Raw genomic sequence first — 57,671 nt, 5'->3', positions numbered from 1 at the left:
TCCTGGGCGGCGCCCTGACCCGTCCGGAGCGTCCGTTTACGGCCATTGTCGGCGGCGCAAAGGTTAAAGATAAAATTGCCGTAATCGAAAACCTGTTGACCAAGGTGGATCATCTGATCATCGGCGGCGGCATGGCCAACACCTTCCTCAAGGCAAAAGGGTACGGCATCGGCGCCTCCCTCTGCGAGGACGACAAGCTGGATCTGGCCCGTTCGCTGATGGCACAGGCCGAGGAGCGCGGCGTCCAACTGCTGATGCCGGTGGATGTGGTGGTGGCGGACCGCTTCGCGCCTGACGCACAGAAACAGACCGTCTCCGTCGACGCGATTCCGGACGGATGGATGGCGCTCGATATCGGCCCGAAAACGGTGGAACGCTACCGCAGCGTGATCGTCGATTCCCGTACGGTTGTGTGGAACGGGCCAATGGGCGTGTTTGAGATGGACGCCTTCGCCCACGGGACGATTGGCGTAGCTCAGGCGATGGCCGACTGCTCCGGCACGACGATCATCGGCGGCGGCGACTCCGTAGCAGCCGTGGAAAAAGCAGGCGTGGCGGAAAAAATGACGCACATTTCCACCGGCGGCGGTGCTTCCCTGGAATTCATGGAAGGCAAGGAACTGCCCGGCGTGGCCGTGCTCGAGGACAACGAATAGGGAGGGCGATTCCTCTGAGAACCCCAATTATCGCTGGAAACTGGAAAATGTACAAAACGATTGCCGAAGCCGTCCGCTTCGTCCAGGAGGCGAAAGCGGGCAGCGCTCCGGCTGGCGTGGAACAGGTGATTTGCGCGCCGTTTACGGCTCTGGCTGCCCTGGCAGAGGAGCTCAAGGGCACCTCGATCGCCCTGGGGGCGCAAAACGTTCACTTTGAGGAGCAGGGCGCCTTTACCGGTGAGGTCAGCCCGCTGATGCTCAAGGAGATCGGCGTCCGCTACGTGATCATTGGTCACTCGGAACGGCGGCAGTATTTCAACGAATCGGACGAGACCGTCAACAAAAAGGTGCTGGCTGCCCTGAAGCACGGCATCAAGCCAATCGTCTGCGTGGGCGAAAGCCTGGAGCAGCGGGAGGCGGGGGAAACCGCCGCAGTCGTGCGCAGTCAGACCGAAGCGGCGCTGGCCGGCGTGGAGGCCAACCAGTTGGCAGACGTAGTGATCGCCTACGAACCGATCTGGGCGATCGGCACGGGCAAATCGTCCACGGCGGAAGACGCCAACGAGACGATCGCGATCATCCGCGGCACGATTGCCGATCGGTTTGGCCAGGCAGCTGCCCAGACCGTGCGCATCCAGTACGGCGGCAGCGTGAAGCCGGAGAACATCGACAGTTTCATGGCGCAGCCGGACATTGACGGAGCGCTGGTGGGCGGTGCCAGCCTGACGGCGGACAGCTACCTGCAGTTGGTGTCCAAAGCCGCCGCACAGCGTCAGTCGTAAGGAGGAAAGTCAGATGGCACATCGACCCAAACCGGTCGCACTCATCATTCTGGACGGCTTTGCGCTGCGGGAAGAAACCTACGGCAACGCAGTGGCGCAGGCCAACAAGCCCAACTTTGACCGCTATTGGCAGCAGTATCCCCACGCCACGCTGCAGGCGAGCGGACTGGCTGTCGGGCTGCCGGAAGGGCAGATGGGCAACTCCGAAGTCGGCCACCTGAACATCGGGGCAGGCCGCGTGGTGTACCAGGATTTGACCCGGATCTCCAAAGAGATTCGCGAAGGCGCCTTTTTCGAAAACGAAACGCTGATCGGCGCATTCCGCCACGCCAAGGAACACGGCAAGCAGGTGCACCTGTTCGGCCTGATTTCCGACGGCGGCGTGCACAGCCACATCGAGCATTTGTACGCACTGTTGGAGCTGGCCAAACGGCAAAATGTCGACCGCGTCTTCATCCACGGTTTTCTCGACGGGCGTGACGTGGCGCCGGACAGCGCCGTCGGCTACATCGAGGAACTGCAGGGCAAAATCGCCGAGCTCGGCGTGGGCAAAATTGCCACCGTGCAGGGACGCTACTACGCGATGGACCGGGACAAGCGCTGGGAGCGAATCGAAAAGGCGTACCGGGCAATGGTGTACGCGGATGCACCGGCTTACACCGACCCGATTCAGGCAGTCAAGGAATCGTACGAGAAGTCGATCATGGACGAGTTTGTGATGCCGACGGTGATCGTGGACGAGCAGGGCAAGCCGGTTACCACCATCCAGAGCGGCGATTCGATCATCTTTTTCAACTTCCGGCCGGACCGTGCGATTCAGATTTCGCAGGCGTTCACCAATGACGACTTTCGCGGCTTCGACCGGGGTGAGGGGCATCCGCGCAACCTCCACTTCGTCTGCCTGACGCATTTTTCCGAGACGGTGAACGGCTATGTGGCCTACAAACCGACCAACCTGGACAACACGCTGGGCGAAGTGCTGGCGCAGCACGGATTGAAACAGCTTCGCATCGCCGAGACGGAAAAATATCCGCACGTCACCTTCTTTTTCAGCGGCGGACGTGAGCAGGAGTTTCCCGGCGAGACGCGCATCCTGATTCCGTCGCCCAAAGTGGCCACCTACGACCTGAAGCCGGAGATGAGTGCGCCGGAAGTGACGGAAGCGGTGCTGAAAGAGATCGAAGCGGAACGTTTCGACGCGATCATCCTCAACTTCGCCAATTGCGACATGGTGGGTCACTCCGGCTTAATGGAGCCGACGATCAAGGCAGTGGAAACCGTGGACGAATGCCTCGGCAAAGTGGTGGACGCCATCCTCGCCAAAGGCGGCGCAGCGATCATCACGGCTGACCACGGCAATGCCGACCTGATGCTGGATGAAGCAGGACGGCCGGTAACGTCCCACAGCACCTTCCCCGTGCCGGTAATCGTCACGAAGGAAGGCGTGACACTGCGGGAAGACGGCATTTTGGCCGACCTGTCGCCGACCATGCTGGAGCTGTTGGGTCTGCCGCAGCCGGCGGAAATGACCGGGAAATCGCTGATCGCCAAGTAAACAGCCAAGAAGACGAACCAGGCCAACGACGAACGCCGCACCCGCGAGTCCCAGGCTGGTGCGGGGTTCTCCAACATAACAAAGGAGATGGTCACAATGACGATGATTACCGACATTTACGCACGCGAAATCATGGACTCCCGCGGCAATCCGACCGTGGAAGTAGAGGTGTATCTGGAAGACGGCTCCATGGGCCGTGCAGCCGTTCCGTCCGGCGCATCCACAGGCGCGTACGAAGCAGTGGAACTGCGCGACGGTGACAAGAGCCGCTACCTCGGCAAAGGGGTACTGAAAGCGGTGGAGAACGTCAACGAGATTATCGCGCCGGAACTGATCGGCATGGACGCGCTGGATCAAGTGGGCATCGACACGGCGATGATCCAACTGGATGGCACCCCGAACAAAGGCAAACTGGGCGCCAACGCGATTCTCGGCGTCTCCATGGCAGTCGCCCGCGCCGCAGCTGCGTCCCTGGGCGTTTCCCTCTACAACTACCTGGGCGGCTTCAACGCCAAGACCCTGCCGGTGCCGATGATGAACATTCTCAACGGCGGCAAGCACGCAGACAACACGGTGGACATCCAGGAGTTCATGGTGATGCCGGTCGGAGCCGAATCGTTCAAGGAAGCACTGCGCATGGGTGCGGAAATTTTCCACTCGCTGAAAAAAGTGCTCGCTGCCAAAGGCATGAACACGGCAGTAGGGGACGAGGGCGGCTTTGCGCCTAACCTGAAATCCAACGAAGAAGCGATCACCACCATTCTGGAAGCGATCAAGGCGGCTGGCTACGAGCCGGGCAAAGACGTCTTCCTGGCGCTGGATGTGGCCGCTACCGAAATGTACAAGGACGGCAAGTACCACTTTGAAGGTGAAGGCGTCGTGAAGACGACGGAAGAAATGATCGCCTTCTACGAAGACCTGGTGAGCAAGTACCCGATCATCTCCATTGAAGACGGTCTCTCCGAAGACGACTGGGACGGCTGGAAAGTGCTGACCGAGCGCCTCGGCGGCAAAGTACAGCTCGTCGGCGACGACCTGTTCGTGACCAACACCGAGCGTCTGGCGCGCGGGATTGAAAATGCGACCGGCAACTCCATCCTGGTAAAAGTAAACCAGATCGGTACGCTGACCGAAACCTTTGACGCCATCGAGATGGCGAAGCGGGCCGGCTACACCGCAGTCATCTCTCACCGCTCCGGTGAAACGGAAGACTCCACCATCGCTGACATCGCGGTTGCGACCAACGCCGGCCAGATCAAAACAGGGGCTCCGTCCCGCACAGACCGCGTGGCCAAGTACAACCAACTGCTGCGCATCGAAGACGAGCTGGGCGACACCGCACGCTTCGGCGGCCGCAACGCTTTCTACAATCTGAAGAAGTAAGCCCATTCGCGGCAACGCAAAAAAGGTGCTTTCCCTCTGAGGGAAAGCACCTTTTTTTGTTCGTTTATCGTGTACCGATCGATCGGGCCGCATCTATGCGTGCACCATCTGTCTCGGCTCAGCTGCAGTGGTCAACCGGCTTTTGCTGAACGGGATGCACATCGGCGTGCCGTAGAGCGGATCGCGTGTGATCTGACACTCCATCTGAAACACGTGGCGGACCATTTCTTCTGTCATGACCGCGTCCGGGCTGCCCTCGGCGTACACGCTCCGGTTGTGCACGGCGACGATGTGGTGAGCGTAACGGCATGCCAGGTTCAAGTCGTGCAGTACCATGACGATCGTGCGCTGTTCCGTCCGGTTCAGTTCGTACAGCAGGTCGAGGATCTCAATTTGGTGCGCCATGTCCAGGTAGGTGGTCGGTTCGTCCAACAGGATGGTCTCCGTCCCCTGGGCCAAGGTCATCGCGATCCAGGCACGCTGCCGCTGTCCGCCTGACAGCGAGTCGACGGGCTGGTTGGCCAATTCGGTCAGTTGGGTGGCGGCCAGCGCCTTGGTCACCATCCGTTCATCTTCCTCCGACCACTGCTGCAGCCAACTCTGGTACGGATAGCGCCCCTGCTTGACGAGCTGCAGGACGGTCAAGCCTTCCGGAGCTGTCGGCCCTTGGGGCAGAATCGCCAGCCGCTTGGCCACTTCCTTGGTCGACTGCTTGGCGATCGACTCGCCGTCGAGCAGGATCGCCCCTTGCTTGGGCTTCAACAACCGGGCAAGCGAGCGCAGCAAGGTGGATTTGCCGCTGCCGTTGCTGCCGATGAAAACCGTGATCTGCCCGCGCGGGATGCGCAGATCAAGTGCTTCGATGATATTCCGTTCGCCGTAGGACAACGTCAACTGACGGGTTTCCAAGGCATGCACGCTGCTTCTCTCCTTTCAGCTTACCGGTTACGGTTTTTGTAGAGCAGGAAGATGAAAAACGGTGCCCCTACCGCTGAAGTAAAGACGCCGACAGGGATGTCGATCGGGGAAAAGGCCGTTCGCGCGATCAAATCGGCAATCAGCAGGATCAGGCTGCCGATCAGGGCGGACACAGGCAGGGCGCCTCCAAACGAGGGGCCGACCAGCATTTTGGCGATGTGCGGCGCCAGCAGGGCGACAAAGCTGATTTCTCCGCCGACGGAGACGGCCGCCCCGGTTAACGCGGCACAGATGAGTAACAGCGCAAAGCGGTCGAATTGAACCAGGCTGCCCACGCTGGTCGCCACTTCGTCGCCCAACTGCTGGACGTTGACACGGCGGGCGAGCAGCGCAGCCAGCGCGATCAGGCCGACAACCCACGGTCCGATCATCTTCACGTCGTTCCAGTCGACGCCGTAGATGCTGCCGGTAAGCCACAGGGTGGCCTTGTTTTGCAGGACAAACGGACTGAACAGGATCAGCACCGTAATGACTGCGCTGGCGGCGATTTTGATGCCCACGCCGATGAGCACCAGCCTTAGCGGCGTCACTCCTTTTTTCCAGGCGAGCGCGTACAGGATCAATGTCGTCAGCGTCGCTCCCAGAAACGCGACAGGGGGAAGCCACTGGATGCTGACCGATTCAAAGTAGAGCAGAAAGGCGACAGCCGCAACCGCAGCGCCTCCCGTTACCCCGAGAATGTCTGGCGCAGCCAGGGGATTGCGGACGATTCCCTGCAGAATCGCCCCGGCTGCTCCCAGCGCGGCACCCACCAACAGGCCGATGACGACGCGGGGGAGGCGAAACTGCGTTACGATTAGCGCATCCTGCTCCTCTCCCATGCCCAGAAACGCCTTTACGACGTTGAGGGGAGAGATGTTCATTTCGCCCATCCCCAGGCTGACTACCATGACGGCCGCGGTCAGCAGCAGGCAGACGGCGGCGCACAACAGCGACTTCTTGTGAATGTGGAAGGAAAAGGAGCCTTTTTTGTTGCGCAGCGACAGATACGACTTCATTTTTTCTCCAGCCCCTTTCTCGCCACGTAGATGAAGAACGGGATGCCGACCAGAGCGGTCATCGCTCCGATGGGCACTTCCGCAGGCTTGGCGATGAAACGGGCGGCGATGTCCGCTGCAAGCAGGATGGCGGAACCGAGGATGCCGCTGTACAAGAACACCCACCGCGTGTCCACCCCGACCAGGTAGCGGGCGAGATGCGGCGTGACCAGTCCGACGAAGCCGATCGGCCCTGCCACGGCGACTGAAGCGCCGGAAAGCAGGACGATCACCACGCCGGTCATGATTTTTACCAGCAGGGTTCGCTGCCCCAGTCCCTTGGCCACGTCATCGCCCATCAGCAGGGTCTGGATCGGACGGGCGAGCAGGAAGGCTCCCACCCAGGCCACTGCCATGTACGGAAAGACGGCTTGCAAAAACTCCAGCTTGCGTCCCCCCACCGAACCGGAGAGCCAGAACAGCACCTCGTCCAGTGCCTTTTCGTTCAGGACGAGCATGCCGTGCCGGGCGGATGCGGCCAATGCGGTGATGGCTGCACCGGCCAGCGTCAGCTTGACCGGCGTCAGGCCGTCCCGACCCAGCGATCCCAAGAGGTAGACGACGAGGCCGCTGGCCGCGGCGCCCAGAAAGGAAATCCAGGTAAACGCGGTAAGGGAGCTGATGCCGACAAACGTCACCGCAAACACAACAAACAGGGCGGCTCCGGCGTTGAGGCCGAACAGTTCGACGTCGGCCACCGGGTTGCGCGTCAGCGATTGCAGCAGCGCGCCGGCGATGCCCAGGCTGGCTCCGACGGCGAGGGCATTCAGCACACGCGGGACGCGAACTTCCTTGATGACGATGTGTTCATTGGAACCGTTGAAGTGCGTGTAGGCGTCAATCGCCGTTTGCCAACTGGTGTCGATGACGCCGAAGATGAGGCTGAAGTAACTCAAATATAATAGAAGGAACAGGCCGATACAGACGCCAGCGATTTTGAGCGGATTGCTGTGGAGTAACGATTTCATTGTCTTCATCCTTGGGTGACGATTTCTACTGTTCTTATCACATTTCAGTGTAGTTCTTGCCGGCGTGCATTGTCAATGATTTTGAGATTCATTATCACCATTTTTGCAGTTGACTTCATCTGACCCTGGTAGTAGGATATTGGGTGTAAATGAGTTTAATTCTCATTATCATCAAGAATAGAAGGGAGTCAATTTCATGTTTTCTCGTACATACCGCACAGTACGCGGCAAAGCGTTTTTTGCCCTGCTGATGGCCCTGCTGCTGATCGTCACCGGTTGCGGCGGCGGACAGCAGGCAGCCGACCAAAAACCGGCTGACCAAACGCAAGCTCAACAGCCTGCGGGCAGCTCCGATCAATCCTACACGGTGAAACACGCGATGGGGGAAACCAAGATTCCGGGCACTCCGCAGCGCGTAGTCGTCCTCACCTCGCAGGGGGTGGAAACGCTGGTAGCTCTCGGTGTTAAGCCTGTGGGCGCGGTCGGTTCCTGGACAGATCCGACGACCTTTTACGATTTCGTGAAGCCGCACCTGGAAGGCACCAAAACGCTTGGTACCGAGTCCCAGCCGAACATTGAAGCGATCGCGGCGCTGAAGCCGGACCTGATCCTCGGCATGAAGTTCCGCCACGAAAAGATTTACCAGCAGCTGACTGCCATCGCGCCGACTGTCTTCGTGGAAGAACCGCGCGGCGACTGGAAAGAAAACTTCATGCTGTACGCGGAAGCGCTCAACAAGAAAGCAGAAGGCGAAAAAGTGCTGGCCGATTGGAACAAGCGCGTTGAAGAGTTCAAGGCGAAAGTGGGCGACAAGGCGAAGACCAAAGTCTCTCTCGTTCGCTTCATGCCCGGCCGTGTACGCATCTACTACAACGACACGTTTGCCGGCACGATCATGAAAGACCTGGGCGTAGCTCGTCCGGAGTCGCAAAACAAAGAAGAATTCGCCGCCGAAGTGACCAAAGAGCGGATTCCGGAAATGGACGGCGACATCATGTTCTACTTCTCCTACGAGACGGGAGACGGTGAAGCGACCAAGTTGGAAAAAGAGTGGACCAACGATCCGCTGTGGAAAAACCTGAACGTGGTGAAAAACAACAAAGCGTTCAAAGTGGACGACACGATTTGGAACACCTCTGGCGGCGTAATCTGTGCCAACAAAGTGGTGGACGAACTGGAAAAATACCTGCTCCAACAATAGTGAGAGCGACAGGCTGCCGGGATTCATTCCCGGCAGCCTGCTTTTTGCCCGGTGATCGCACGCGTTACGGAATCAGCATGGATTCGCGGGTAAACCAGAGCCGGTAGCACAGCAGGCTGACCAGCACGGCTGAGATTGCGGCGGACGAAGAAAAGGCGAACATGATCATAATCTGGTAGCGCACGGCATCGAGCGGATTGGCTCCGGCGATAATCATGCCGGTCATGGTGCCGGGAAGCTGCACCAGCCCGATCGTCTTCATCGTGTCGAAGGTGGGGATCATGCTGGTTTTTACGGTCCGTTTCAACACGTCGTGAATCGCCTGCCGCTTGGTTGCGCCCAGGCAGAGCAACGTCTCAATCTCGCCGCGGGCGGTGTTCATTTCACGCTTCATGTGACTGAGAAACAGGCCGCTGACCAGCATCGCATTGCCGATGATCATGCCGGAGAGGGGGATCAGGTACTGCGGTGTCGGTTCGATCAGCCCCAGCAATAGCAGCAGTCCCATCGTCACAACCGTCGAAGTTGTCAGTGTGGCGGCGATGCGCCAGAGTACACCCGGCAGCCGGTCCCCCCGGCGTGAGGCGTTCCAGGAGGCGACGGCGATCATCATGGTGAGCACCAGCGCCAGATAGACGGGGTGGTCGGCGTGAAACACGACCTGCAGCACGTACCCGATCACCAGCAGTTGGACGGCACAGCGAACCGTGCTGATCACGATTTCCTTTTCCAGGCCGAGCTTCTGCCAGAGGGACAGCAGCAGCGCGATCAGGACAAACGATACCGACAGCCACAGCGACATTGATGACATCCCTATTTCCTCCTATCCCTTCTGGATGGCGGCGGCCAAAAATCGGCGCGCCTCCTCCGAAGCGGGAGCGTCAAAAAACAAATCGCTCGACGCATCCTCCAGCAGCCGGCCGTCTGCCATGAACCAGACCCGCTGGCCGATGGAACGCGCCTGCTCCCAGTCGTGCGTAACCCAGATGAGTGTGGTGCCCTCCCGGCGGTGCAGGTCGGCCAGCAGCTGTTCGGTCGCCTGTTTGCTGAGCGCATCCAGCGAGGCGGTCACTTCGTCCAGCAGCAGTACGGTCGGCCGCAGCAGCAGCGAGCGGACCAACGCGACGCGCTGTTTTTCCCCGCCGGAAAGCTGGTCGGCCGGTTTGGACCAATCCAGTCCGCCCAGTCCCAACTGCTCCATCCATGCCCGGGCCTGATCGGCAGGAAAGGAACGCTGGTGCAGGCGGCTGATCGTCTGCAGGTTGTCCTCCACGCTGCCCGGCAGCATGACCGGCTGTTGGGCGACGTAGCTCATCGTCATGCGCCAGCGTTCCGGCGTCCATTGTTCCGGAGGTTTTCCCGCCAGCCGGACGCTCCCGCTGTCCGGGCGGGTGAGCAGGGCCAGGATGCGCAGCAGGGTGCTTTTGCCCTGTCCCGACTTCCCCAGGATGTGGATGATGGCCGGCTCTTCCACCACCGCCGACAGGTCGGCGAACAGCCAGCTGTCGGGCCCTGACGACGACCGTTTGCCCAGTTGTTCCAGTTCCAGCAGCGGTGCCATCTGCTGTTCCTCCTCTCGAGAAATGAGAAAACACCGGAGATGTCTCCGGTGTGTAACGCCGCGGCTGTCTATGTAATTACTTGTGCTGAGCCAGCCACTCGGCAACTGCCTGGATTTCCGGTTGTTTTTTCAGGACGCCAGCGGGCATGCCGCCTTTTCCTTCCTTGATGATTTTGGCAATATCATCTGCGCTGTACTTGCTGCCTGCTGTGGTCAGGGCTGGGCCGAAAGCCCCTTCCAGGTTTTGACCGTGACAGGATGCACAGTTTGCTTTGTACACGGCTTCCGCGTCAATTTTGGCCGTTTGCCCGCCATCCTGGGCCTCTTCGCCGTGTTTCGGGAAAATGGCGGAACCGACAAGAGCAATAAGAAAAACAAGGAACAAGATGCCAAACGAAGTAAAAAAGGCCTTCGCGGAGTCAACCACGTCATTTTGATTCATGTCTTTTTTGTTGGAACCAGCCATATAACTAGGACCTCCTACGGCAAGTATAACGGTACAACTGCAATTTTACGGCAAAATCGTGACAGTTGCAAGGAAACGGAAAAACAGACATAGAACGTACACAATTTTTGGATAAATCCCCGTCAATTAACCAGGGTTGCTGATCCGATCCAACTGTGGTAGAGTGGAAGTAATAGTTTCTTCACGTTTGTTTTGAGGTGAATACAGATGGTATTGGCTGCGAAAATCTTACTTGTGATCGCAAGTATTGGCTTAATTCTTGTCGTATTGCTGCAATCTGGAAAAAGCGCCGGGCTCTCTGGGGCGATCGGCGGCGGCGCGGAACAACTGATGGGCAAGCAGAAGGCCCGTGGGATTGACGCTTTGCTCGGCAAACTGACCGTTGTGTTTGCCGTGCTGTTCATGGTGTTTGCCATTCTGCTCGGGTATTTCTTGAGAAGCGGTGCGTAACATACATGATTGCCAAAGGCAGCAAGTTTGACTTGCTGTCTTTTTTCTATTAGGATTGCCTACGGCGTAATCGGAGAATACTGAATACTACATACTACATAGATGAAGCAAAGTCGCGGCAAAGCATGTGCCGAAAAGGAGGATACGGAATGAAGGAACAGGATATCCTCGCGTTCATGCGGGAACAGGCGTATCACCCCATGACCGTGAAGGAGCTGGAGGAGGCGTTTGGACTGGCCGACACCGAGGCGTTCAAAGAGCTGGTCAAAACGCTGAATGCGTTGGAAGAACGGGGCGAAATCGTGCGGACCCGTACCAACCGCTACGGCGTGCCGGAAAAAATGAACCTGGTGCGCGGCCGACTGCAAAGCCATCCCAAAGGGTTTGGATTTGTCACCCCTGACACGCCTGGAGAGGACGACATTTACGTCCATGCCAACGACATGAACGGCGCCATGCACGGCGATACGGTCCTGGTTCGGGTGGAAAAGAAAACGAGCGGCAACCGCCTGGAGGGGCGGATCATCCGCATCGTGGAGCGCGGCGTGACGGAAGTGGTGGGGACGTTCAAGGATGAAACGTACTACGCCTACGTCATACCCGATGAGAAACGGATTGGCAGGGACATCTTCATCCCGAAAACAGCCTATAACGGGGCTGTGGACGGGCACAAGGTCGTCGCCAAGATCGTCCGCTACCCGGAAGGACGTACCAGTCCGGAAGGGGAAGTGATCGAGATCCTCGGGCATAAAAACGATCCGGGTGTGGACATTCTCTCGATCATCCGCAAGTATGGCCTGCCGGAAGCGTTCCCTGCCGACGTGCTGGCCGAGGCGGAAGCGGTGCCGGACGAAATCTCCGAGGAGGAGATCAAGGGCAGGCGTGACCTGCGCGACCGGATGATGGTAACCATCGACGGCGCGGATGCAAAAGACCTGGACGACGCGGTCTCGGTGGAGAAGCTGCCCAACGGCAATTACCTGCTGGGCGTCCACATCGCCGACGTCAGCTACTACGTCCGGGAACATTCCGCGCTGGATCAGGAAGCGTATCGGCGCGGCACCAGCGTCTATCTCGTTGACCGGGTAATCCCCATGCTGCCGCACCGACTGTCCAACGGCATCTGCAGCCTTAACCCGAAGGTGGACCGCCTGACGATCACCTGCGACATGGAGTTGGATGCGGAGGCAAACCTGGTCACCTACGACATCTACCTCAGCGTCATCCGCACCAATGAGCGAATGACCTACACGGATGTGCGCAAGATTTTGGAAGAAAATGATGAAGCGCTGATCGAAAAGTACAGCGAACTGGTGCCGATGTTCCGCCTGATGGAGGAGTTGGCCCGCAAGCTGCGCGCCAAGCGGATGCGCCGCGGCGCAATCGACTTTGACTTCCGCGAGGCGAAAATTTACGTCAACGAAGAGGGAACGCCGACGGAGATCGGCTTCCGTACGCGATCCATCGCCGAGTCGATCATCGAGGAATTCATGTTGGCGGCCAATGAAACCGTGGCAGAGCACTTCCACTGGATGAAACAGCCGTTTATGTACCGGGTGCACGAGGAACCCAACCCGGAAAAACTGATGGCCTTCATGGAGTTTGTCACCAACTTCGGCTACACGGTCCGCGGCAAGGGCAACACCGTCCACCCGCGCGCCCTTCAGCAGCTTCTGGAGGAGGTAAAAGGTACGCCCGAGGAGGTCATCATCAGCACGGTAATGCTGCGCTCGATGAAGCAGGCGCGCTACGACGCGGAAAGCCTGGGGCACTACGGCCTGGCGACCGACTTCTACACGCACTTTACCTCCCCGATTCGGCGCTACCCTGACCTGATCGTCCACCGGCGGATTCGCGAGTGGCTGGAGAATCGCGAGCTGTCCGAAAAGCGCTTGGCCTATTGGACAGAGCAGATGCCGATCATTGCGGAACACGCCTCCCAGCGCGAACGCATCGCCGTGGATGCCGAGCGGGAAACGGACGATTTGAAAAAGGCAGAGTACATGCTGGAGCGGATCGGCGAGGAATTTGAAGGCGTCATTTCCGGCGTTACGTCGTTCGGCATTTTCGTGGAGCTTCCTAATACAATTGAAGGTCTGGTGCACATCAGCTATCTGACCGACGACTACTACCATTACCACGAAAAGGCGTACGCCCTGATCGGGGAGCGGACGGGCAAACAGTTCCGCATCGGCGACGTGGTGCAGGTGCGTGTCTCCAACGTCAATGTGGATGAGCGGGCCATTGACTTTGAGATCGTCGGGATGAAGCGGCCCAACACCTTCCGCGGCCGGGAGCGCACCCCCAAGGTGATCGACGGGCGCAAAGGCAAGCGCGACACAAAACGGGCGTCCAGGCAGGAAAAGCCCCATCCCGCCGTGCTGCGCAAGCAACGAAAGCAGCGCCGTCAGCTCGAAGCCGCTCAGCAGATTGATGCCGGTCAAGCAGACACGTCCGAGGGTGACGTCGTGCCGCTCGACGAGGCAGAATCGCCGACGACCCGGCAAAAGGCGTTTTGGGAAGACCTGATCCGAGCCAAAAAATCGAAAAAGAAACACGTGGCCGCGCAGGCGAAACGGAAGCGGCGGTGATGATCTTGTCAAACGCCGCGATATTTGCTAGACTAACAGGTACGATATTGACCGATTCTACAGCCGTCCGTTTACCCAGGCAAGCGAGGTGATCTCCCATGGCAAAAGCGAAAACCGGTGTGAAGACGCTGGCGCAAAACCGCAAAGCGCGTCACGACTATCACATCGAAGACGTGTACGAAGCCGGCATTGCCCTGACAGGCACGGAGATCAAATCGGTGCGGGCCGGACGCGTACAGCTCAAGGACAGCTTCGCCCGCATTCACAACGGCGAAGTTCTCTTGTACAACATGCACATCAGCCCGTATGAGCAGGGCAACCGCTACAACCACGAGCCGGAACGGACGCGCAAACTTCTGCTGCGCCGTCTGGAAATCCTCAAACTGAACGGCCTCACCCGCGAAAAAGGGTACTCGCTGGTGCCGCTCAGCCTCTACCTCAAGGGCGGCTGGGCCAAGGTGGAGCTGGCGCTGGTCAAAGGGAAGAAGAACTACGACAAGCGCGAGGACATCAAAAAGCGCGATGCTCAGCGGGAAGTGGAGCGCGCGCTGCGCGAGCGGCAGAAGGTGTAACGAAGCGGAAGACAAGTACCTCTTGTTTACTGCGATGGCATTTGATCGTGATGAATGGTGCTGTATCTGCTGGGCAGCGTACTTACAGGCAAGGTGCGCTGCCAGCAGCTGAACAGTGGCCGACAAGCCGTTGGCTGCAGGCACCGCGCATGGTGCACGATGGCAGGATTGGCACAAATCGACGTTGAGTTTTGAATGCCGCGTGTGCTATAGTAAGAAGGCAATGAACCCCGAAACTACAGTCTAGGTGTGGACAGTTGCCATCTTCGCCTAGACTTTTTTTCTCCTGATTGATTTTTTCATCACGGGGGCGTTCTGGATTCGACGGGAATAGTAGAGCATAAGAAGCGAGCCGGGGGGCTGCGGACCCCGTTAACAACGCGGAAAGCCATAACTGGCAACAAACAACTTTCTCTCGCTGCCTAATTACCAGCGAGGCTCTAACACTCCATCGGCCCGTGTGGCGTGATTAGGGCTCACTTCTAACGGGCTACGCCGGAGGTCTCCGCCTGGGGCCAAAGGAAGAAGATCAATCAGGCTAGGTTAGCGGCTGGCGTGTCGTTCCGCAGGCCGTTAGCCGAAATCTTATAGAACGACTGCGCTCGGAGATGCTTATGTGTCGCTATTTTCGGACGGGGGTTCGAATCCCCCCGCCTCCACCATACATAACAAAAAATGCACCCCTTGTGGGTGCTTTTTTGTTATGTACAGGCTGGTGCAGGATTTGAACTTGCAAGTCCGAACGGACGGAGGGGGCGAAGGCCGAGCGGAGCGAAGCGAAGGGAGGCCGCTCGGAATCCGACCGTTAAACAAGCGAGCGAAGCGAGCAAAGGAAAGGGAGGATTCCGATTATCCCCCGCCCTAATGTGGGTGCTTTTTTGTTATGTACAGGCTGGTGCAGGATTTGAACTTGCAAGTCCGAACGGACGGAGGGGGCGAAGGCCGAGCGGAGCGAAGCGAAGGGAGGCCGCTCGGAATCCGACCGCTAAACAAGCGAGCGAAGCGAGCAAAGGAAAGGGAGGATTCCGATTATCCCCCCGCCTCCACCATACGCAAAAATAAAAGCACCCTTGAGGTGCTTTTTATTTTTGCGTCAGGCGAGCAGGGAGCCGAACTTGCAAGTCCGAACGGACGGAGGGGGCGAAGGCCGAGCGGAGCGAAGCGAAGGGAGGCCGCTCGGAATCCGACCGTTAAACAAGCGAGCGAAGCGAGCAAAGGAAAGGGAGGATTCCGATTATCCCCCGCCCTAATGTGGGTGCTTTTTTGTTATGTACAGGCTGGTGCAGGATTTGAACTCGCAAGTCCGAACGGACGGAGGGGGCGAAGGCCGAGCGGAGCGAAGGGAGGCCGCTCGGAATCCGACCGCTAAACAAGCGATCATCCCCCACACGTGGGGGTTTTACTTGCCGTTGTTTATGGTATAATATGTGAACAGGATCTTGTGCATCATAAAAAGGACCGCAGGTGCTGCTACACCTACGGTCTGTACAATAGACGTTCCCCACAAGGGGGGCGGCTCATTGTTTACAGTGGAGTAGATCACCGGTTGCCAAACTCAAGGGTGATCTACTTTTTCTTTGGGAACGACAGCAATGCGACAATCAACAATCCGAAAGAGATCATCAGGCTGATTGCCTCGTACACTGTCATGTTCTCACCCCCTTCCCGCGTGGGATGAGAGGTGAGCCGACCACCCTTGAGGAGCCATATCTATTGTACAAGGTAAATTATACCATGGAATTGTGAGGTCCGATAGTTGAGCGATGTGAAGCCGCTTGGTAACCTCCCGTTTGCACCTGCACTCACTCCCTGAAATTGGTTGAAATATTTTGGGGAACATTGCGTCAAAGTTATTGAAGCAGCTTTTATGGGTGATGGGTTTCAGACAGTAACAGGGAGTGATCATTTTGACATATGCATACAGACGCGCGTTTGCGATCATCCTGGCGGTGCTTCTGGGCATCTTCGCGGGGTGTTCCGGCTCCAATGAGGTGCCGACCCCCGCGGCGGAGCAACCGTCCGATACGAACTCCCAGGCTGGTTCCACTCAGGGATCGGCGTCTTCCGCGACAGGGGAACCATCGCCGGGGGGAAGCGGGGAGAATTCCGCTCCATCCGCTACGACACCTGCCAAGCTGGGAAACGTGACAGCCGTGCGGTTGGCGGATTTCCGCTCGGGCTGGGTCGGCGGCAAAGGGTGGATCGCGCGGACCGACGACGCAGGAAAGAGCTGGCGCGTCCAGCATCAAGTAGAAGGTGCGGTGGAACAGGTATTTGCGCTGAACCACCAGCTGGCGTGGGCGACCGTGGCCCGGGATGGGGCGGCCGACGGTGAACGCCTCCTGTATCACACCAAGGACGGCGGCAAGCACTGGTCGCTTGTGGGCAAGGTGCCGCAGCCGGGATTTCTCCATTTTGTGTCCGGCCAGGAGGGCTTTGTCGCCCATTGGCGGACGACGGACGGGGGAAAAACGTGGAAGCCGCTCCCGGTTCCGAAGCAGCTGACAGGCGATGCCTATTTTCACGACAAAGCGAATGGGTGGGCGGTGACGCAGGAGAACGGCGTCTTTCAGGTGATGCGAACCGTCGACGGAGGCCAGTCGTGGAGCGCGGTGATGAAGCGCGAAACGGTTGCCCTGCTCAGCGGTGCGGTCATCCGTTCGGCCGGAAAAGATGACGCCTGGATTCAGTGCATCGGGGGATACGGCATGAACCAAACCTCCTATTCCCTGTTTCACACCACGGATGGCGGACGGCACTGGCAGACCGTAATCGCGAAGTCGACGGCAGGCGGTGGACCTGCTCCGGGATTCCCCGCCGATTATCCCGGCGGCCCGACGATTGACGGTTCCGCGCCAGGCCCCTTGTACGTGGTCAATCCCGACATCGCCTTCATGGGCGGACGTTGCATGGCGTGCGATCTGCCCAATACGATCGGGTGGACGAAGGACGGCGGCAAAACGGTGGAAAAGGGGACGGAATCGTTCCCTGGATTTGGGGATATGCTGTTGGCCTTTGAAGACGGGAACAAGGGGTGGTTGATCTGCTCGGATTCCAAGGAACCGACCGTCATGTACACGACGGTGGATGGCGGCAAGCATTGGGCGAAGGCGCACGTGTTTGACTAGCGTTCCGGGAAACGGGGGACTGGCGAAATTCGTTTGCCCCTATGATAGGGAAGCATGGTTCGGAACGATTGGTTCTGAAGCGGTCAACAAGTATTGGCGGAACAACCCTTCTTCCGGCTGATGGGGCCGGCTTGCAGATTCGAGCTTGGCGAAGCGGCGTGCTGACATTCCCCGTGCGTAAAGACATAATGCAGAAACGGGTTAATGCACGGCGCACGGGTGAAAAAAATCGAAAAAGCACCAGAGGGCGACTGAGCAAAAAACTTGTTAACTCCCATGAAACGGAATTAATTTTATGTTTATGTACGAAAGGGTTTTACTTGTTGTTGTTTATGGAAAATAATCCTGTGTATTATATAAAGGACCGCAGGTGTTGCTACACCTGCAGTCTGTCCTCCACAAGCGAGAGGACAATTGTTAGCTGCGGAGTAGATCACCAGGCTGACAGGTGATCTACTTTTTCTTTTAATACGCAGCATTGCGACAATCTGAAAGAGATTATTAAGCTGATTGGCTCGTCACAAGTTCTCACCCGTGCAGGATGAGAGGTTGAGCTGACCACCCTTGAGGAATGTATCCATTATACAAGGTGAATTTTGCCATCAACTTTCAAGGTCCGAAAGATGAGCAAAGCCGCTTAGAATCCTTCCGTAGACAAGACAACAAGGGATTCTCTAAAAATAAGGGAGCCATATCAAAAAACTCGGTAGTGAGTTGACGAGACCACATTCAAGGAAGAGAGAGGTTTTTTGAAAATGGCTCAATATCAGATTACTGTAGATGCACAACTTTTGTAGCAACTATTTCTCAAAAATCTTAGATTTGGGGGTGATCAAGCAACCAGAAATGGTAGAATAAGGTTTCTCAAGCTATTGAATGGTGGTCTTATGCTTTAATTTGCAGGAAGCTTGAAATCGTTTCGAAAGATCATATTTGGAATATCTGCATATTCAATGTTGCCTTGACGCTCACTAATTAATAAAGGTCTTGCCTCAATATTGATGATTTGGTTAGGCGGAAAATTTACTTTCCAATACACGGTCAATTGTAACTGTTCTTTTGGATTTAGCTTGACCCCATCTGTTGGCAGCGGCACTTCTTTATTATCGACTAAGATTTTTATGTCACTTCGGTCATATGTAATATAAGGATTATGTAATAATATGCCTTTAATAATAACAGGGTAATCATTGTCGTTTCTTGGGAAAATTGTCAATGGTGTTGATACTGGAAAGACTCCTATATTTTTTCCTAAAGGCATGACTCCGGAAAACACACCTTTATGTACATTTATATTAATATTCCCCAACTCCATAACCTTTCTACCATATTTCGTATGAAAAGCTATCTGGTTAAAAGTATGTGTACCAGTTCTTTGTGACAAAAGATGAACAAACAATGCTTTTTGTTTTAATGTCCCTTGAGGGGGATTTTCTTCAATGATAAACTTCTCAATCTTCACTAAATCGGTATGAGGTAGTAACTCTATTGACTCTATATCGCTTTGATTTAGTTCTAAATCAGGAGAGTGATTAAAGGCAAGATTTAAGATAAACAAATTTTGATAACTATTATCCCAGTATGATTCATAACTACCTTCATTCTTCACTACATAGAATTCTTGGGTCGATACTTCCTGAGTACATGAAGATAATAAACATGATACTGCCAACAATGTGACGAAAAAAAACTTTCTAGACATCATAAATTGTCTCCCTTCTTACACATATCGGCAACTTGCACGCCCCAACTCTATAATTATGCTTCAACTATTCACATCAGGCAGGGCATAGAAGATAGGGGCCTCACTTCGAGCCCCTCCTTCTTATAATTATTCGGTTATCCATCTTAGATGTGTTGGGTAATAGACCTCAACGTATTTTGAGCCAGTAAGGTATTTCCATGTGCCTTTTATGATTGCTAGGGAAGGTGACGCCTTTAAAGTAACCGTTGTGTATGGTTTAACTGGAACGGAGAACTGCGAAGATCTCTCAACAGTATTTGTTGCTTGGTATCCCATTGTTGCATTGAATGCATCCAAAAAATTTGCGTTCACACTAGTATTATACGTCGTTGATTTAGATGCCTTTGCGGTGAACGTGTAATTTACAGTTTGTGAGTAATTATTTGTGTACGATTCGACAGTAAAAGGAAGTCCGCATGCTTTTGACTCACCGCTATAAACCCACTTGTCTAAAAGTAGTGGAGTAATACTAGATGTATCACCAGAATACTCTACTTCGTAAGGAATTTTAAAATATTGAATTTTCGTACTAGAAGAACCTGGTGTTTTGTCATCAGCTCCGCAATAGTTGCCAGAAGGTTTTGTATACGCAAATGCAGTAGGAGTCAATGATGCCATGACAACCGATGCAAAGAGGAAAAGTCCAATGATTTTCTTCATGTACATCTCTCCTTTTTATACGATTTTAATAAGAAATTATTACAAAAATATTCCGACTATCACCTCCTATACCAAAAAAATACATCTTTTTTTGAATTTTGTAAATAGTCATTTCTATATCTTATCTCTTAGCAAAAATGCCTGATCTCCTCTTATGGAAGTTTTTGTAGTTATGTATCCGATCCCCTCTAGTCTAATGCAAATTCTAGAATATCTATAAGTTTGCTGTAGTCGTAGCCATGAGGTCTATAGAAACTTAGGGGACAATAGCAATTTCTAAAATGACAATTGTCAACGCTGCGGAACATCGGAATCTGCAGACGGTCATCATCGTAGACAAGGAAGACGACATCAGGCCTGTCACCATATCGTTGAAAACGGGAGACAGTATGAGCAATGTACAGCTGCGCCGTCTGCTCGACGACATCAGCCGCAGCGAGTCCAAGGAGGACAAAGTCCGGCTCATCCGGTCTCATTTTTTCTCTTTGCACGATTATCTGGATCTGTTGGAGAGCGACTGCCTGTACGGGGAAGATTACGAAGCGCTGTACGCCTCGTTTGGTGACACGGAACTGGCGATCTTGTGCAAGATCATGTTCTATGAAGAGTTGCGAGGCGGGGCTGCGGACCTTTACACCATTATCCAGGGGCGGGAAGGGGCGGAGCGCGATTGGCAGAATCATTTGATCGGCTTTATGAAACGTCTGGACCTTCGCGTATCCGGGCGATTGATGAATGGATCGGCAGCATTACGTATGAAGAGATCAGCTTTTATTGACTGCACATCGCTCGGCGTGTTGAGGCGTGCGCGCCGAGCGATGCATGAATGATCCAAAGCTTATCCATCCGCCGGTTCATCGCTTCGATGGATGTTTTATCCCTTCAACCGCTCCGTTTGCCTGGCAAGAATGTGCGCGGATCGTTCGAGGTAGTCGAGGATCAGCCGCAGTTCGTCTGCGCTGTACCGGGAATACAGCTCGGCCATGGCCTTGCCGAGCGGCGCGAAGACGTCCTGAATCGGTTGAAGGTTGCTTGGGATTGGTTCGACATAGACGACGCGCAGATCGTTGGGATCTTTTGCCCGGCGGACAAATCCCGCTTTCTCCAGGCGGTTGATCACGCTGGTGATGGCGCCTGTCGTCAGTCCCGTGAGCTCGGCCAGCTGCCCGGCGGTCGCTCTTCCCATCTCCAGCACAATATTCAGGCACTTATGATCGGTGATGTTTAACCCCAGCGATTTGGCTACGGCCTGGTGGAAAAACACGGTCTGGGTGGACAGCTTCCGGGAAGCATCTTGCAAGGAAGCGTACAGTTCCGGTTGAACCGGTTCGCGGCGATTCATGGACAATCCCCCCATCACAATTTCATCTCCGACCAAAGTCGGGGAGCAAATCGGGCTGCAGCCGGTACAAGAAGCTTCTCATTCCCCGTAATATGGATATGGAAAGCGGAGCGCATTTTGCATATATTTTAATTATTAAGATATAGGAAATCGTCCGCTTATGCAAATGTGACACCTCCGGCCTTATATCTTAATTTTTAAGATAATAACCAATGTGTTCAAGGAGGAGAATGACACGATGCGAAACAAGCGAGCGCTGATTATCGGCTGCGGAATTGCTGGACCTGCGATTGCGATCTTTTTGCGGCGGGCCGGATACGAACCGCGCATTTATGAAGCACAGCCGGATCATGATGATTACGCCGGCCTGTTTCTGAATGTGGCGCGCAACGGCATGCGCATCCTGAGCGAACTGGGCGTAGACGACCGCATTCGCAGGGAAGGCATTGAAATGCGCGTCATGAGTTTTCACAGCAGCAGCGGCAAATGGCTGGGGACGATCGGCGACCGTTCCGGAGAAGTGCAAGGGTTCACGGTGAAACGGGGATTTTTGCACAAAGTGCTGCGCGAAGCAGCCTTGCAGGAAGGCATCCCGATCGAATTCGGCAAAAGGCTTGCAAATCTGCAGATGACGGATCGGCAGGTGACCGCCTTTTTTGAAGACGGGACCTCTGCGGAAGGCGATTTGCTGGTCGGCTGCGACGGCATTCATTCCCGCACGCGCAGGCTGATATTGCCCAACGCTCCGGAACCGGATTACACGGGCCTGATCAGCTTTGGCGGCTTTGCGCGCGGCGTCGATGTTCCGCGCGAGCCCGGCACCCAGCACATGGTATTCGGGAAAAAAGCGTTTTTCGGTTATCTGGTCAAGTCGGACGGAGAAATCTACTGGTTCGGTAATCTCGATTATCCGGGCAGGCCGACGAGAAAAGAATTGATGTCCATACCACAGGCGGAGTGGCGTCAAGTGATCAGCAACCTGTACCAAGGCGAACTTCAGCCCGTTCCGGACATTATTCGCAAGACGGAAAGCGACATCGGCGTCTATCCGATCTACGACCTGATCTCCGTCTCCGCCTGGTACAGCGGACCCGCGGTACTCATCGGCGACGCGATTCATGCGACTTCGCCCAACGCCGGGCAGGGGGCTTCGCTGGCGCTTGAGGATGCCTTGATGCTCGCCAAATGCGTCCGGGACATCGGCAATCTGGGAGAGGCGTTCCGGCACTTTGAGCTGTTGCGGCGGGAACGGGTGGAGAAGATCGTCAAGTATTCGAGAAGCATTGGCCAGCGCAAACATGCGACGAATCCGGTACAAGTGTTTTTCCGCGATTTGATGCTCCCTTTCTTTCTGAAGATGGCGAGCCGTCAATCTCTCGCGTGGATGTACGATTATCGCGTGAACTGGCATGACAAGGTAACGGTATAAAGGGGCTCCTGGAGGGAGACGTAAAGGAGGCAATTTCGTGCTCGAGGCACTGTATGGTCTGGAATTTATTCTGTTGTTGGCGCTTGTGATCGTCTGGGGGCTGACCGGACTTGCGGCGAATCGTCTGAAATACGTTTCGTTTCGGCAAACCGGTGTTTCCCGGTGGAGAAAAGCGGTGCGAGTCGGCGTTTGGGCGGGCTTCATCCTGCTTTTCCTCTGGGGTATTGTCATAACGATAGCCTATTTCACGCTAGGCTGGTATTTCGTCATGGATCGCGTTATCGTCATGCTGCCGCTCTTGGCTCTGCCGGCTATTTTCGTGGCCAGAAGCGCTCTGCCATTCTTGAAGCAGAACACGGTCATGACGCCGAAATCTTTGGTGTTCATCGCGGCATCCATTCACACGATGGCAGCCGGGGCCCTCTTGGTGCTGTCTCTGGTAATGTTCGATATTCCATCCATCCCGGATGTGAGAGAGTCCACGCTGTACCTGGCCGTGCTGGTGGGATGCGCCGCTCTGCTGTGGTTGTACCATCGGCGGCGCGTAGAGATCATCCGGTCCCGCCCCCAGGGGATTCTGGCGCGGGTATTGAGAAAAACCGCGTTGGCATCAGCGGCGGTTGTCCTGTTGGTGGCGTGGTTTCAGTGGTCGCTTGCAAACAGCAAATTTCCTGAATCCATGGCGATGATTCATCCGGAAACGTTTGAATATGGCGGAGGTTCCGAAATTCCGAGCGTTGTATCGTCAGATCATCACGGTCACCATGCCGTCATGCCGGCAGGAGGCAGCGCAGCAGCGGTGAGCGTCGCCGATTTGACAGGCCCCCGCACCGGCCAACCCGACAAACGCTTTACGCTCGTCGCGCAGAAGAAGACGATCCAGCTCGCATCGGGACACACGGTCGAAGCGTGGACATTTAACGGCCAGGTTCCGGGCCCGCAGCTGGTGGTGCACGAAGGAGATCTGGTGGAAGTCACGCTGCGGAATCAAGATATTGAACAAGGGGTTACTTTGCATTGGCACGGCGTCGATGTTCCAAACGCGGAAGACGGGGTGGCGGGATTGACCCAAGATGCCGTCATGCCCGGCGAATCCCATACGTATCGCTTTGTCGTGGAAGAGACGGGCAGCCATTGGTATCATTCCCATCAAGTTTCTTCGGTCCAGGTTGCCAAAGGGCTGTTCGGGGCCTTCATTATCCTGCCCAAGCGCAGTGATGCGAGCAGTGCCGGGAATGGTCAGACGAGCGGCGAGGAAGCCGATGTCACGGTTTTCGCTCACGACTGGGAAACGCCGGATGGAGAGACAGCGGTTCTGCATCTGCCAGCCCCCGCTCAAAGCCAAATCATAAAGCCCGGTACGAAGGTGAGGCTTCGGCTCATGAACAGCGCCAGCAATACGAAAATATTCTCGCTTTATGGGACGCCTTTCCAAGTATCCGCGATTGACGGTTGGGACATTCACAAGCCGGGGGTGGTGACTGACCGGCGGCTGAAAATCGGGGGAGGCGGCCGGTATGATGTGACATTTACGATGCCTGAACATCCGGTAACATTGGCGCTGGATGAGAGGGAATCCCAAGCCGTTGTTGTATTCAGTAAAGACGGGCAGGGGAAAGCCGACATCCGGGCAGGAGGTGCGATCCTGGACCCGCTGGAATACGGTGCTCCCGCTCCGGCACCAATTGATGACACTGCAAAGTTTGACCGGGAATTTCTCATGGTGTTGGACCAGATCTATTTGGGGAATTACAATGGCTCCTCGAATCACTTGTGGGCCATTAACGGGGAAGTGTTTCCGCATACGCCGACGTTCGTGGTGGAGGAAGGGGACCTCGTCAAGACGCGCATCGTCAACCGGTCGTTTTCGGAGCATCCGATGCATCTGCACGGACATCATGTTGTTGTCCTAAGCCGAAACGGCAAGCCGTACAAGGGCAGTCCGCTCGTGCTTGACACTGTCCTCGTGGAACCGGGCGAAACCTACGAAGTGGCATTCCGCGCCGACAATCCGGGCATCTGGATGGATCACTGCCACATACTGGAGCATGCGGCGTTGGGGATGTCGATGCATTTGACGTATCCCAACGTGACAACGCCTTATACGGTTGGCGAGGCGTCGGGGAATCACCCGGAATAAACGATACGGACTTATGGAAAGTAGGGTGAAGCGTATGGAGATTGTCGAACTGAGCATTTCGTTTGAATTTAATGGCACAACCAATGTGATCTATCCCAGTTTGATCGTATCGGAGAATGAACTGGCTTTGGTCGATACCGGGTATCCGGGGTTTCTCCCTCTCATCGAAAGCGAGATCGCAAGAAACGGCTATGACGCGAAGAATCTCACACATATCATCATTACGCATTACGATGATGACCATATCGGCTCACTGTATGATTTTAAAGCAAAATACCCGTGGATACGGATTATCGCAAGTGAACAGGAAGCCAGGTTCATCAGCGGTGAAAGCAAAGCAGAGCGATTGATTCAGGCTGAAAACCTGCTGCAGCATTTGCCTGAGGAACAACAGGCATTTGGCAAATGGTTCATCCAGCAGTTGAAGAGTTTGAAACATGTGCCCGTTGATCACGTGGTGCGCGATGGCGGCATGCTGTTTTCCAATCAATGTAAAATCATCGCTACTCCCGGACATACTTCCGGGCACATTTCCCTGTATGTTCCCGAACTGAACAGCGTGATTACCGGTGATGCTGCGGTGAATGACAACGGTCAACTCGTCGTCGCCAATCCGCATTATTGTTTGGATCTGGAAAAAGCGGAGCAATCGTTGCGAACCATTACAAGTCTGCACGCTGCGCATTATTACTGTTACCACGGCGGAAAATTAGGCTGAGCGCTCTTTTATCGTTATGAAGGAACAGCCCCCTCAAACAAGTCGTTTGGGGGGTCAGCGTGTAGACAAAGTTCGCGGCGCATGGGAGATCGGGCCCGCTCGCTCGCTTGACGCCCAGCACAGAAGCGAATGAAGTCCGCTCCAAAACGAGACGCGGGCAGGGGACAAACATCTGGGTATTTCGAGGAAGTGAGACTTGTGTCCCCTGTTGATTCCCGCGTCTTCGTTTTTCCGCTGAGCAGGTCGTCAAAGGAGCTCGCTTGGCCCATCCCTCCACGCGATGCACATTGTCTTCCGCTTCGGTTGATGAATGGGCAGGCCTTTCGGCCTGGAAATCATTTTTTGTGGACGCTAACTCAATGAACCGTTTGTCTTCGGTCCGCCCCTTCAAACAAGTCGTTTGGGGGGTCAGCGTGTAGACAAAGTTCGCGGCGCATGGGAGATCGGGCCAGCTCGCTCGCTTGACGCCCAGCACAGAAGCGAATGAAGTCCGCTCCAAAACGAGACGCGGGCAGGGGACAAACATCTGGGTATTTCGAGGAAGTGAGACTTGTGTCCCCTGTTGATTCCCGCGTCTTCGTTTTTCCGCTGAGCAGGTCGTCAAAGGAGCTCGCTTGGCCCATCCCTCCACGCGATGCACATTGTCTTCCGCTTCGGTTGATGAATGGGCAGGCCTTTCGGCCTGGAAATCATTTTTTGTGGACGCTAACTCAATGAACCGTTTGTCTTCGGTCCGCCCCCTCAAACAAGTCGTTTGGGGGGGGGTTTTATACGCCCATCACGCCAATAAAATGTTTTTATCGAACCTCAAATCCCCATTCCATCATCTCTTCATCCCTCCTACCAAGCTCCTCTCTACCGATCAATCCTATGTGAGAAAACTCCCAAGCCGCTGGAAATTTCGCTGCAAATCCATAGGTCTATCAACTTTCGCGGTATAGGAAATATTGACCAGTAACCTAATTCGTTATATCATGAATGTGACAAAAAGACACAATATATTACAGAAACCACTAAAATCCACTAAATTTCGACAAGGTTCGTCAATGGCAAACTTATCGAAAGATAAGGACGCAAAGCCTCGGGTCTAAGTTGTCAAAACTATGATGGCCGGGTTGCCGAAACCGATGCGCTCTATTTCACTCAGTCTCAGGAATGGCGGCTATTCGGGTAACCGAATAGTCTTTTTTGTGAACATTCCAGCAAGGGAAAATGGTTCCACGGCCACCGTTATCGTCTGCTTAGTGGCAGCCGGTTTTGCCAGTCCAACCTTTCGAATGAGCGAAAGGGGGTTACAGGTTTGTTCTAGGATGCCATTTCATATCACTTCAAACCAACAGACGATCGGAGGTAGAAACATGAACGCGACGAGCAAAAAATGGGACTTCCAATGGCGCGGGTTGCGGTTGCGCAGTTTAAAAGCCCGTGTCCTCTTCTTGTTTGTGATCATTCTCGTCCTGCAATTGGGACTGTCCTCATTTGCCATCAGTTATTCCAAACAAACCATTCAGCAGGAGGAGATCAACAAAACAAGCAGCCTCCTGCAGTCCAAGATTCAGCTGATCGGGGAAGAGTTCGAAAAAATCGGGGTGGTCAGCAAGCTGGCCAACTCTTCGTACGAGAAAAAGCTGGAGGAACTGCGCGGATATCCGGATGACCTGGTCAACCAGTTGTTTGAGAGCAAGTATCGGATGAGCAACGGGTTGTACGCGTTGGACGAATATGTCGCCAAAACAAAGGCGGACATCGGGAATGCGCGGATTGAAAAAGGACCGCTGACCGTTGAGCAAAAGCGGCAGATTTTGGCGTCCGAGAGCTTCGACGGTCTGTTTGCGACGATTAAAAAGACAATTCCCGAATCGCAGTGGTACTATTTTACGACCGTTCACAAGTTCCAAAAAATTTATCCGTTCGTGGATAACAAGGAAGGCGCCTATACGACCGACAAATCCATGGCCAATGAATTTTTCCAAATCGCCGTGCCCGAAAACAACCCCAGCCGGGAGATTAAATGGACGAAGCCGTACAAGGACGAATTGGGAACAGGCATGATGGTGACGGCTTCCATCCCGATTTATGCACAGGACAAGTTCCAGGGCGTCTTCTCCATCGACATTTCCTTGACGGGTGTGGCGGACATCGCCAACTCGCTCTCGCTGGCGGACGGCATGCACGCCATGGTTGTTGATTCCTATCAAAACATCTTGACGGGCGCAGTCAAACAGGTGGAGACAAACGAACAGAATACGCTGGAAACCGATATTGAAGATCCTGCCATGAAGGCGTGGATGGTGAAGGTATTAAACGAACAGAAAGACAGCGATCTGTACACCGATCAGGACGATCTCGTGTTTGCCAACAAGATCGAAGAGACAGGGTGGTATTTGTTCCTGTGGGTTCCTGTCAAAAACATTGAAAAATTGTCCGACCAGCAGGTGATGCTCATCAGCCTGATCATCTTCATGTTCATCGTGGGGATTGTGATTGTTTTCGCATACATCTCCAAACGTCTGAACGTGCTGTCGGACGTACGCGACCGTCTGGTTGCCATCGCCTCGGGCGGCGGAGATCTGACGGGGCGCATTCAGGTATCCGGGTCAGATGAAATTCGTCAATTGGCCGACGCATTTAATGAATACCTGAACCAATTGGAGAAGATGATCGCCGACATCAAACGTTCGGCCACGACCGTTGTTGACTACTCCATTCAATTGGAGGAAAACATCGCGTCCAGTACCGAGTACATCGAGGGCATCAACCGCAAAACCAACGACGTAAGCAATGAGTCCACCAACATCTCCGCGGTGGCGCAGGAATTGAGCGCGGCGGTGGAGGAGATTGCCGCGACCACTCGGGACAACCTGTCCACGTTGGGCCATCTGGTCAATGAAATTACACAGATCAAGAACTTGTCCGAAAACTCGGAGGGCGTTGCCAACAAGGCGCTGGCCGGCATGGACAATATCGAGGTCGAAGTGAAGAAGTCGGTTGACATTGCCAAGCAGCTGGAAGACAGCATGAAACGAATCAGCGACATCGTGACGACCATGACCAGCATCAGTACACAGACCAATCTGCTCGCGTTGAACGCTTCGATTGAGGCGGCGCGGGCGGGTGAAGCCGGCAAAGGTTTCTCGGTCGTAGCCGAAGAGGTTCGCAAGCTGGCGGAAGAATCCAAGAACAGTTCGGACAATATTCACGGCATTATTGGCGAACTGCAAAACTCGCTCAGTGAGACCATCCACACGCTCAGCAAGCAGAGCGAGATTATTCTGCGGGAAAAACAAAATGTCATGTCGCTGATCGAACACATGAAAGAGATCAAAACGTCGATTGAAAGTTCCACGGAGCAGATCAAGACGTTCGAGGCGAATGTGGACGCGCAGGCTGACGGAACGGACGCTTCGTCCCAAAATCTGGGGCAGGTAACCGAAAGCATCACGGAAATGACGGCGGCTCTGATGACGATCAGCAGCAACATTCAAAATCAGACGGAGATTCAATCTGATATGAGACAGATTGCCGGTCAGATGAAAGCGACCTCCGAACAGCTCAATGAGTTGGTCAAAAAGTTTGTGGTGCGCGGCGATGCGGGTAAGGAGGAACAATCTGCATGATGATGGTGTTGGATAAGCCGTACGTATCTCTGCTCTTGTCCCAGACTCTTGCCAATGTGGGCGTACCGGCGGTGAAGTGCGGGGATATCCGCATTCCGCTGGATAAAACGCTGGAGATTTGGCAGTTGGACGAGGTGGCGGATCGTGTGCGTGATCCCGACCTTGCGCTGTTGTGCAATTCCGAGTATGCGGTGGCGTCCGTGTATCCGCTTCTGAAGGGAACACCGCTCATGGAACAGGCGGAGCTGTTTAAAAACAAGATCAAGTTTCGCGAGACCTTGCGAAAGCTGTATCCCGACTTCTTTTTCCGCGAGTGTTCCTATGAGGAGATTTTCCGACTGCCGGTGGAGACACTTCCGTTTCCACTGGTGGTCAAGCCGACAAAAGGCTTTCGCAGCGTCGGCGTTTACCTGGTGGAAAAGCCGGACGAATGGCCGGTGATGTGCAAGCAGCTGCAGGCGGACATGAGAGCGGCTAAGGAGATTTATCCCGAGTCGGTCGTGAGCGCCAGCAGCTTTATCCTGGAGGAGTGGATTCAGGGAGAGGAATACGCGGTCGATGCGTTTTACGATGCAAACGGGGAACCTGTCGTCCTGAACGTGTTCAAGCGCATGTTTGCGCACGAAGCCGACACGTCCGACCGGATTTATTTCACCGGGAAAAGCGTGCTGCTGGAGGCCCTGGCCAAAATCGAGACATTTATGAAGCAGTTGGGCCATGAAATGCAGCTCCGCCGATTCCCGATGCACTTTGAAGTGCGGATTTCCAAATCGGGCCAGCTCATTCCAATCGAGGTGAATCCGCTCCGCTTCGCCGGCCTGTGCACGACCGATCTGGGGGCGCATGCGTACGGCGTCAACGTGTACGAGTACTTCTTCCAGCAGAAGAAGCCCAAGTGGGACGAGATCATTGCGTCCCTGGACGATTCCATTTTCAGTTTCCTGTGCGCGGAGCTGCCGTTGAGCATTGACGGAAAGTCTATTGAGTCCGTGCACGACCGGAAGTTTGAAAAGAACTTCAGCGACATTCTGGAATACAGGCTCATCCCGTATGAAGAATATCCCACATTCTCCGTCGTCTTTTACCGCAGCCCTTCTCTGAAAGAGAATGAGTACCTGCTGCATTTGGATTTGGAACAGTACCTGGTCATGAAATAGCTCTTGTCGTCAGAAGCGGCTAGAAACAGACGGCGTCGGGGTCCAAGCGGAATGATGACGCCGTCGTGCTGGAAAAAGCGAGGGTCCATCAGCCTGTGCTGCGTGTGTCAGCAAGGTGATGGACCCTTGTTTGTTGTTTGCGTATGCACACAGCCGTTACGCTTTGGGGGAATGCAGCGGGAGTTTGACGGTGAAGCTGCTGCCGAGTCCGGGGCTGCTCGTCACGGTGATCGTGCCGTGATGGGCTTCCACAATCCATTTGGCGATGGCCAGCCCCAGTCCTGTGCCGCCCATTTGTTTCGAGCGGTTTTTGTCGACCCGGTAAAACCGGTCAAAAATGCGGTCCTGCTCCTCTGGCGGGATGCCGATGCCGGTGTCGCGGACGGTGAGGCACATGGACGGGGGATTCGCCGTGTTGTCAACGGAGAGAGTGACCGTAATGTCTCCGCCGCTGGGAGTGTACTTGATGGCGTTATCCAGCAGGATGTACAGCAGTTGTTTGATCCGTTCATGATCACCGTACACCATCACCGTCGCTGGCGCATCCAGTCTCAGGGAGATCTTTTTCGAGGCAGCCACCGTTTGGGTGGAGCGGATCATCTGTTGGACAGCAGGGACCACGTCAGCGTACTCGCACTGCAGATCGGGGGGGCCGGAGTCGGAACGGGCCAACGTCAGCAAGTCACTCACCAGTTTGGTCATCCGTCTGACTTCATCTTTCATGTTGTCCAGAACGGTTCGTCCAACAGCGGAAAGCTGCTCGCCCTCTTCCATTTCCAATACATCCAGCGAAGACTGCAAGATGCTGAGCGGAGTCCTCAGCTCGTGCGAAGCGTCGGCGACAAACTTCCGCTGACGCTGAAAGGAACGACGAATCGGGATCATCGCCCGCTTGGACATGAAATGGCTGAGGAGGAGCGCAATCCCCAAAAACAAAATGCCCAGGACCGTCAATACGGTGAGCAGCCGTTTGAGCAAATGGTTGATAAACGAAATGTCGATACCCGTGTAGAGGATTCCCTTCATCTGTACGCCCTGAAAAATGGGGCGGCCCGTCATCATCAGTTCCAGCCGTCCGTCCGTCGGCGGCATCGGCTTGCCTCGCCGGGGCGGAGGCGGAACCGTCACGGTGCCGTGCCGGACTTCGTTGGCGGCAGGAATCCATCCCCGGACAAGCTCCAGGATCTGTGACTTGGCCCGCGGGATGAATTCATCGCCAAACAAAAGCTGTCCGTTTGCGTCCACCACATAGTAAAAGAATTGATTCCGGCTTTCCCGCATCCGGTTGAGGTTGTCGTACTCTTCCTGACTCAGCACGTCGTCTCGCAGCGCCTCTTCGATCAGCTTGACTTCCTGTTCGGTGATCATCTGCAGCTGTCTCTTTTGTTCATACGCAATCCCGATGTCGACGAGGACGTAAACGATACCAATAAACAGAGTGAGAAAGACCATGAGCAAAATGCTGTATTGGACGGTCATCCGGTTTTGCGTATGTACAAACAGATCCTTTTTCCAAAAACGGCAGCGCGAGAACCAGTCAGTCATCAAGTTTGTATCCCACCCCGCGAATGGATTGAATCATCTCCGTCTCGCCGTTGAGCTTCTTCCTGAGCAACTTGATGGTGGCGTCTATCGTTTTCATGGACACGTCGGAATTCAAGCCCCAGATGCGCTCGAAGATCACCTCTCGCGACAATACCTGTCCCTTGTTGCGTATGAGCAGTTCCAGCAGCTGGTATTCCCGCGGCGTCAGGTGAATTTCCTTTTCGCCGTCATGGACTGTGCGGTTGGTCAGATTGACGGTGATCGAATGGATCTGCACGATCTGCTCCTGAATCGGGGCAAAATTGCGGCGGGCCAACGCGCGCAAGCGGGCGAGCAGTTCCTCGATTTCAAACGGTTTTACCAGGTAGTCGTCGGCTCCGGAGTCCAGCCCCTCGATGCGATCCTGGAGCGCGTCTCGCGCAGTCAGCATCAGAATGGCGCCGTTGTATCCCTGCTGGCGCAATCGGCTGGCTACGCGCACCCCATCTTCTCCGGGCAGCATCCAGTCCAGAATCAGGATGTCAAAGTGGGCCTGCAGGGCATAGGCGAGGGCATCGTCTCCCTGTGTCACCCATTCAACCTGATAGCCTCCTTTTTTCTTCAACATGTACGCGATCAATTCACCCAGTCGAATGTCGTCTTCGGCCAGCAAAATATTCAAAAGAGACACTCCTTGCACAAAACATGAAAAGGTGTCTGGTTTCATTCCTCTCTCCATACTACACGCTTTCAATGAAAATTGGGTGAAAAAATGGTTTCGGCATCGATCAGGAAGGCGTTTTCCTTTTCACCGTTTTTTCACCGTTGCTCCCTATAATGAGCGGGTAAGACTTGTCAGATACGTCTAGGGGGAATGCTGCGTGAGTGAGTATGCCAAGAGAAATCTGGCACTGTTCTTGCCCGGCAAAAACAGGCGACGGGTCGTGACGATCGGCTTGGTCGCTGTCCTGTTGGGCGGGGCGGGAACCTTTGCCTACCAGAAATGGGCGTCTTCGCAAAGCCCCGCCTCCGTGATGCGCGTGGAGACCGTCAAGCGGGGAAATGTAACGGAAACGGTCTTTGCATCGGGAACCGTGCAGGCCTCCAAGCGTGTTTCGCTGTCTGCTTCCAGCGGCAATGCAGTCATCAAATCGATCCGTGTGAACGTCGGCGACCGTGTCAAGGCCGGGCAAGTGCTGGCCGAGCTGGACGATTCGGAAGCCCGATTGCAGGTAAAGAATGCGGAAGCCAATCTCCTGTCCGCCAAGGCCCATTTGGCTGAAGTGACAAAGCCCAAGACCGCGGCGGAAATCAACGCGCTGCAGGCGAAGGTGAACCAGGCGAAGGCCGCACTGGACGCGGCCCAAAGCGGTTACGACGCAAAAAAGGCCGATTACGACGTGGAAAAGGCCAAAGCCAATCTGGAGAACGCGCAACGGACCTACAACACGCAAAGCGCGCTGTACACTCAGGGCATCATTTCCAAAAGCGAGTATGAGCAAGCAAAGAGCAGTCTGGATCAGGCGCAGCTGGAGTACAACAGCGCCGTGCTGGCCCGCAGCCAGACACAAGCGAAAGCCAAGAGCGAACTGGAACAGGCGCGGGCGACGTATGAAACGGCGGTGGCCGACCTGCAGGAAGCCAAAGCGGGGCCGGACTCCTCGGCTGTGCAGTCTGCACAAGCCGCAGTAGCACAGGCGGAGGCGCAGTGGCAGCAGCAGGTAAAAAACCTGCAGGACACAACCATCAAAGCGCCCATGGACGGGGTGATTGTGCAGATAAACGGAAATGTGGGGGAAAGCCCGTCCAATCCGTTCATCATCATGGATAATTCGGACGCCGGCAATCTGGAGGTGCTGGCGCACGTCAGCGAAAGCGACATCGGCAAAGTGAAGGCGGGGCTGTCGGCCAGCTTTACCACCTCATCGTATGCCGATCAAACCTTTGCCGGAAAGGTGAAGCTGGTATATCCGGAAGCGACGACCGATTCGGGGGTCACCACGTATCAGGTGCTCCTGTCCGTCGACAACAAGGACGGCCTGCTGAAAACCGGCATGACCGTCAACGCGAGCATCGTAGTGGGAACGCACGAAAATGTGCTGTACGTCCCTGCAGCTGCCCTGAAAACCCAGAACGGGAAAGATGGTGTGTACCTCGCATCGGCCAAGGGTGAGGCCGGCGCTGCACAAACAGGAGGCGCAGCAGCAGGCCGGAACGCTGCCCGCTTCCGCTTCCAGCCGGTCACGATCGGTTACTTCAGCTCTGACCGGGTGGAAATCACGTCCGGTCTGCAGGAAGGGGATCAAGTGGTCCTGACCTTTGAGAACACTGCCGCTTCCGGCTCCAGCAGCAGGTCAAACGGCATGGGAGGCTTCCCGGGCTTTGGCGGGATGGGAGGCCCTGGCGGAGGACCCGGCGGAGGATTCGGCGGCGGCATGAGAGGGAATCGTTGAGATGAAACCGGTCATTCAGATGGAAGAGGTAAAGAAGACGTACGTTATCGGTGATCAGGAAATTCAAGCGCTGCGCGGGGTAAACCTGGTGATCGAGGAGGGGGATTTTGCGGCGATCATGGGTCCCTCCGGTTCCGGCAAATCGACGATGATGAATCTGATCGGCTGTCTGGACAAACCTACGTCGGGCGAACTGTACCTGGATGGTCACCCCGTGTCGCAGGCGGATGACGACGAGCTGGCCATCATTCGCAATCAAAAGATCGGCTTTGTGTTTCAACAATTTCATCTGCTCCCCCGTACCAGCGCGGTGGAAAATGTGGAACTGCCCTTGCTGTATGCGGGCGTTCCCGCGAAGGAACGGCGCGAACGAGCCGTGCAGGCGCTGGAAAGCGTGGGATTGGGCAACCGGCTGTACAACAAGCCGAACGAACTGTCAGGCGGGCAGCAGCAGCGGGTGTCGATTGCCCGGGCGCTGGTCAACAATCCCGTGCTGCTTTTGGCTGATGAACCGACAGGCGCGCTGGATACGAAAACGAGCATTGAGATCATGAGCATTTTTCAGCAGCTGCACGAGCAAGGCAAGACCATCGTGCTGGTTACACACGAACCCGACATTGCCGAACATGCCAAGCGGATCATTCGCTTTCGTGACGGACAGATCATCGCAAACGAAGCGGTTGCCCGGCAGAGACGGGCCAACCTTGAGGATGTGAAGGTATGAATTTCGCGGAAAGCCTGCGCGTCTCTTTGCGCAGTATCAAAACAAACCGATTGCGCTCGATGCTGACCATGCTCGGCATCGTGATCGGGGTTGCCGCCGTCATCGCGATGGTGGCCATCGGGGAAGGTGCTTCCGCCGACGTGGCGTCGCAAATCAACGCCTTGGGGAGCAATCTGCTCATCGTGACGCCCGGCCAGACTGCCCGGGGGCAAATCAACCTGGGTGCCGGTTCGTTAAACAGCCTGACGCTGGCAGACAGTGAAGCGCTCACGAAAAACAGTTCCATCGCAGCAGCTTCGCCCAGTGTGACGGGGCGGGCTCAGGTCGTCTGGCGAAACAAAAACTACGCCACCTCGCTCGAAGGCACCAATGAATCATATCCCCAGGTGCGGAACGTACAGGTGCAGCAGGGCCGGTTCTTTAACCGACTGGAAGTGCAGAGACAATCAAATGTAGCAGTAGTGGGTCCGGACGTGATCGCCAATTTGTTCGGCGACAGCAATGCCAGCCCGATCGGACAGACCATCCAGATCAACCGGATTCCGTTTGAAATCATCGGCATTTTGAAAAGTCAGGGCAGTACGGGAATGACCAACAATGACGACAAAGTGATCGTCCCGATTACAACAGCCATGAACCGGCTGACCGGAGGCAGGTTTGTGGGCAGCATTTACGTGTCGGCCGTCTCTGCGGAGGCGCTGCCTCAGGCGCAGTTTGACATTCAGCTGACGCTGAGAGCCCAGCACAACCTGCGGCCAAGCCAGGAAAACGACTTTCAAATCCGGTCGCAATCGGAAATTCTTAGTACAGCTGAAGAGGTGACCAGTGTAATGACCGCCCTGTTGTCCGGCATTGCCGCCATTTCGCTGGTGGTCGGGGGAATCGGGATCATGAACATCATGCTGGTTTCGGTGACGGAGCGCACGCGTGAGATCGGCATCCGCAAAGCGCTCGGAGCAAAACGCTGGGACATTCAACGGCAGTTTTTGATCGAATCCGTGACCATCAGTTTGCTGGGGGGAATCATCGGCATTCTTTTGGGTGTCGGCGCTGCTATCGGCTTGCGGCAGTTTGCCGGCATTGCCACATCAGTCAGTGTGACGCCGATGCTGTACGCGTTCCTCTCTTCCGTGCTTGTCGGCGTGATCTTCGGGGTCTACCCGGCCCGCAAAGCCGCGCGGTTGAAACCGATTGACGCATTGCGTTACGAGTAGCGCGCAGCGGGTATCATCCCCCATCGAACAACCGAAAGCCACTCCTATGTATTGGAGTGGCTCAGACTGAAGACAAACCGATTGTACCGCAGGAGAAGCACGTTTCCAGGCAGAGCGACTTGTGAGCGCTACCGAGCGGAGTGGCGATTTGCGGGAAAAAGGAGCGCCACCTCTGAACGGGCTGCGTAGCCATGCGGCTTTGGCGATCCCCCGCAAATCGATGCGGAGCGTACAGTTTGTGCTTCCCTGCTGGGCGAGCACGGAGCGGATGACGGAATCGTGTTCTCCTTGCAATAGTCACCTTGTCTACACACTGAAGCCACTCCTGTGTATTGGAGTGGCTTTTGTGTTAGATAAACGCCCAATTCGATATGGGCAGGCAACCAATCTGGGAAATCGGAATATTGTGCACTGTAGCAGCAATCAGAAAGATGGTGAAAGGGGAAAGGTTTCATTGAGCAGCACACCCGTTGAAAGCCAACATGGCTATATACCTTACGACGCAGCCGTGTACGATCCGCAGTGGTATTATTGGCCGCACCCGTATCAGGTCATGTATTCGCCCTATCTGTCTTACGTGCCGGTTGTCTACCAGGCGCCGTTCTATGACGAATATCTGGACTACGTTGATTATGTTGACCCGTACGCAGGCTACTACGACGTGTATGACGCTTACGGTGACAGCTTTTGACGATGGCCGTTCCTAAATATCCAGGTCAATTCTTGAATGGAGGTATCACAATTGGACGATTTCAAAAAGGAAATGAGAAACTTGGAAGCGGATGAATTTCACGCGAGCGAAATGGTTCCCTATGAAAATCCGGAATACGAATACGCTCAATTCAACTGCGGGCGATGTGGGGGACGCTGCCGCAACTGTTTTGCCCCGCGCTGCCGCAACTGCTTCTTCCCGCGCTGCGCCAATTGCTTTTTCCCGCGCTGCTTCAACTGCTTTGTCCCACGCTGCCACAACTGCTTCTTCCCGCGGTGCGGACGGTGCTGGGGATAGCCCGAATATCGTTTTTATTATTATTGGAAAAAGAGCCGAATCCCTCCACTTGCAAGGGGTTCGGCTTCTTTTTCGGTTGGAAGCGACGGGTTCGGTTGGAAGCGACGGGTTCGGTTGGAAGTGACGGGCCTGTCAGGATTCGTGTCAAGGAAGCGGGCGGTCTAATGAAGCCCTCCCCACAAAGTAGGCAAGAAGGACAAATAGCGGTACATATGATGAACACGAAATGTCATTGTGGGATGGATGCGCATAGTCAGCACGGCGAACGGGAGGGACCATGGGGATGACAGGTTTGAAGCCTTCGATGCGTCTGAAAGTGAAGGGAGACACGTTTTTTCTTCCCGATCCATCCGGCGGAGTACATGTTCGGAACAACGTCGGCTCGCTTTACATGGAAGGCAGGACGATCCTGCAGTGGATGGAAAAACTGATGCCGGTGTTGAATGGCGAGCATACGCTGGAGGAGTTGACGGACGGACTGCCGGCCCCGCACCGGAACCGGGTGTATGAGATTGCAGAGGTGCTGTACAAAAACGGTTTTGTCCGTGATGTAAGCCAGGATCGGCCGCATCAACTGCCGGAAGGGATACGCAAACGATATGCGGAACAAATCGAATTTTTGGACAGTTTCGCGGACTCGGGTGCCTACCGCTTTCAGACGTATCGTCAGACCAGGGTGGCTGCGGCGGGCGCCGGCACGTTTTTGCTCTCGCTGGCAGCGGCATTGTTGGAGTCGGGACTGCCCAGGCTGCACGTACTGATCACGGATGAGGCGGTCACCAATCGGCAGCGGTTGGCGGAACTGGCGGAACATGCACGAAAAGAAGACCCTGAGGTATCACTGGAGGCCATTTCGCTGCAAAAAGGGAGAGTCTTCTCCTGGCGGGAGTTTGTCCAGCCGTTTGATGCGATCCTGTACGTGTCAGAAAAGGGGGATGTCGAGGAACTGTGTCTTCTTCAAGACATTTGCAAGCAGGAAAAAAAGGTGTTCCTCCCGGCCTTGTGCATCCATGAGACAGGGATGGCCGGTCCGCTGGTGCATCCGGACAGCGCGGGATGTTGGGAGTCGGCGTGGCGTCGCCTGCACCTGTCGGCAGTGCGCAAAGACCCGAAGCAGCACGCCTTTTCCTCCACCGCGGCAGCCATGCTGGCGAATGTCATGGTGTTCGAATGGTTCAAAACGGCGGCAGGCGTATTCCGGACAGAGCCGCAATTCTTTCTGTTGGACCTGGAGACGTTGGAAGGAAGCTGGCATTCGTTCCTGCCCCATCCGTTGGTGACGGGCTGTAAACCAATCGAGTGGATCAACGTTTCCGATCTGCCGCTTGAACGGGATGCCGGCAGGCGGGATACGGACGGATTGACTCCGGTTTTCAGCCGGCTCACATCGCCGGTAACCGGCATTTTGCACGTGTGGGAACCATTGGATACCCGGCAGATTCCATTGGCACAGTGCGTGGTTCAGGCTGTCGATCCGCTGGCGGAGGGGCCGGATCGCCTGCAGCCGGCAGTGGTTTGTACAGGGTTGACGCATGATGAGGCGCGGCGGGAAGCGGGGCTTGCGGGGATCGAAGCGTACGTGACGAAATTGGCTGATCGGCTGTTGTCGGCGCTCTCCGCCGAGCAGGAGGCCGACAAGATCACGCTCCAACCGGATGAATGTATCGGCATTGGGGCAGGTGAAACAGCAGCAGAAGGCGTAAGCCGGGGACTGCGGAAGTGTTTGACCGAGGCCTTGAGGAGACGATACGCAAGCGAGCAGCCGCGCATCTCTTTGCTGCAGGTGGAAACGGTCGCAGACGAGCCCTGCCGCTATTACTTGCAGGCGTTGACCACAATGCAGGAGGCGCCGCTGATCGGCTTGGGAGAGGACGTCTGCGGGTTCCCCGTGGTGTGGGTCGGCTTGAATGGCCGGTGGTATGGCAGCGTGGGGTTCCACGTGGCGTCAGCTCTGCGGCAGTCGCTGCAGCAGGCGCTGCAAAAGGCGCAGAACCAGGCGGCGCACTCCGGGATGCAGGCGGTGGAGGTTCCCGACGTGCTGCTGGCAGACAAGACGCCGCAAAGCCTGAGCATCCCGGCGTGTGAAGCGGACGATCATGTCATGGTTGTGCAGTCCGCTTTGCAGGTGCTGCGACGAAATAACAAGCGGCTGCTGGTCTGTGATCTGGCGCTGGAGCCGTTTTTGCGCGAAGGATTGGCAGGGGTGTTTGGCGTGCTGGTGCGAGAGGAGGAGTCCCGGTGAGTGCTGGTGTGGTTGTTGTTGGAGAAGGGCTGTTGGCCGCCTTCGTGAGCAGGGCATTGTCCTCTCAATACCGGATTGTTCGTCATGCCGACGTAAAAACCAGCCTGCCGGAATCGGCGGACCTCGTGCTGGTTTTGCACGATACCTGGGAGCCTGCTGTCCATAAGCAGGCTGAGGTGCTGTTTCAACCGGCCGGCATTCCCTGGCTGCGGGGATTTGCCGCATGCGGCGAAGCTGTAATTGGACCGCTGGTGCGCCCGGGGAAGCCGGGTTGCTCCCAGTGTGCGGACCTGCGGCGGATCGTGGCGAGAATAGACCGCAGCCAGATGTGGGAATGGAAACGGGCGCTGGCGGAGCAGGGAGGGATGCCGCGGGACCCGTGGGCGTCGCGGACCGGGATGCTGCAGACAGCTCACCTGCTCATCGCCGAAGCCGAACGGGTGCTGCAGGGCGGGCAGGCCCACCTGGAAGAACACGTCTGTCTGGTCAACCTGAAAACGCTGGAGAGCTCGCGTCACTTTTTTCTGCCCGACCCGCTGTGCCCGGTTTGCGGTGAACTGCCCGACGATTCACCGATGGCGGCGCAGATTTCGCTCGCACCCCGCCCCAAGCTGAGTGCCGACAGGTACCGCTGCCGTTCGCTGGATGAGCTGAAAGACGTTCTGAGCAGGGACTACCTGGATTCCCGGACGGGATTGCTCAACGGAAAACGGAACAACTACGAGGCGCCGTTTGCCGTTGTCAGCGTCAATCTGCCGCTGTTTGTGGGGGACGAATCGACGGCGGGGCGGACGCATTCCTTCGCGGAAAGCGAGTTGTTGGCGATTTTGGAGGGATTGGAGCGGTACTGCGGTTTGGAACCGCGCGGCAAACGGACGGTCGTGTACGACAGCTACCGCAACCTTGCCGATCAAGCGCTCAACCCGCTCACGGTAGGGGTGCACGCCAAGGATCAATACGCACGTCCTGATTTTCCGTACCGGCCGTTTGATCCTGACCGCCCGATCAAATGGGTGTGGGGCTACTCCTGCATGCAGGAGCGTCCGATTCTGGTTCCGGAGCTGTTGGCCTATTACAGCCTGAATTACGGGGACGGCTTCGTCTATGAGACGTCCAACGGATGCGCCTTGGGGGGAAGTCTGGAGGAAGCAATCTTCTACGGCATTTTGGAAGTGGTGGAGCGCGATTCGTTCCTGATGACCTGGTACGCCCAGCTGCCGCTTCCGCGCCTTGACCCCGATTCCCTCGACGATACGGAACTGCAATTGATGATCGAGCGTGCGAAGACGGTGGGAGGCTACGACCTGCATTTTTACAACGCGACGATGGAGAACGGCATACCAAGCGTGTGGGTGCTGGCCAAAAACAGAAAACAAACAGGAGTGAATCTCATCTGTGCGGCCGGAGCTCATCCGGACCCGGTCCGGGCGGTGAAAGGGGCGGTCCACGAACTGGCTGACATGATGGGTACAATTGACGGCAAATTTGCGGCGTTTCGGGAGAAGTATGAGCGAATGATGGACGATCCGTTTCTGGTGCAGGAGATGGAAGACCACTCCATGCTGTACGGGTTGCCGCAAGCGGAGAAGCGCCTGGCTTTTCTGCTGAATGAAGACCGCCCGCTGCACACGTTTGACGAATCATTTCCGCAGCAGAAGAAGTCGGCCGACCTGACCGATGACTTGAAGGATATGCTCCAGGCATTTCGGCGCGTAAACCTCGATGTCATCGTGGTGGACCAGACCACACCGGAGATGCGGCGAAACAGCCTGTACTGCGTAAAAGTGCTGATTCCGGGGATGCTGCCGATGACGTTCGGGTATCACCTGACCCGCCTGGAAGGGTTGGACCGGGTGCTGCGTGTCCCCATGGAGCTGGGATATGTCAGGCAGCCGTTGACACCAGATCAGCTCAATCCCCATCCGCATCCGTTTCCATAATCCCGGACGGGAGGAAGTCTTATGCGTCTGGATTCATTTTTGCACCACCTGCACGGTAACATTGACAGGCTTGAGCCGCCGGACTGGGAGGTGGATTGGAGCGACGCGCCTCTCGGGTATAAACTTTACCGCGGCCTGACTGTCGTCCCGCTTTCGGCGGAAGTGCCGCTGACGCTGATAGGACGGGAGGTGACCGGAACGCCTGCGCTGTCCGACATCGGCCATTTTCTCTGGTATGTGTACGGGCTGACCAAGGTCAGCCAATGGGACTATCCCGGGGATGGAATGGGATGCGAAGGCGGCGTGATGCATGCGTTCCGGCGCTTTGTTCCTTCCGGCGGGGCACTGTATCCCAACGAATTGTACCTGTATTTGCGAATCATGGAACTGCCGACAGGGGTCTATCATTACGATGCTGCACATCACCGCCTGGTGCTGCTGCGGGAAGGCAATTTTGACTCCTATGTCGCCAGGGCTCTCGGCAATCGCTGTGACGTGTCGGCGTGCTTCGGCACGGTGTTTGTCTCGACGGTGTTTTGGAAAAATTTTTTTAAATACCATAACTTTTCCTACCGGCTGCAGGGGTTGGATGCCGGAGTGCTGATCGGGCAGCTGCTGGAGGTGGCGAAACGATTTGGCTTTTCGGCCGGAGTGTACTTCCAGTTTCTTGACAGGGCCATCAACCATCTGCTCGGCCTGTCCGAACAGGACGAGAGCGTATATGCGGTCATTCCGCTGTCAGTGGAACCGGGGATGACCTGGTTTTCTGACAGGGGGAGTGACGAGGTGATCACGGCCAGTGAATTGTGCCGGGAGTTGATGCCTGTTGCGCATGAGCACTACGTCCGATCGCAGCGGGTCCGCCCGTATCCGATGCTGGTCAGGATGAACGAAGCCTCCCTGCTGGAATCGACACGGGCGTTTGTGCAGATAGAGGGTGAGAGGCAGGAGTCTGTAAAGGGGCGGGCGGTGTTCCTGCCCGAGGCAGAGCGGTTGGTCTATGACCTGGCAGCAGCGTGCAGAGGGCGGCATTCGCCGGGGATCGACTTCGTGCTGGGCCGGGTAAGCCAGGAGCAGCTGGCCGCAATGCTGCGGGAGGCAATTGCTTCCTTCGCCTACCGAAATGATTTGGACGGCAGCAGCGCGAATCCTCACCCTCGCATCTCGCTCTATCTCTGTCTGCATCGTGTGGAAGGAATCCCGGACGGTGCCTACCGCTATGACAGCGGTGCGCATGCCTTGCAGCTGGAACGTCCCGGCGATCATCGGCTGTCGCTCCAACAGGCCATGACGCTGGACAACGTCAATCTGCTGCAAACCCCGCTATGCCTGCATCTGGCGGGGGAGCGGGATCACCTCAAAACGGCACTGGGCTACAGGGGATACCGCATTCAACAGATGGAAGCGGGCATGCTCGTGCAGCATGTGCTGTTGGCGGCAACAGCCCTCGGAATGGCGGGGCATCCGCTGCTTGGATACGATGCGGATGTGTGCGACGGGATTTATGGCATCGCCTCACGCGGCCAAACCTGCCTGATCCAGCTCCCGGTAGGTCCCTGCCGCCCTGCCGCCCGTCTGGAGGGGAGCTTGCACAGCTAGCCGCACCGATGACGGCATTCCGCGAAAAATGACACCTGTGACCGGGTGTTTCAGACTGAAGACAAACGGTTCATTGAATAAGCGTCCATAAGAAAATGATTTCCAGGCCGGAAGGCCTGCATATTGATCAACCGAAGGTGGAGATAAAGTTCGGGCATGGAGTGATGGGCCAAGCGAGCTCCTTTGACGACCGACTCAGCATAAAAACGAAGACGCGGGGATCAACAGGGGACACAAGTCTCACTTCATCGAAACACCCAGATGTTTGTCCCCTGCCCGCGTCTCGTTTTGGAGCGGACTTCATCCGCTTCTGTGCTGGGCGTCAAGCGAGCGAGCGGGCCCGATCTCCCATGCGCCGCGACCTTTGTCTACACGCTGAGACACCTGTGACCGGGTGTCTTTTTTCATGGGAAAACGTGATATGAAATATTGGGACATACAACCCATTGATACGGCGCTTTTTTCCAAAAACGCTGTTGACAGATACCCGGAACGTGTTAGAATAGTACCTGTCATGAGAATGATAATTAATATCATTGCTGGTGGCAGTGGCTTTTATCCGCGAGAAAACATCCCGAGTCGATCAGGGAAGAGTAAGGAAGCGACATGAAAAAGAGATATCTGTTTACTGCGCTTATCGCACTATCGGTTACATCCATTTTCATCGGCGTCAAGGACATCTCCCCGCTGGATCTGTTCAGCCTTCGTGAAGACCAGGCGCAGATCTTGTTGGTCAGCAGGCTGCCTCGACTGATCAGCATTATCATGGCGGGCGCGAGTATGAGCATCTGCGGATTGATTATGCAGCAGCTCAGCCGCAACAAGTTTGTCTCCCCGACGACGGCGGGAACGCTGGACTCGGCCAGGCTGGGTGTGTTGGTATCCTTGCTGCTCTTTACGAGCGCAAGTCCTCTGCAAAAGATGATTGTTGCGTTTGCATTTGCGCTAATCGGAACATTCGTGTTTATGAAAATTCTTGATCGAATCAAGATGAAAGACTCCATTTTTATCCCGCTTGTGGGGCTGATGTTTGGCAACATCATTACGTCCATTTCTACCTTTTTTGCGTACAAATACGACCTGATTCAAAACATATCGTCTTGGCTCCAAGGGGATTTCTCAATGATTATGAAAGGCAGATATGAACTGCTGTACATAAGCATTCCGCTGCTCATCCTCGCGTACCTGTACGCCAACAAGTTTACCGTAGCAGGGATGGGAGAGGAATTTTCCAAAAACCTGGGGCTGAACTACAAGCAAGTGGTGAATGTCGGGTTAATCATCGTCGCTCTGGTGACGTCGTCCGTGGTATTGACGGTGGGAACGATTCCGTTCCTGGGGTTGATTATCCCAAACATCGTCAGCCTCTACTTGGGCGATCATCTGAAGAAAAGCCTTGCTCACACGGCTTTGCTGGGTGCAGTCTTCGTCCTGTTTTGCGACATACTCGGCCGGATCATTATTTATCCGTACGAGATTTCCATCAGTCTTACCGTTGGGGTCATCGGAAGCGGCATTTTTGCGTACTTGTTGATGAGGAGACAGGCACATGGGGGATAAAGCAAAAGTCGGCGCTCTGGCCGCGGTTTGTGTGATACTGGTCGGCGTATTTCTCTTTATTAAACTCGGCGGCAATTGGGACTACGTCCTGCCGAAACGGCTGGGAAAGGTTCTGGCGATTCTTTTGACGGGCGGCGCCATAGCCCTGGCGACGACCGTGTTTCAGACCGTTACGAACAACCGAATCCTGACCCCCAGCATTTTGGGTTTGGATTCGCTGTACATGCTCATCCAGACGGTCATCATTTTTCTGTTTGGCTCGAAGACCCTGACGATGATGAATCACAATGTAAACTTTCTCCTTTCCGTAGGGGTCATGATTCTGTTCTCGGGCGTGCTGTACCACGTGCTGTTTAAGCGGGAGAATCAACACATCTACTACTTGCTGTTGATCGGGTTGATCTTCGGCACCATGTTCCAGAGCATGACCACGTTCATGCAGGTGCTCATTGATCCCAATGAGTTTCTCGTCGTCCAGGACAGGATGTTCGCCAGCTTTGCCAACGTCAATACGAAGATCCTCGTCCTCGCCTGTATCGCTGTCGTGCTCGTGCTGTTCTATTTTGCGCGGTTTGTCAAATACCTGGATGTCCTGTCCCTGGGAAGAGAGCAGGCGATTAACCTGGGCGTCGAGTACGATTACGTGGTCAAACGGCTGCTCATCGTCGTCGCGGTGCTGATCTCCGTCTCCACCGCACTGGTGGGACCGATCACGTTCCTGGGGCTGCTCGTGGTCAACGTGACCTATGAGTTCTTGAAGACCTATCGTCACAAATACCTGCTGGTGGGTTCGGCACTTATCAGCATCATCGCCTTGGTCGGTGGACAATTGGTTGTGGAGCGGGTCTTTTCTTTTTCCACGCCATTGAGTGTGATTATCAATTTCGTTGGCGGCGTCTATTTTCTATATCTGCTGGTAAGGGAGAATAAGGCATGGTAGATGTGAGAAACGTCTCGAAACGGTACGGTTCGAAAAACGTGGTGGAAAATGTATCGGTCACCATCGAAAAAGGGAAGATCACGTCGTTTATCGGCCCGAACGGGGCAGGCAAGAGCACGCTGCTGTCCATGATCAGCCGGCTGATTTCCAAGGATCAGGGAGAGATATACATCGACGGCCAGGAAATTGGTCAGTGGAAAAGCGGCGAACTGGCCAAGAAAATCTCAATCCTCAAGCAGTCCAATCACATCAGTCTGCGGTTGACGATACGGGAACTGGTCTCCTTTGGACGCTTTCCCTATTCGCAGGGCAGACTTTCCGAGGAGGATTGGCGCTATGTTGATGAAGCCATCCGCTATATGGAACTGGAGGAGATCCAGCACAAATACCTGGACCAATTGAGCGGCGGGCAGCGGCAGCGGGCCTATATCGCCATGGTCATCGCCCAGAACACGGAATACATTCTCCTCGACGAGCCGCTCAACAATCTGGATATGAAGCATTCCGTCCAGATCATGAAGACCCTGAGGAAAATGGTGGACGAACTGGGCAAGACCATCGTGATCGTCATTCATGACATCAACTTTGCTTCGTGCTATTCCGACTATATCGTCGCGCTCAAGGACGGCAAAGTCATCAAGGAAGGCAGCACGAACCAGATTATTCAGCCTGACGTCTTGCGCAGCATCTATGACATGGATATTCAGATCAAGGAGATCGATCAAAACAAGATCTGTGTCTATTACGCATGAGTTACATCCCTAACGGTTTCAATTATTTGATGGTTTGACCGACGCGGGCAAAGGGTCCCCGCCTGCACATCTCCGGTGATACACATCCGCAGGGCCTGCGCCCGTGAAGTCCAGCCATCAAATTATTGAATATACACAAACAATCATAGAGGTGAGCAGAGTGACCAAGAAACTGTCTGTAATTCTCATGTCGTTACTGGCAGCCGTCCTTGTGGCTGCATGCGGATCGAACAACTCCGGTCAGCCAGCGGGGGCAGGATCGGGCGCGGCACAAAGCGCAGAACTGACGATCAAGCACGAGCTGGGCGAAACAACCGTCAAGAAAAATCCTCAGAAAGTGGTTGTCTTCGACTACGGTACGTTGGATTCGCTGGACAAACTGGGCATTGAGGTGGCGGCTCTCCCCAAAACCAATCTTCCGCCGTACCTTTCCAAATACAACGATGAGAAGTACGTCAATGCGGGCAGCCTGAAAGAACCGGACTTCGAAAAAATTAGCGAAGTGCAGCCCGATCTGATTATCATTTCCGCCCGCCAAGCCAACCTGTATGAAGAGTTTAAAAAGATTGCCCCGACCATCTACCTGGGGATCGACACGAAGCGGTACATGGAGTCTTTTGCAGAGAATGCCAAGACGATTGGAAACATCTTTGACAAACAGGCTGTTGTGGAAGAAGAACTGAAAAAACTGGATGAATCCGTCAAGAAGCTGCATGAAAAAGCAGCGGCCAGCAACAAGAATGCGCTGATCATCCTGGCCAACGACGGAAAAGTAAGTGCCTACGGACCGGGTTCCCGTTTCGGCTTGATTCACGACGAGTTTGGCTTCAGGCCGGTGGACACGAACATCGAGGACTCTACGCACGGGCAAAGCATTTCCTTTGAATACATCGTGGAGAAAAATCCCGATTACCTCTTTGTGGTGGACAGAGGGGCGGCCGTAGGCGGCCAGTCTTCGGCGAAACAAGTGGTCGAAAACGAACTGGTCAAAAACACGAAAGCCTATAAAGAAGGAAATGTGGTCTATCTCGACCCGAACTACTGGTACCTGTCCGGCGGCGGACTGATTTCTGTCGCGGAGATGGTGAAAGAGGTAGAAGCCGGTCTGAAATAGTCGTTGCGGGGATCGGCGAAGGCTGTGAACCGAGGAACATCATTATAAATATATGTATCGAGCCCCTACTTGTTTTCGCGTAATGGCGGACAGGCAGGGTTTTTTCGTTACTGCCGCAGCACGGGCGGGGAGAAGCGCTAGCTCTTTTGCCTTGCGACGCCCAAACTGCACTCGGGTACACTTGGTTTATTGCCTGTCGGAGGAAAAACGTGAAATCATAAGGGAGAGGTGAGAAGCAAGATGATTCGCTTGAGCGTACTGGACCAATCCCCGATTGCCCAGGGCAGCACGGCCCCGGAGGCGCTGTCCCAGACCGTCCGCCTGGCCCGTGAACTGGACCGCCTGGGCTTTCATCGCTTTTGGGTATCGGAACATCACCATACGCTGGGGTTGGCCGGGTCCAGCCCGGAAGTCCTGGTGGCCCATCTGGCGGCGGTCACCACAAACATGCGGATAGGTACTGGCGGCGTCATGCTGCCCCACTACAGCGCGTACAAGGTGGCGGAAACGTTTCGCGTGCTGGAAGGACTGCACCCCAACCGGATCGACCTGGGAGTAGGCCGGGCACCTGGCGGCATGCCGCTCGCCACAAGAGCACTGCAGGAGGGAAAAGTAGCGGGCATCGACCGATACCCAGAGCAGTTGGATGATCTGATCGGCTATTTGTACGACACGATTGACGAGAACCACAAGTTTCCGGGGCTGCGGGCAACGCCCATCGTCCCCACCGTGCCCCAGTTGTGGCTGCTCGGCTCCAGCGGGGAGAGCGCCAGACTGGCCGCCGAGCGGGGAGCATCGTTTGCCTTTGCCCATTTTATCAACGGGGAAGGCGGCGAAGAGGCCATGCGGTGGTACCAGAAACATTTTCAGCCGTCCCTCGTAAACGATCGACCGCAGTCGATGGTGGCGATCTTTGTCATCTGTGCCGAGACTGAGGAAGCAGCGAATCGAATTGCTTCCAGTCTCGACCTGTCCCTCTTGCTGCTGGAAAAAGGGGGCGGCAGTCAGGGCACCCCTTCCGTCGAGGCGGCGCTTCGTTATCCCTATACGGATTATGACCGCTACCGGATTCAGGAAAACCGCAAGCGCATGATCGTGGGCACCAAGGAACAGGTGAAGGAACGAATCCTGCAGATGAGCGAGCGATACAATACAACGGAGTTTATGGTGGCCACCATTACACACGATTTTGAGGCTAAGCTGAAGTCGTATCAACTGCTGGCAGAGGCGTTTGACTTGTTGCCTCGGTAGGAGCGGCTGCCGCACGCAAGCACGTATGAATCGCCACGCAAGGGCACAATGAAAGCACCCGTATTGCTGCCAAATCGCAGCAGCGCGGGTGCTTTTGTGCGATAAGCGGCTGAGGACATGCCTAGCTCATCGGTTTCTTTGGCACAAACTGGAATATCTCGTGTGTTTCAAACGAGTCGATCAAGCGGGAAAGCCAGTCGTAGTATTCCAAACCGTTCTCAATGCGTTGAATGCTTGTTTGCACGCGTTCTCTCAGCTCATCCGACAGGTCTTCGCTTTGGAGAAGGGCGTGCAGCTCCTGGAGTGATTTTTTCATCGCATGCACGTTGTATTCGGCCGCGCTTCTCCAACGGAGCGAGAACAAGTCAATGAAATTCTGGTACCAATCGAGGTTTACCTCGTAGTGATCCTTTCGTGCTCCTTTTTTCCAAATTTTTTCTACCATTTTTAATTCCATCAAGGTGCGCACACCGGTGCTCATGCTCGTCTTGCTCATGCCCATCGCTTTGCCCATTTCATCAAGCGTCATCGGCTTGTCTTGAAACAGCAGGGTTCCGTACAGCAACCCCGTGGACATGGTGATTCCGTACAGATCCATGTTTTTGGCGAGAGCTTCGATTACCCGTTCTTGAGCCCGTTGAAGGATTTCTTCATGTTTGGCATCCATAGCAAACAAAGCAGCTCCTCTATCCATTTTACCTGATTCGAATTGTACTAGGGAAACGACCAGAAGTAAATGACCACATCATACAGTATATACGAGATATTCTTAGTATATAGTAAAAAAAGTACGTAAAGTTTTTTCTGAACGCTATATAGTCCCAAATATCGCGGATTACCAAATTTGTGGCAGCCAACCTCGCTTCGCTACAATGAGGAGGAGCGATTGCGTCCGTACAAAAACGTTGGAGGTGACGTTATGCCGAAAATCAAGGTGGAAAATCTCACGAAAATCTTTGGACGTCAGCCTCATCGCGCGTTTGACTACCTGAAGCGGGGATGGTCCAAGCAGGATATCTTGAAGGAGACAGGCTTGACCGTGGGGGTCAATCAGGTCAGCTTTGAGGTGGAGGCGGGCGAGATTTTTGTCATCATGGGTCTGTCCGGCAGCGGTAAATCGACCCTGGTGCGCCTGATTAACCGGCTGATCGAACCGACGGCCGGCAGCATCCTGATCGATGGGGAAGACATCGTCCGGATGAACGCCGAACAGCTTCAGCAGGTCCGGCGGAAAAAGCTGGGCATGGTCTTTCAGAAATTTGCGCTGTTTCCCCACCGAACGGTGCTGGAAAACGTGGAATTTGGTTTGGAAGTGCAGAATATTCCCAAAAAAGAGCGGGAAGAGAAGGCGAAAAACGCCTTGACGCTGGTCGGCCTCAACGGCTGGGAAAACAGCTTTCCCGATCAGTTGAGCGGCGGGATGCAGCAGCGGGTCGGGCTGGCGAGAGCGCTGGCCAACGATCCGGACGTCCTCTTGATGGACGAAGCCTTTAGCGCCCTGGACCCGCTGATCCGCAAAGACATGCAGGATGAACTGCTGGAGCTGCAGACGACCATGCAGAAAACGATCCTGTTTATTACCCACGATCTGGACGAAGCCTTGAAAATCGGGGATCGGATCGCGTTGATGAAAGACGGAGCGATCGTCCAGATCGGCACGCCGGAAGAGATTCTGACCAATCCGGCCAACGAGTACGTGGAGAAGTTCGTGGAAGACGTGGACCGCTCCAAAGTGCTGGCAGCGGAACACGTGATGAAGCGGGCGGAAACCATTACCCTGGACAAGGGGCCGCGGGTCGCCCTGCAGCTGATGAAAGACCGGGGCGTCTCCAGCCTGTACGTGGTGGACAAAAAGAAACGGCTGATCGGTGTGATCAAGGCGGACGCGGTCAATGCCGCCTCGCGGGAAGCGAAGACATTGGAAGACGTGATGGAACGCGAGGTGCCGACCGTCTCGGCCCATACGCTGTTAAACGAAATGTTCGACCTGGTGGCGTTTTCCGACGTCCCTGTAGCCGTCGTCGGCGAGCAGAACCGCCTGCTGGGTGTCGTCGTGAAAGGGGCGGTATTGGGTGGACTAGCCGGCAAGGTTAACCGGATAACGCCGTCCGATGCAGAAGCAGAAAGGCAGGTGGTAGAGGGTGAGTGAGCTGTTTCCGAAACTGCCGCTCGATCGCTGGGTGGAGCGGCTGGTCCAGTATCTGGATGAGCATTTCGGCCTGGTTTTTGACGTGATTTCGGCCATCATTGGCAGCACGGTGGATCTGTTTGCACTGATCTTTACCAGTCTGCCCGACTGGCTGTTGATTCTCGTTTTCACACTGTTGGCCTACATGGTCGGACGGTTGCGCGTCGCCCTGTTTACGCTGATTGGCCTGCTGTTGATCGCCAATCTGGGGTATTGGGAACATTCGATGGAAACGCTGGCGCTGGTGCTTACCGCCGGGTTGATTTCGATCGTGATCGGCGTGCCCGCCGGCATCTTGTGCGCCCGCAATGATTCGGTGCGCAACGTGGTCACGCCGCTGCTCGACTTCATGCAGACAATGCCGGCCTTTGTCTACTTGATTCCGGCCATCTTTTTCTTCGGTCTTGGCAAGGTGCCGGGTGTGATCGCGTCTGTAATCTTCGCGATGCCGCCGACGATTCGCCTGACCAATCTGGGTATTCGCCAGGTGCCGGGGGAATTGATCGAAGCCTCGGACGCATTTGGCTCCACCTCCTGGCAAAAGCTATTCAAGGTGCAGCTTCCGCTGGCCAAGACGACGATCATGGCGGGCGTCAACCAGAGCATCATGCTGGCGCTGTCCATGGTCGTGATCGCATCCATGATCGGTGCCAAGGGGCTGGGAGCCGATGTCTACCGGGCAGTCACCCAAATCAATATCGGCACCGGGTTTGAAGCGGGGCTGGCAATCGTGATTATGGCCATTTTGCTGGATCGCATCACCCAAAACATGGGGAAAAAGAAAAACCTGCGGGAGGGATAAATAATGAAAAAACGTTGGGTCAAAGGTTTGGCGGTTCTCCTCGGAATCAGCATGCTGATGGTCGGTTGTTCCTCGAAGGAGCAGACGCCGCAGGACGCCGGCGGAGGCAGTGTCGGCCAGCAGGTGGGGTACAAGATCATCGGGATCGACCCCGGTGCCGGCCTGATGAAAGCGACGGAAAAGGCCGTCGGGGAGTACGAACTGAAGGACTGGGAGCTGGTGGAAGGCTCCAGCGCGGCGATGACGGCAGCGCTCAGCGAGGCGATCAAAAACAAAAAGCCGATCATCGTGACCGGCTGGACTCCGCACTGGATGTTTTCCAAATTTGACCTGAAGTATCTGGAAGACCCCAAAGGGGTGTACGGGAAAGAAGAGCAGATTCATACGATCGTCCGCAAGGGGCTGAAGGAAGCGCACCCGAGCGCGTATGCGTTCCTGGACAACTTCACCTGGACGCCGAGCGATATGGAAAAGGTGATGCTGGCCATCTCCGAGGGCAAAAACCCGGAGGAAGCGGCAGCTGAATGGGTGAACAACAACCAGGAACTCGTCAATAAATGGGTGCAGGGCATCAAGCCGGGCAACGGCGAAACCATCACCCTGGCCTACGTCGCCTGGGATTCCGAAATCGCCAGCACCCACGTGGTGAAAAAGGTGCTGGAAGAGAAGCTGAACTACAAGGTAGAGCTGAACCAGGTGGAAGCAGGCCCGATGTGGGCCGGCGTGGCCAACGGCGACGTGGACGGCATGGTGGCGGCCTGGCTGCCGACGACGCATGCGGATTACTACGAGAAATTGGGCAAGGACGTCGAAGACCTCGGCCCCAATCTCAACGGCACGAGGATCGGTCTGGTGGTGCCGAGCTACATGGACATCACCTCGATCGAGGACCTGAAGAAGTAAGAAAGCAAACGGGACGCTCGCGCACACGCGGCGTCCTTTTTTGTCCTGGTTCATGCGAGCTGCGTGAGATAAGATGAGAGAAACCAGATGATTGTGCAGTGGCTGGCCTGTTGGGCGGCACTTGCACAAAGGAGGAACGGTCATGACGATAGAGCGGGAAACACGAGCGGTCGCTCTGGTTACGGGAGCCTCCAGCGGATTTGGCCTGCACACGAGCGTTGCCTTGGCGCAGGCGGGGTATCGCGTTGTCGCCACGATGCGCAGTCCGGAAAAGCGGGATGCCCTGCTGCATACGGCGGAGGCAGCCGGCGTGCGGGAGAGCATTGACGTGCGGCGGATGGATGTCACCGACCATGCGGGTATTCGCCAAACCCTCGAAAAGATCGCCGCGGACTACGGCCGGATTGACGTGCTGGTCAACAATGCCGGATTTGCTGCCGGAGGAGTCGTCGAGGAAGTGGACGATCACACGTGGCGTGCGCAGATGGAGACCAACTTCTTCGGGACAGTCGCCGTCACCCGGGCCGTCCTGCCGCACATGAGAAGACAGCGGCGGGGGACAATCATCAACATCAGCAGCGTCAGCGGGAGGATCGCGTTCCCGGGGTTCGCCCCCTACGCCGCTACCAAGTTTGCCGTCGAGGGGTTTACCGAAGCGCTGCGACTTGAGGTCCTGCCGTTTGGCATCCACGCTGTTCTAATCGAACCGGGAGCGTACAAGACAGAGATTTGGCGCAAAGGATTTGCGACCATCCCCGCGCGAAAGGACTCCCCTTATCAGCCCATGCTGGAGGCCGTCCTGCGCATGGCCAGAAAGACGGCAGATACGGCGCCGCCCCCGCAGGAAGTGGCGGCGGCGGTGGTGAGAGCGGCGCTCGCTCCCGCGCCTCGTCTGCGTTATCCCGTGGGACGGGGGACAGCGGCGATGAATCTGTTCAGAAGCCTGCTGCCCTGGAAATGGTACGAGCGGATTGTGTTGTGGGCGCTCCGTCGGTGAGCGAAGGCGGAATACGGTCTGACCGGCCTGGTCCTGGGCGGTCCGGGGCTGGCCGTGGCGAAAAAAACGGGTGGTTTGGAACAGAACCCGCCGGGGCAAGCGCCGCCGGCGTTGTAACGCGGCGGCTTCCCCTCCCATGTCCATCCCATGAAGTGGATTTCCCGCGAGCCATTTACTTGTCGAACGTACATTCGTAGAATAGAGAAAGAAGGTGGTGTTCGACGTGAAAATCAAGCTGGACATGGCGCAGGTGTTGGAACGGTTGCGCCAGGACGAGCGCTTTGCGCGAAACATCGTGCATTGGAAAACCATCGAACCCCGCGAGGCGCAAACGGTTCCCTTTCCCCCTGACCTGGACGGGCGGATTCGGGAAACACTGACCAAACGGGGGATTTCCTCGCTGTACACCCATCAGGAGACGGCTTTTCGCCACGTGCGGGATGGAAAGCACATCGTGGCGGTGACGCCCACCGCTTCCGGCAAGAGCATGTGCTACCACCTGCCGGTGATGCAGGCGCTTGCGGAAGACCCGGAGACACGGGCGCTGTACCTGTTTCCCACGAAGGCGTTGGCCCAGGACCAGAAAAGCGAGCTGCATGAGCTGATCAACGAATCGGGACTGCCGATCAAGTCGGAAACCTACGACGGGGATACGCCCGCCCAAATCCGACAGACGATCCGCAAGGCCGGCAACATCGTGATCACCAACCCGGACATGCTGCATGCGGCCATCCTGCCTCATCACACCAAGTGGGTTTCCTTTTTTGAACATTTGCGATACGTCGTCATCGACGAACTGCATACATACAGGGGCGTGTTCGGCAGCCACGTGGCCAATGTCATCCGCCGGCTGAAGCGGATCTGCGCGTTTTACGGCAGCCGTCCGCAGTTCATCTGCACGTCGGCCACCATTGCCAACCAGCGGGAACTGGCGGAGCAGCTGACGGAAGAGCCGATGGTGCTGGTGGACAACAACGGCGCGCCCACCGGAAAAAAACACTTCCTGTTTTACAATCCGCCCGTCGTCAACCGGCAGCTGAACATCCGGCGCAGCGCCACGCTGGAAGCCCGGGACATCACGGAGCTGTTTCTGTCCAACGGGATTCAGACGATTTTGTTCGCACGCAGCCGGGTGCGGGTGGAGATCCTGCTCAAGTATCTGCAAGAACTGGTCAAACGGAAGCTGGGGCCCAAGACGATCCAGGGCTATCGCGGCGGCTATCTGCCCAGCCAGCGGCGAGCGATCGAAAAGGGGCTGCGCCAGGGAGAGATCATGGGCGTGGTCAGCACCAACGCGCTGGAGTTGGGCGTCGACATCGGCCAGCTCCAGGCGTGCGTGATCACCGGCTATCCCGGTTCGGTCGCCAGCACCTGGCAGCAGGCGGGCCGGGCCGGGAGGCGGCAGGGGGAGTCGGTCGTCGTCCTGGTCGGCAGCTCCACGCCGCTGGACCAGTACGTGATTCAGCATCCCGAATACTTTTTTGAACGCAGCCCGGAGTCGGCCCGGATCAACCCGGACAACCTGATTATCCTCGTCGATCACATCAAATGCGCTGCCTACGAACTGCCTTTTTCCGAAGGGGACCGCTTCGGCCGGGCGGAGATCACGGAAATCCTGGAGTTTTTGACGGAAGAGCAGATTCTGCACCACGCCAAGGGCAAGTGGTTCTGGATGAACGACTCGTTTCCAGCGCACAACATCAGCCTCCGTTCGGCTTCCCAGGAAAACGTGGTGATCATCGACATCAGCGAGCGGGGCAACGAAAAGGTGATCGGGGAGATGGACCGCTTCAGTTCGCTGACGCTTCTGCACGACGAAGCGATTTACCTTCACCAGGGCGTGCAGTATCAGGTGGAGAAACTGGACTACGAAGAGAAGAAAGCGTACGTGCGGGAAGTGCAGGTGGATTACTATACGGACGCCAACCTGGCCGTCCAGCTGAAGGTGCTGGAGCAGGATCAGTCCCGTCGCGGGCCGCAGACCGAATACGCCTACGGGGAAGTGTCGGTCCACGCCATGGCGACCATTTTCAAGAAAATCAAGTTTGAGACACATGAAAACATCGGCTCCGGTCCGATCCACCTGCCGGAGGAAGAATTGCACACCAACGCGGCCTGGATCGGATTTTCCGAAGCGCTGCTGGAGGAAGTGAGGACAAGCGAAGTGGAGCGTGGGTTGGTGGGGCTGGCTCACGTGCTGCAGCACGTCGCCCCTCTGTTCGTGATGTGCGATCCGCTCGATCTGCACGTGATTCCGCAGCGCAAAGCGGTGCACTCCGGTCAGCCCACGATTTTCCTGTACGACCGCTATCCGGGCGGCATCGGATTGAGCGAGCAGGTGTACAAGCAGATGGAGACGATCCTGGCCCGGGCGGAGGAGCTGATCTGTTCCTGCCCGTGCGAGTCTGGCTGCCCGTCCTGCGTCGGCGCGGCGGAAGAAGGAGGCGGCAAGGAACTGGCGCTCTCCTTGCTGCGGGTCGCCCAGGGGGGAAGCCCGCATGTCTCTTAAAGCGAAGCTGAACCGCCTCAAACCGCATCTCACCCGGGAAGCCCCCAGGCAGCCGGAGGGGGACGGGATACCCGGCGGGGCTGTCAGTTCTCCGGCGGCCTCCGATACGGCGTCGCTTCTGGACATCCCGTACCGGGAAAAGTGGGCCGGCCTGCAGGCCAAACCGTACGTGCTCGACGGCGAGTACGTGATGGTGCGTGAGGTCCGCTACCCGGTAACGGCGCGGCATGGAGCTTACACGTTTGCCCAGCTGTACGAGACGATCGACGCCTGGGAGCGTGCGGGCATCCGCCATCCGCTGTCGGCGGCAGGCAAAACGGCGGAAGACCTGCTGTTTTTTGACACGGAGACGACCGGTCTGCACGGCGGAGCGGGCAATGCCGTCTTTTTGCTGGGACACAGCCGGTTCGAGGGAGACTGCGTCGTCGTCCGCCAGCACTTTTTGACCGCTCCTCACGCGGAAGCCGCCCTCTACCACTCGTTTCTGGAAGCGGCGCGAACAGCGACCGATCTGGTTACGTACAACGGCAAGTCATTTGACTGGCCGCAGGTCAAGACGCGGCATACGCTGCTGCGCGATCTTGTGCCCCGTCTGCCGTCGTTCGGCCATTACGACCTCTTGCACGGGGCGAGGAGGCTGTGGCGGGAGGATCTGGAGTCCTGCCGGCTGTCGCTGATCGAGCAGGAGAAGCTGGGCGTCCGGCGGGAGAACGATCTTCCCGGCTATTTGGCGCCGATCCGGTACTTTGACTATCTCACGGACAAGGACCCGGATACGATCAAGGGCGTCCTCGCCCACAACGAGATGGACGTGCTCTCCTTGATCACGCTGTACATCCGCCTCTCTTCCCTGCTGCTCGCCTGGGACAGGGAGGACGTCTCCGCGGAGGAGCGGTTCAACATCGCCCGCTGGTATGAAGCATTGGGCGACGGCGAAAGCGCCCTCCGCGCCTACCGATTGGTCGCAACTAGCGGTCATCCGCTGGGCGTGAAGGCGACAATCGCGATGGGCCACTGCTACAAGCGGAAAAAAGACTGGAAACAGGCAATGCGGTTGTGGGAAGAAGTGGTCCGATCGGGCAGCTACGTGCCGGAAGACGTCTATGTCGAGCTGGCCAAAATCTACGAGCATCATCTTAAAGACTATGAACAGGCGCTGCACTGCACACTGCGGGCGTTTGACCTGTGGAAGAAAAAAAGCAGCCTGCTGCGCCGCAAGTCCAAGGCGGAGGAAGCTGCCTACCGCAAGCGGATCGAACGGCTGGAGCAGCGGTTGGAACAGCATGCGTAAAGGAAACAATGAGGGGACAGGACCAGATGATTCCTGTTCCTTTTTTTGTTGACCCTCACGTTGCGTCAGCCATTATGATCGAGGTGGAGGTGATGACGTGCCGTACATGGTGAAGGAAGTGGCCGAACTGGCAGGTGTGAGCGTGCGGACACTCCATTATTACGACCAGATCGGGCTGCTGAAACCGGCGGCGATAACCCCGGCCGGGTATCGGCTGTACACCGACGAGGACCTGGAGAGATTGCAGCAGATTTTGTTTTTCAAAGAGCTTGGCTTTCCCCTGCAGGAGATCAAGCAGATTTTGGACAGTCCCGGATTTGACCGCGCGCAGGCGTTGAGGGACCACAAGCAGTTGCTGCTGGAAAAAAAGAAACGATTGGAAGAGATCATCCGCACCGTGGACAAAACCCTCTCTTCCATTGAAGGAGGAATCACAATGGATAAAAAGGACATGTTTGGCGGGTTTGACATGACAAAGATCAAGGAACACCAGGAGAAATACGCGGCGGAAGCGAGAGCGAAGT

General features: G+C 55.8%; 48 protein-coding genes, 1 other RNA gene and 1 riboswitch (2 of these 50 cut by a window edge). Of the genes, 36 read left to right on the top strand and 13 right to left on the bottom strand.

Features of this window, described 5'->3' with window-relative positions; translation table 11 throughout:
* The 4 genes from ETC00_RS12010 to eno all read left to right on the top strand — a co-directional run.
* Window positions 1–656, top strand: the 3' portion of a protein-coding gene (locus ETC00_RS12010; protein ID WP_171566323.1) for a phosphoglycerate kinase. Its footprint begins 529 nt before the window's first position; 656 of the gene's 1,185 nt are visible here — the last part of the coding sequence; its start codon lies off the left edge, out of view; it ends in the stop codon at window positions 654–656.
* 14 nt (window positions 657–670) lie between these two features.
* Window positions 671–1,438 carry a triose-phosphate isomerase gene (tpiA, locus tag ETC00_RS12005; protein WP_171566347.1) on the top strand — a complete coding sequence of 256 codons (768 nt, stop codon included), beginning with the start codon at window positions 671–673 and terminating at the stop codon, window positions 1,436–1,438.
* Window positions 1,439–1,451: 13 nt separating this feature from the next.
* Window positions 1,452–2,993 carry a 2,3-bisphosphoglycerate-independent phosphoglycerate mutase gene (gene gpmI, locus ETC00_RS12000; protein WP_171566322.1) on the top strand — a complete coding sequence of 514 codons (1,542 nt, stop codon included), beginning with the start codon at window positions 1,452–1,454 and terminating at the stop codon, window positions 2,991–2,993.
* A gap of 96 nt (window positions 2,994–3,089) precedes the next feature.
* Entirely contained in the window at window positions 3,090–4,376 is a 1,287-nt protein-coding gene (eno, locus tag ETC00_RS11995) for a phosphopyruvate hydratase (RefSeq protein WP_171566321.1), read from the top strand.
* A gap of 93 nt (window positions 4,377–4,469) precedes the next feature.
* Here eno and ETC00_RS11990 read toward each other — a convergent pair whose 3' ends face one another.
* From ETC00_RS11990 to ETC00_RS11980, 3 genes are read right to left on the bottom strand one after another with little or no spacing between them, the layout of a single operon-like run.
* The gene (locus tag ETC00_RS11990; protein ID WP_171566320.1) at window positions 4,470–5,294 is read right to left on the bottom strand and encodes an ABC transporter ATP-binding protein; all 825 of its coding nucleotides are present in this window, start codon (window positions 5,292–5,294) and stop codon (window positions 4,470–4,472) included.
* A gap of 20 nt (window positions 5,295–5,314) precedes the next feature.
* Window positions 5,315–6,352, bottom strand: coding sequence for a FecCD family ABC transporter permease (locus ETC00_RS11985; protein WP_171566319.1), 1,038 nt, complete (start codon window positions 6,350–6,352; stop codon window positions 5,315–5,317).
* On the bottom strand, window positions 6,349–7,359 hold the full coding sequence (locus tag ETC00_RS11980; protein ID WP_171566318.1) for a FecCD family ABC transporter permease: 1,011 nt from the start codon (window positions 7,357–7,359) through the stop codon (window positions 6,349–6,351). The genes ETC00_RS11985 and ETC00_RS11980 overlap by 4 nt, the downstream gene beginning before the upstream one ends.
* Before the next feature lie 196 nt (window positions 7,360–7,555).
* On the opposite strand from ETC00_RS11980, the gene ETC00_RS11975 reads away from it, so the two are divergent.
* Window positions 7,556–8,560, top strand: coding sequence for an ABC transporter substrate-binding protein (locus ETC00_RS11975; RefSeq protein ID WP_171566317.1), 1,005 nt, complete (start codon window positions 7,556–7,558; stop codon window positions 8,558–8,560).
* 64 nt (window positions 8,561–8,624) lie between these two features.
* Here the strand turns inward: ETC00_RS11975 and ETC00_RS11970 are convergent, their stop codons facing one another.
* The 3 genes from ETC00_RS11970 to ETC00_RS11960 form a co-directional block, all read right to left on the bottom strand.
* A complete protein-coding gene (locus ETC00_RS11970; RefSeq protein WP_171566316.1) occupies window positions 8,625–9,371 on the bottom strand; it encodes an ABC transporter permease in 747 nt (248 codons plus the stop codon).
* A 12-nt stretch (window positions 9,372–9,383) separates the two neighbouring features.
* The gene (locus tag ETC00_RS11965; protein WP_171566315.1) at window positions 9,384–10,121 is read right to left on the bottom strand and encodes an ABC transporter ATP-binding protein; all 738 of its coding nucleotides are present in this window, start codon (window positions 10,119–10,121) and stop codon (window positions 9,384–9,386) included.
* A gap of 76 nt (window positions 10,122–10,197) precedes the next feature.
* Window positions 10,198–10,587: a YqzM family protein gene (locus tag ETC00_RS11960; RefSeq protein ID WP_171566314.1), complete on the bottom strand. Its 390-nt coding sequence runs from the start codon at window positions 10,585–10,587 to the stop codon at window positions 10,198–10,200.
* A 207-nt stretch (window positions 10,588–10,794) separates the two neighbouring features.
* Here ETC00_RS11960 and secG point away from each other — a divergent pair, with 207 nt between their 5' ends.
* The 4 genes from secG to ssrA all read left to right on the top strand — a co-directional run bounded on the left by secG (window position 10,795) and on the right by ssrA (window position 14,862).
* The gene (secG, locus tag ETC00_RS11955; protein ID WP_029098168.1) at window positions 10,795–11,037 is read left to right on the top strand and encodes a preprotein translocase subunit SecG; all 243 of its coding nucleotides are present in this window, start codon (window positions 10,795–10,797) and stop codon (window positions 11,035–11,037) included.
* 149 nt (window positions 11,038–11,186) lie between these two features.
* Window positions 11,187–13,628, top strand: a complete 2,442-nt coding sequence (gene rnr / locus ETC00_RS11950) for a ribonuclease R (RefSeq protein WP_171566313.1) — start codon at window positions 11,187–11,189, stop codon at window positions 13,626–13,628.
* 98 nt (window positions 13,629–13,726) lie between these two features.
* Window positions 13,727–14,200: an SsrA-binding protein SmpB gene (smpB, locus tag ETC00_RS11945; protein WP_171566312.1), complete on the top strand. Its 474-nt coding sequence runs from the start codon at window positions 13,727–13,729 to the stop codon at window positions 14,198–14,200.
* Between the two features lie 306 nt (window positions 14,201–14,506).
* Window positions 14,507–14,862, top strand: a transfer-messenger RNA (tmRNA) gene (gene ssrA, locus ETC00_RS11940).
* A gap of 904 nt (window positions 14,863–15,766) precedes the next feature.
* Here ssrA and ETC00_RS20695 read toward each other — a convergent pair.
* Window positions 15,767–15,823, bottom strand: a complete 57-nt coding sequence (locus ETC00_RS20695) for a putative holin-like toxin (RefSeq protein ID WP_230077849.1) — start codon at window positions 15,821–15,823, stop codon at window positions 15,767–15,769.
* A gap of 284 nt (window positions 15,824–16,107) precedes the next feature.
* On the opposite strand from ETC00_RS20695, the gene ETC00_RS11935 reads away from it, so the two are divergent.
* A complete protein-coding gene (locus ETC00_RS11935; protein WP_171566311.1) occupies window positions 16,108–17,328 on the top strand; it encodes a beta propeller repeat protein in 1,221 nt (406 codons plus the stop codon).
* Between the two features lie 892 nt (window positions 17,329–18,220).
* Here the strand turns inward: ETC00_RS11935 and ETC00_RS11930 are convergent.
* Window positions 18,221–19,030 carry a hypothetical protein gene (locus tag ETC00_RS11930; protein ID WP_171566310.1) on the bottom strand — a complete coding sequence of 270 codons (810 nt, stop codon included), beginning with the start codon at window positions 19,028–19,030 and terminating at the stop codon, window positions 18,221–18,223.
* A gap of 129 nt (window positions 19,031–19,159) precedes the next feature.
* Window positions 19,160–19,732, bottom strand: a complete 573-nt coding sequence (locus tag ETC00_RS11925; protein ID WP_171566309.1) for a hypothetical protein — start codon at window positions 19,730–19,732, stop codon at window positions 19,160–19,162.
* A 281-nt stretch (window positions 19,733–20,013) separates the two neighbouring features.
* On the opposite strand from ETC00_RS11925, the gene ETC00_RS11920 reads away from it, so the two are divergent.
* Window positions 20,014–20,562: a hypothetical protein gene (locus ETC00_RS11920; protein ID WP_171566308.1), complete on the top strand. Its 549-nt coding sequence runs from the start codon at window positions 20,014–20,016 to the stop codon at window positions 20,560–20,562.
* A gap of 44 nt (window positions 20,563–20,606) precedes the next feature.
* Here ETC00_RS11920 and ETC00_RS11915 read toward each other — a convergent pair whose 3' ends face one another.
* Window positions 20,607–21,074, bottom strand: a complete 468-nt coding sequence (locus ETC00_RS11915) for a MarR family winged helix-turn-helix transcriptional regulator (protein WP_171566307.1) — start codon at window positions 21,072–21,074, stop codon at window positions 20,607–20,609.
* 238 nt (window positions 21,075–21,312) lie between these two features.
* On the opposite strand from ETC00_RS11915, the gene ETC00_RS11910 reads away from it, so the two are divergent.
* The 5 genes from ETC00_RS11910 to ETC00_RS11890 all read left to right on the top strand — a co-directional run bounded on the left by ETC00_RS11910 (window position 21,313) and on the right by ETC00_RS11890 (window position 30,135).
* Window positions 21,313–22,503: an FAD-dependent oxidoreductase gene (locus ETC00_RS11910; RefSeq protein ID WP_171566306.1), complete on the top strand. Its 1,191-nt coding sequence runs from the start codon at window positions 21,313–21,315 to the stop codon at window positions 22,501–22,503.
* A gap of 37 nt (window positions 22,504–22,540) precedes the next feature.
* Complete coding sequence (locus ETC00_RS11905) at window positions 22,541–24,643, top strand: multicopper oxidase domain-containing protein (protein ID WP_171566305.1); 2,103 nt, start codon at window positions 22,541–22,543, stop codon at window positions 24,641–24,643.
* A gap of 34 nt (window positions 24,644–24,677) precedes the next feature.
* On the top strand, window positions 24,678–25,361 hold the full coding sequence (locus tag ETC00_RS11900) for an MBL fold metallo-hydrolase (protein WP_171566304.1): 684 nt from the start codon (window positions 24,678–24,680) through the stop codon (window positions 25,359–25,361).
* Between the two features lie 1,038 nt (window positions 25,362–26,399).
* Window positions 26,400–26,484, top strand: a riboswitch (cyclic di-GMP riboswitch).
* 235 nt (window positions 26,485–26,719) lie between these two features.
* Window positions 26,720–28,978, top strand: a complete 2,259-nt coding sequence (locus tag ETC00_RS11895; RefSeq protein ID WP_171566303.1) for a methyl-accepting chemotaxis protein — start codon at window positions 26,720–26,722, stop codon at window positions 28,976–28,978.
* On the top strand, window positions 28,975–30,135 hold the full coding sequence (locus ETC00_RS11890; protein WP_171566302.1) for an ATP-grasp domain-containing protein: 1,161 nt from the start codon (window positions 28,975–28,977) through the stop codon (window positions 30,133–30,135). The genes ETC00_RS11895 and ETC00_RS11890 overlap by 4 nt, the downstream gene beginning before the upstream one ends.
* A 156-nt stretch (window positions 30,136–30,291) precedes the next feature.
* Here the strand turns inward: ETC00_RS11890 and ETC00_RS11885 are convergent, their stop codons facing one another.
* A complete protein-coding gene (locus ETC00_RS11885) occupies window positions 30,292–31,680 on the bottom strand; it encodes a sensor histidine kinase (protein ID WP_171566301.1) in 1,389 nt (462 codons plus the stop codon).
* Complete coding sequence (locus tag ETC00_RS11880; RefSeq protein ID WP_171566300.1) at window positions 31,673–32,341, bottom strand: response regulator transcription factor; 669 nt, start codon at window positions 32,339–32,341, stop codon at window positions 31,673–31,675. Before ETC00_RS11880 ends, ETC00_RS11885 begins: the two co-directional genes overlap by 8 nt.
* Window positions 32,342–32,540: 199 nt before the next feature.
* Between ETC00_RS11880 and ETC00_RS11875 the strand changes: the two genes are divergently transcribed.
* From ETC00_RS11875 to ETC00_RS11815, 13 genes are all read left to right on the top strand, one after another.
* On the top strand, window positions 32,541–34,112 hold the full coding sequence (locus ETC00_RS11875; protein ID WP_371808903.1) for an efflux RND transporter periplasmic adaptor subunit: 1,572 nt from the start codon (window positions 32,541–32,543) through the stop codon (window positions 34,110–34,112).
* 1 nt (window position 34,113) lies between these two features.
* On the top strand, window positions 34,114–34,836 hold the full coding sequence (locus tag ETC00_RS11870) for an ABC transporter ATP-binding protein (protein WP_171566299.1): 723 nt from the start codon (window positions 34,114–34,116) through the stop codon (window positions 34,834–34,836).
* Window positions 34,833–36,050, top strand: coding sequence for an ABC transporter permease (locus ETC00_RS11865; protein WP_171566298.1), 1,218 nt, complete (start codon window positions 34,833–34,835; stop codon window positions 36,048–36,050). The genes ETC00_RS11870 and ETC00_RS11865 overlap by 4 nt, the downstream gene beginning before the upstream one ends.
* Window positions 36,051–36,504: 454 nt before the next feature.
* Window positions 36,505–36,741: a hypothetical protein gene (locus ETC00_RS11860; protein WP_171566297.1), complete on the top strand. Its 237-nt coding sequence runs from the start codon at window positions 36,505–36,507 to the stop codon at window positions 36,739–36,741.
* A 36-nt stretch (window positions 36,742–36,777) separates the two neighbouring features.
* Complete coding sequence (locus ETC00_RS11855) at window positions 36,778–37,059, top strand: heterocycloanthracin/sonorensin family bacteriocin (RefSeq protein WP_171566296.1); 282 nt, start codon at window positions 36,778–36,780, stop codon at window positions 37,057–37,059.
* A 283-nt stretch (window positions 37,060–37,342) separates the two neighbouring features.
* Window positions 37,343–39,301, top strand: a complete 1,959-nt coding sequence (locus tag ETC00_RS11850) for a putative thiazole-containing bacteriocin maturation protein (RefSeq protein ID WP_171566295.1) — start codon at window positions 37,343–37,345, stop codon at window positions 39,299–39,301.
* On the top strand, window positions 39,298–41,241 hold the full coding sequence (locus tag ETC00_RS11845) for a TOMM precursor leader peptide-binding protein (protein WP_171566294.1): 1,944 nt from the start codon (window positions 39,298–39,300) through the stop codon (window positions 41,239–41,241). Before ETC00_RS11850 ends, ETC00_RS11845 begins: the two co-directional genes overlap by 4 nt.
* Window positions 41,242–41,262: 21 nt before the next feature.
* Window positions 41,263–42,840 (top strand): SagB family peptide dehydrogenase, encoded by a 1,578-nt coding sequence (locus ETC00_RS11840; RefSeq protein WP_171566293.1) that lies wholly within the window; start codon window positions 41,263–41,265, stop codon window positions 42,838–42,840.
* Window positions 42,841–43,446: 606 nt separating this feature from the next.
* Window positions 43,447–44,400: an ABC transporter permease gene (locus ETC00_RS11835; protein ID WP_171566292.1), complete on the top strand. Its 954-nt coding sequence runs from the start codon at window positions 43,447–43,449 to the stop codon at window positions 44,398–44,400.
* Window positions 44,390–45,340 carry an iron chelate uptake ABC transporter family permease subunit gene (locus tag ETC00_RS11830; protein WP_171566291.1) on the top strand — a complete coding sequence of 317 codons (951 nt, stop codon included), beginning with the start codon at window positions 44,390–44,392 and terminating at the stop codon, window positions 45,338–45,340. Before ETC00_RS11835 ends, ETC00_RS11830 begins: the two co-directional genes overlap by 11 nt.
* On the top strand, window positions 45,334–46,092 hold the full coding sequence (locus ETC00_RS11825; RefSeq protein WP_171566290.1) for an iron ABC transporter ATP-binding protein: 759 nt from the start codon (window positions 45,334–45,336) through the stop codon (window positions 46,090–46,092). The genes ETC00_RS11830 and ETC00_RS11825 overlap by 7 nt, the downstream gene beginning before the upstream one ends.
* Before the next feature lie 187 nt (window positions 46,093–46,279).
* On the top strand, window positions 46,280–47,206 hold the full coding sequence (locus ETC00_RS11820; RefSeq protein WP_171566345.1) for a siderophore ABC transporter substrate-binding protein: 927 nt from the start codon (window positions 46,280–46,282) through the stop codon (window positions 47,204–47,206).
* A gap of 240 nt (window positions 47,207–47,446) precedes the next feature.
* A complete protein-coding gene (locus ETC00_RS11815; protein WP_171566289.1) occupies window positions 47,447–48,457 on the top strand; it encodes an LLM class flavin-dependent oxidoreductase in 1,011 nt (336 codons plus the stop codon).
* A gap of 121 nt (window positions 48,458–48,578) precedes the next feature.
* On the opposite strand, the gene ETC00_RS11810 is transcribed toward ETC00_RS11815, so the two are convergent.
* On the bottom strand, window positions 48,579–49,124 hold the full coding sequence (locus ETC00_RS11810) for a GbsR/MarR family transcriptional regulator (RefSeq protein WP_171566288.1): 546 nt from the start codon (window positions 49,122–49,124) through the stop codon (window positions 48,579–48,581).
* A gap of 252 nt (window positions 49,125–49,376) precedes the next feature.
* Between ETC00_RS11810 and proV the strand changes: the two genes are divergently transcribed.
* From proV to ETC00_RS11775, 7 genes are all read left to right on the top strand, one after another.
* The gene (gene proV / locus ETC00_RS11805) at window positions 49,377–50,606 is read left to right on the top strand and encodes a glycine betaine/L-proline ABC transporter ATP-binding protein ProV (protein WP_171566287.1); all 1,230 of its coding nucleotides are present in this window, start codon (window positions 49,377–49,379) and stop codon (window positions 50,604–50,606) included.
* Complete coding sequence (locus ETC00_RS11800; protein WP_171566286.1) at window positions 50,599–51,447, top strand: ABC transporter permease; 849 nt, start codon at window positions 50,599–50,601, stop codon at window positions 51,445–51,447. Before proV ends, ETC00_RS11800 begins: the two co-directional genes overlap by 8 nt.
* 3 nt (window positions 51,448–51,450) lie before the next feature.
* Window positions 51,451–52,350: a glycine betaine ABC transporter substrate-binding protein gene (locus tag ETC00_RS11795; protein WP_171566285.1), complete on the top strand. Its 900-nt coding sequence runs from the start codon at window positions 51,451–51,453 to the stop codon at window positions 52,348–52,350.
* A gap of 142 nt (window positions 52,351–52,492) precedes the next feature.
* Window positions 52,493–53,347, top strand: coding sequence for an SDR family oxidoreductase (locus ETC00_RS11790; RefSeq protein WP_171566284.1), 855 nt, complete (start codon window positions 52,493–52,495; stop codon window positions 53,345–53,347).
* 241 nt (window positions 53,348–53,588) lie between these two features.
* Complete coding sequence (locus ETC00_RS11785) at window positions 53,589–55,856, top strand: DEAD/DEAH box helicase (protein WP_212132853.1); 2,268 nt, start codon at window positions 53,589–53,591, stop codon at window positions 55,854–55,856.
* Window positions 55,846–57,147: a ribonuclease H-like domain-containing protein gene (locus ETC00_RS11780; protein ID WP_171566282.1), complete on the top strand. Its 1,302-nt coding sequence runs from the start codon at window positions 55,846–55,848 to the stop codon at window positions 57,145–57,147. Before ETC00_RS11785 ends, ETC00_RS11780 begins: the two co-directional genes overlap by 11 nt.
* A gap of 97 nt (window positions 57,148–57,244) precedes the next feature.
* Window positions 57,245–57,671, top strand: partial view of a MerR family transcriptional regulator gene (locus tag ETC00_RS11775; protein WP_171566281.1) — the 5' portion only. It continues 341 nt past the right edge of the window; only the first 427 of its 768 coding nucleotides appear in the window; the start codon lies at window positions 57,245–57,247; the stop codon falls past the right edge of the window.

The organism is Brevibacillus sp. MCWH (assembly GCF_013096935.1).
In the GTDB taxonomy this organism is placed as follows: Bacteria; Bacillota; Bacilli; order Brevibacillales; family Brevibacillaceae; genus Brevibacillus; species Brevibacillus aydinogluensis.
Note: the sequence above shows the minus strand (reverse complement) of the source record. Positions and strands in the feature narration are given on the sequence as shown.

Excerpts from the sequence above, each read along its gene's own strand:
- ETC00_RS11780 (WP_171566282.1), top strand. The coding sequence starts at position 55,846 with ATGTCTCTTAAAGCGAAGCTGAACCGCCTCAAACCGCATCTCACCCGG.
- ETC00_RS11900 (WP_171566304.1), top strand. The coding sequence starts at position 24,678 with ATGGAGATTGTCGAACTGAGCATTTCGTTTGAATTTAATGGCACAACC.
- ETC00_RS11850 (WP_171566295.1), top strand. The coding sequence starts at position 37,343 with ATGACAGGTTTGAAGCCTTCGATGCGTCTGAAAGTGAAGGGAGACACG.
- ETC00_RS11830 (WP_171566291.1), top strand. The coding sequence starts at position 44,390 with ATGGGGGATAAAGCAAAAGTCGGCGCTCTGGCCGCGGTTTGTGTGATA.
- smpB (WP_171566312.1), top strand. The coding sequence starts at position 13,727 with ATGGCAAAAGCGAAAACCGGTGTGAAGACGCTGGCGCAAAACCGCAAA.
- ETC00_RS11930 (WP_171566310.1), bottom strand. The coding sequence starts at position 19,030 with ATGTCTAGAAAGTTTTTTTTCGTCACATTGTTGGCAGTATCATGTTTA.
- ETC00_RS11975 (WP_171566317.1), top strand. The coding sequence starts at position 7,556 with ATGTTTTCTCGTACATACCGCACAGTACGCGGCAAAGCGTTTTTTGCC.
- ETC00_RS11965 (WP_171566315.1), bottom strand. The coding sequence starts at position 10,121 with ATGGCACCGCTGCTGGAACTGGAACAACTGGGCAAACGGTCGTCGTCA.
- eno (WP_171566321.1), top strand. The coding sequence starts at position 3,090 with ATGACGATGATTACCGACATTTACGCACGCGAAATCATGGACTCCCGC.
- gpmI (WP_171566322.1), top strand. The coding sequence starts at position 1,452 with ATGGCACATCGACCCAAACCGGTCGCACTCATCATTCTGGACGGCTTT.
- ETC00_RS11870 (WP_171566299.1), top strand. The coding sequence starts at position 34,114 with ATGAAACCGGTCATTCAGATGGAAGAGGTAAAGAAGACGTACGTTATC.
- ETC00_RS11840 (WP_171566293.1), top strand. The coding sequence starts at position 41,263 with ATGCGTCTGGATTCATTTTTGCACCACCTGCACGGTAACATTGACAGG.
- ETC00_RS11785 (WP_212132853.1), top strand. The coding sequence starts at position 53,589 with ATGGCGCAGGTGTTGGAACGGTTGCGCCAGGACGAGCGCTTTGCGCGA.
- ETC00_RS11910 (WP_171566306.1), top strand. The coding sequence starts at position 21,313 with ATGCGAAACAAGCGAGCGCTGATTATCGGCTGCGGAATTGCTGGACCT.
- ETC00_RS11970 (WP_171566316.1), bottom strand. The coding sequence starts at position 9,371 with ATGTCATCAATGTCGCTGTGGCTGTCGGTATCGTTTGTCCTGATCGCG.
- ETC00_RS11980 (WP_171566318.1), bottom strand. The coding sequence starts at position 7,359 with ATGAAATCGTTACTCCACAGCAATCCGCTCAAAATCGCTGGCGTCTGT.
- ETC00_RS11925 (WP_171566309.1), bottom strand. The coding sequence starts at position 19,732 with ATGAAGAAAATCATTGGACTTTTCCTCTTTGCATCGGTTGTCATGGCA.
- ETC00_RS11895 (WP_171566303.1), top strand. The coding sequence starts at position 26,720 with ATGAACGCGACGAGCAAAAAATGGGACTTCCAATGGCGCGGGTTGCGG.
- ETC00_RS11810 (WP_171566288.1), bottom strand. The coding sequence starts at position 49,124 with ATGGATGCCAAACATGAAGAAATCCTTCAACGGGCTCAAGAACGGGTA.
- ETC00_RS11985 (WP_171566319.1), bottom strand. The coding sequence starts at position 6,352 with ATGAAGTCGTATCTGTCGCTGCGCAACAAAAAAGGCTCCTTTTCCTTC.
- rnr (WP_171566313.1), top strand. The coding sequence starts at position 11,187 with ATGAAGGAACAGGATATCCTCGCGTTCATGCGGGAACAGGCGTATCAC.
- ETC00_RS11865 (WP_171566298.1), top strand. The coding sequence starts at position 34,833 with ATGAATTTCGCGGAAAGCCTGCGCGTCTCTTTGCGCAGTATCAAAACA.
- ETC00_RS11790 (WP_171566284.1), top strand. The coding sequence starts at position 52,493 with ATGACGATAGAGCGGGAAACACGAGCGGTCGCTCTGGTTACGGGAGCC.
- proV (WP_171566287.1), top strand. The coding sequence starts at position 49,377 with ATGCCGAAAATCAAGGTGGAAAATCTCACGAAAATCTTTGGACGTCAG.
- ETC00_RS11890 (WP_171566302.1), top strand. The coding sequence starts at position 28,975 with ATGATGATGGTGTTGGATAAGCCGTACGTATCTCTGCTCTTGTCCCAG.
- secG (WP_029098168.1), top strand. The coding sequence starts at position 10,795 with ATGGTATTGGCTGCGAAAATCTTACTTGTGATCGCAAGTATTGGCTTA.
- ETC00_RS11885 (WP_171566301.1), bottom strand. The coding sequence starts at position 31,680 with ATGACTGACTGGTTCTCGCGCTGCCGTTTTTGGAAAAAGGATCTGTTT.
- ETC00_RS11920 (WP_171566308.1), top strand. The coding sequence starts at position 20,014 with ATGACAATTGTCAACGCTGCGGAACATCGGAATCTGCAGACGGTCATC.
- ETC00_RS11825 (WP_171566290.1), top strand. The coding sequence starts at position 45,334 with ATGGTAGATGTGAGAAACGTCTCGAAACGGTACGGTTCGAAAAACGTG.
- ETC00_RS11960 (WP_171566314.1), bottom strand. The coding sequence starts at position 10,587 with ATGGCTGGTTCCAACAAAAAAGACATGAATCAAAATGACGTGGTTGAC.
- ETC00_RS11915 (WP_171566307.1), bottom strand. The coding sequence starts at position 21,074 with ATGAATCGCCGCGAACCGGTTCAACCGGAACTGTACGCTTCCTTGCAA.
- ETC00_RS11795 (WP_171566285.1), top strand. The coding sequence starts at position 51,451 with ATGAAAAAACGTTGGGTCAAAGGTTTGGCGGTTCTCCTCGGAATCAGC.
- ETC00_RS11835 (WP_171566292.1), top strand. The coding sequence starts at position 43,447 with ATGAAAAAGAGATATCTGTTTACTGCGCTTATCGCACTATCGGTTACA.
- ETC00_RS11820 (WP_171566345.1), top strand. The coding sequence starts at position 46,280 with ATGTCGTTACTGGCAGCCGTCCTTGTGGCTGCATGCGGATCGAACAAC.
- ETC00_RS11855 (WP_171566296.1), top strand. The coding sequence starts at position 36,778 with ATGGAGGTATCACAATTGGACGATTTCAAAAAGGAAATGAGAAACTTG.
- ETC00_RS11815 (WP_171566289.1), top strand. The coding sequence starts at position 47,447 with ATGATTCGCTTGAGCGTACTGGACCAATCCCCGATTGCCCAGGGCAGC.